Origin of the sequence: Arthrobacter sp. WCS2018Hpa-7 (assembly GCF_031843805.1) — a bacterium.
Taxonomy (GTDB): domain Bacteria; phylum Actinomycetota; class Actinomycetes; order Actinomycetales; family Micrococcaceae; genus Arthrobacter.
In genome coordinates this window covers 1-57671 of sequence record NZ_JAVTJB010000006.1, presented here as the reverse complement: position 1 = coordinate 57671, position 57671 = coordinate 1, and the positions used below count along the sequence as shown (strand labels likewise).

Sequence of the window (57671 nt, the reverse complement as noted above, 5' to 3'; positions counted from 1 at the left end):
AGCTGCACTTGCCCGAACGCCATATAGTCCTTGTGGCCATCGACCAGGATGACTACTTGGATCTGCTGGCCTGAATTGATGAGCCCTGAGGACGAGGCTGCGGCGGTCGCCGTGTAGACGAGTTGCTGCACTGCCCGCTGCGCCATGCCGGCGTCCAGGTTCGAGTTGAAAGCATCGCGGGAAATATCGACTGTGATGACGTTTTTGCCCGAAATGGAGGTGGCCAGGCTGGCGGGTTCCTGCCAAGGTGTGAAGAAGTCATGATCCAACGGCTTTTCCGCCATCATGATCCTCAGCGCTGTGGTCACAGGATTTCCGTCGCCGGAGATATCCCTGAACTCGCGGTAGAGGTAGACCTCTTCCTTGCTCCGTCCAATCCAGTAGACCGGGATCTTGGTGGAGGCCTGGGTGGTTTCGAGCGGGGCGTTGCTGGCCGGGGCTTCCTGGACGGTCAGCGGCGGCGGAGTGGAGGTGGCCTGGGTGCCACCGCCGTTGGCGATGCAACCGGTCAGGAGGAGGACAGCGAGCATCGCAGGCACGGCAACAGCGGACTTGGTCCGCTTGTTCGCGCCATGAACGTTGCTGGCTGTTTTCTTGATGGTTTTCCTGTCCTGCCCTGCATGGTTTGGCAGCCATTTGTTGGCTGGCGTGCGGGGTTCAGTTTCCACCCGCTATGCCAGCTTGGCACATCGTCGACGGCGGTCGGCCGGGTTTCCGGGGGAGGCCGCCAACTGAAACATGATTGATACCGGCTTGATGCCGAGTTGAGACAAAATGTCCGTACCGGCCCCGGGTGCCCAACGAGGCTGCCGGGAGAGGTCCATCAAAGGCCGGGCTGGCGTAGGATTGAAGACATTCCGGCATGAACGCGGGCAGTCTAAGTCCGCAGCTAATGTCGAATCGATGGCGTTATTATCGACCAACCGGAGGAGAAAAGGCCTGAGGGCCAGCACTATGAGTGAATCTTTGAACGGGCGGCTCAGGACCGGAAACGGCAACCAGCCGCCCAACGAGTTCCCGCACACTTTACCGGGCACGCGCACGGAAGTCGTCACCTTCGACAACTCCGACCAGATGGTTCACTCGCTGGGCAGTCATGACGAGGCCTTGAGGTACATCGAGGAACAGTTCCAGGACGTCAACTTCCATGTCCGCGGCAACGAGCTCTCCATGACCGGGCCATCCACCGTCATCCCCCGCGTCATGCGCCTCCTCGAGGAAGTCCGCGGGTTGGTGGCAAAGGGGACTGTGGTGACGCCGGACGTCCTCCAGCAGCTGGTCTCCCTGCTCAGGGCCCAGTCGGTGCAGAATCCTGCTGATGTGCTGACCCACAACATCCTGTCCAGCCGTGGCAAGACCATCCGTCCGAAGACACTTAACCAGAAGAACTACGTGGATGCCATCGACGCAAACACGGTGATTTTCGGTATCGGTCCAGCTGGCACGGGCAAGACCTACCTGGCCATGGCCAAGGCCGTGCAGGCACTGCAGATGAAGGAAGTCAGCAGGATTATCCTGACGCGGCCTGCTGTGGAGGCAGGGGAGCGGCTGGGGTTCCTGCCCGGTACATTGAGCGACAAGATCGATCCGTACCTTCGACCGCTCTATGACGCCCTCCACGACATGATGGATCCGGAATCCATCCCACGGCTGATGGCTGCGGGCACCATTGAGGTGGCGCCTTTGGCATACATGCGCGGACGCACACTCAATGACGCCTTCATCATTCTTGATGAAGCGCAGAACACCACACCCGAACAGATGAAGATGTTCCTGACCCGCCTCGGCTTTGGTTCAAAAATGGTGGTCACCGGCGACGTCACCCAGATCGACCTTCCGCTGGGCGCGACGTCGGGCCTTCGGATTGTCCGGGAAATCCTGACCGGCATAGACGACGTCAATTTCTCCATTCTTGAGGCGGCCGACGTCGTTCGGCATCGCCTGGTGGCCGACATCGTATCCGCCTACAGCACCTGGGATGACGCGCATCGCAAAGACGCATCAGGCACACATTACAAACGTGGAGAACGTCAATGAGCATTGAAGTCAACAACGAGTCCGGTGTGGCGGTGGACGAAGCCCAGCTGGTGACGTTGTCCCGCTTCATCTTCGAACGGCTCTACATCCATCCGCAGGCGGAGCTTTCCATTCTCCTGGTCGATGAACCCGCCATGGAGAAGCTCCACATCGAACTGATGGATGAGCCCGGGGCCACTGACGTCCTGTCTGTTCCCATGGACGAGCTCACGCCAGGCACCCCGGACAAGCCAACCCCGCAGGGAATGCTGGGCGACATCGCCATCTGCCCCCAGGTAGCCGAAGTGCAGGCCCGCAACGCAGGTCACCCCACCCAGGATGAGATGCTGCTCCTGACAACCCATGGCATCCTCCACCTTCTGGGATTCGACCACGCCGAACCCGAGGAAAAAGAAGAGATGTTCGGTTTGCAGCGCGAACTGCTGTCTGAATTCCTGGGCAAGGATGCCCCCATGGAGACCATGCAGTGACCTGGATCATCCTGGTCGGCATGGCGCTGGTTTTCCTCAGCTTTGTCGCCTTGTTGACGGCTGCTGAGGCCGCGTTCAATTTCCTTCCCCGGCATGAGGCCGAACAATCCATTGTCCGCAGCAAGGGCAAAGCCCTGAGCGGGATCCTCAAAGCTCCCATTGCCCACATGCGCGCCCTGCGTTTCTGGCGTGTGTGGTTCGAGATGGCCGCTGCAGTAGCTGTGGCGGTGGTGCTGCACAGTGTGCTCGACAACGTCTGGCTCGCCGGGCTTGCTGCTACAGGCATCATGGCCGTCATCGGATTCGTCCTGGTGGGGGTGTCGCCGCGGCAGCTGGGGAGGGCGCATTCCGGCCCCGTTGTTCGCTTCACGGCTCCGCTGATCCGCTTCCTCTGCTGGGTTCTCGGCCCCATCCCCGGGTGGCTCGTGGCCCTTGGCCAGGCAGTGGCTCCTGGCGCCCCCAGCGGTGATGACGCATTCGTCAGCGAGGAAGAGTTCCGGGAATTCGTGGACCGCGCCGCCGAGTCGGACATGATCGAGGACAATGAGGCTGAACTCATCCATTCGGTCTTCGACTTCGGCGACACGTTGGTTCGTTCCGTGATGGTTCCCCGCACAGACATTGTCAGCATCGGTACCGGCTCGGACCTCGAGACGGCCATGGGCCTCTTCTTGCGGTCGGGCTATTCCAGGATTCCGGTCATCGGGGAGAACACGGACCAGATCCGTGGAATCCTTTATTTGAAGGATGTCGCCGCCGCCATGCATCGAGGGGAACCCGGACTGCAGGCACACGACGTCGACTCCCTCGCCCGGGACGTCCGGTACGTCCCTGAATCCAAGCTCGTAAGTGACCTTCTCAGGGAACTGCAGCAGGAATCCACCCACGTGGCGATCGTGATCGATGAGTACGGTGGTACTGCCGGACTGGTGACCCTTGAGGACCTGATCGAGGAGATCGTGGGCGAGATCGTGGATGAATACGATGCCGCCGCAGAAGAAGCAGTGGACCTTGGCGACGGCACTTTCCGGGTCAGCGCCCGTATGAGCATCGACGACCTCGGTGAATTGTTCGACATTGACCTCGACGACGACGAGGTGGACACCGTGGGCGGCCTCCTCGCGAAGGCCCTGGGACAGGTCCCGATTGTCGGCAGCTCAGTTGACGTGGATGGAATATCACTCAGGGCGGATAGGCTTGAGGGTCGCCGAAACAGGGTCAGCCACATCATTGCGGCAGCCATGCCAAAGGAAGACACTGACTTTGAAGACCTACTCGATGACGCCGACTCAACGCAACAGGGAGTTCCACGTGAGCAAGCAAAATAAGAAATTCGATGCCGATAATGACTTCGGTGGCTTCCACGCAGGCTTCTCTGTGCTGGTGGGTCGGCCCAATGCGGGCAAGTCGACACTGACCAATGCCTTGGTTGGCCAGAAGGTGGCCATCACCTCGGCCAAGCCGCAGACCACGCGGCACACGATCCGTGGCATCGTCCACCGCGAGGATGCGCAACTGATCCTCGTGGACACTCCTGGTTTGCACAGGCCGCGTACGTTGCTGGGTAAGCGGCTCAATGATCTCGTAGCCGATACCTTGTCCGAAGTGGACGCCATTGGATTCTGCTTGCCGGCGAACGAGAAGATCGGCCCCGGCGACAAATACATCGCAGCTCAACTGGCGGCCGTGGGTAGAAAGCCGATCATTGCCCTCGTGACCAAAACCGACCTTGTTGACCGCCAGGCCCTGACCGAGCAATTGCTCGCTGTCGCTGCCTTGGGACGCGATGTCCTGGGCGAGCAGGGCTGGGCCGACATCGTCCCCGTTTCAGCGGCCGACGGCTTCCAGGTCTCCACTGTCGCGGACGTATTGATAAGCCACATGCCGTCCTCGCCCCCGCTGTACCCGGACGGTGAACTGACGGACGAGCCCGAGGCCGTCATGATTGCGGAACTTATCCGGGAGGCTGCCCTGGAAGGTGTCCGCGACGAACTTCCCCACTCGCTGGCCGTGGTGGTCGAAGAAATCGTTCCCCGTGAAGGTCGAACCGAGGACAACCCTCTCCTGGACGTTCGGGTCAACCTTTATGTCGAGCGACCCTCACAGAAGGCCATCATCATCGGCAAGGGTGGAAGCCGGCTGCGTGAAGTCGGTACCAACGCACGGAAGGGCATCGAGACCCTCCTGGGCACTCGAATCTACCTGGATCTGCACGTCAAGGTGGCCAAGGACTGGCAGCGGGATCCCAAACAATTGGTCAAACTCGGGTTCTAACGGGCAAGACACGTCCCGGCATCGTAGAGGTGCGATAAGGAACTTCCCAGATTCGGCAACTATGATGGCGGGAATCCACGTGTTTGAGGAAAGGTAAACCGAATAGTGCGACGTCGTGACGCCCGCCCGCAGGGCACCGGCACCGCTGGCCCCGTTGCGGGTCGCCATGGAGAGGATGCCGACGGCACTCCCCGCCACATGAAGGCACGCAAGGGACTCCCGCTGTGGCTGAAGATTGTTACCGGCGTTGTCTCCGTTGCCCTGGTTGCAGGCGTTGCCTTTGCCGCCTTTTGGTTCATCCGGCTGCAAAACAACATCACCAAGGCTCCGTTGAGTGCAGGGGAGAACCGTGACAGCGGTGAAGCCCTGGCCAATGACAAGTCCGACCGCCTGCAAATCCTCATCCTTGGTTCTGACACCCGTGACGGAAAAAACTCGGACTACGGCAGCACGGAAGACTCCACTGGCTACGGTCATTCGGACGTCATGATGCTGCTGGATATTTCCGCAGACAACAAGCGTGTGAGTGTCATGAGCTTCCCGCGTGACCTGCTGGTGGACGTGCCGCAATGCACCGACCGGACCAACAACCAGACGTTCCCCGCCCGCAGCGGTGTCATGATCAACGAGGCCATGGCTGAGGCGGGTATTGGCTGCGCTGTCGACACTGTCAACAAATTGACCGGCCTGGAAATCGACCACTTCATGATGGCGGACTTCAACGCCGTCAAGGAGTTGTCACACGCTGTTGGCGGCGTAAACGTGTGTGTCAGTGATCCCGTCTTTGACCCGGACTCCCGTCTTCGCCTGCCCAAGGGTGATTCCCTGGTTGAAGGCGAACAAGCCTTGGCCTTCCTGCGGACGCGCCATGCATTCGGTGATGGCGGCGATCTCGGCCGCATCAAGGGACAACAGGCTTTCCTCTCGTCCCTGACCAGGAAGCTCAAAGACGAAGGAACGTTGGGCAACCCACAGAGGCTCCTGCAGATCGCCGACGTCGTCACCCAGAACCTCACCGTTGATGAGGGCCTGGCATCCGTTCCATCGCTGTTGACCATCGGCGGGCGATTGAAGGACATTGACGTTTCCAAGGTGGCGTTCGTGGCCGTTCCTACCCAGGCAGCAGCAGTGGATCCGAACAGGCTGGAGCTTGTGGAACCCCAGTCCTCACAGCTTTTTGCAGCTTTGCGGGCAGACCTTGACCTGACCACACCTGGGGCGACGTCGTCGCCTGGTGCCACTGAAAGTCCCGCACCCCAGCCCACAGCATCGACTCCTGCGGTCCCCGCCTACGACAAAGCGATCCAGCCGGTGGCAGTCGCGAATGGGAGCGGAGTAGCAGCGCGGGCCCAAGAGATCATGACGGTTCTGACAGGCGGTGGCTTCACCCAGGCGGTTTCGTATTTGGCGAACCCTGTTGACCAGACAGTGATCTACTACGGGGCCGGCTTCGCCGACGTCGCTGCGGACGTCGCTGCGCTCTACGGTATTCCGGCGGCCCAGGTGCAGCAGGCTCCCGGCGTGGCGGGTGTTCAGCTGTATGTTGGTACTGATTTTGGCACCGGCACTTCCTACGGAGCCACCTCTGTGCCCTCGGACGTCGTCAACCAGACCGCCAAAGACGCCGTCTGCCAACAAGTGAATCCGTTGTACATCGACCAATAGTCGGTACCTAGACCAGCAGCGGGCTGCGAGGCAGCCATGCACGGAAGAGGCCGGGCCAGTTCTTCATGAACTGACCCGGCCTCATCTTTCCGGTACTACCAGATGCTGACGCGGTCTCCGGATTCCATCCACATTCCATCCGCTGCGCTGATAGCAAATGCTTCATGGAAAGCATCAAGGTTGCGGGCAATGGCGTTGGTGCGGAACTCGTTGGGGGAGTGCGGATCGGTGGCCAGCCGTCGGATCGCCTCTTCGCGGCGGATCACTTGGCGCCAGCCTGCTGCCCACGACATAAAGAAGCGTTGCTGGCCAGTGAATCCGTCGATCTTCTCAGGCTCAGCGCCATCCAGACTGAGAAGGTAGGCCTTGTAGGCGATGGTCAGGCCGCCGAGGTCGCCGATGTTCTCGCCGAGGGTGAGTTTGCCGTTCACCTTGTGGTCGGGCGCCGCGTAGGGGGAGAGGGCGTCGTATTGTGCCACCAACTTGGCCGTGAGGGTTTCGAACGCGGTCCGGTCCTCTTCAGTCCACCAGTTGCGCAATGCCCCGCTTCCGTCGAACTGCGATCCTTGGTCGTCGAAGCCGTGGCCGATCTCGTGGCCGATGACGGCACCGATTCCGCCATAATTCACAGCGTCATCAGCATCTGCAGTGAAGAAGGGTGGCTGGAGAATTGCGGCCGGAAAGACGATCTCATTCAGCATGGGGTGATAGTAGGCATTGACCGTCTGGGGTGTCATGAGCCATTTGTTGAGGTCAACCGGTTTGCCGATCTCGTCCAGGTGACGATCGACATCAGCGTCATGCGCGCGCTCCACGTTGCCCAACAGATCTGATGGATCGATGTCCACGGCGGAGTAGTCGATCCATTTTCCCGGGAAGCCAATCTTGGGGCGGAAGGCCTCCAGCTTCTTGAGCGCTTCCTTCTTGGTTTCCTCACCCATCCACTCCAGGGAGGAGATGCTGTCACGGTATGCCTCGATCAGATTGGCGACGAGCGTCTCCATCCTTTCTTTGTGGCCCGCGGGGAAGTGTCGCTCCACGTAGATTTGTCCGACGGCTTCGCCAAGTGCCGCTTCGACAACGGCAACTCCACGCTTCCAGCGCTCCTTGTTCTGTGGCGTGCCGCTGAGTGTAGTGCCGTAGAAATCGAAGTTGGTGGTCACGAAATCAGACGAGAGGTACGGGGCAGCAGAGCTCAGGACCCTGAGTGTCAACCATTCCTTCCACGTTCCCAACGGCTCGGACTCCAGCAGGCCTGCAGCGCCGGCGAAGAAGTCCGGGGTGCTGACCACGATCTCGTTTCGCTTTGCAGGGTCCACGCGGGCGGCCTGGAACCAGGTGTCCAGCAGGGGGAACAGCTCCGATGCTTCCTCTGCCGACTTGAGGTTGTAGGTCTTCTGGGGATTCCGCAGCGTGACGTTGTCCCAGTGGTGCGCAGCCAAAGCAGTTTCGAGAGCGACGATGCGCGTTGAAGCTGCTTCGGCGTCCTGGATGCCGGCGAGGGCGAGCAGCTTGGCAATGTACTGGCTGTAGGCCGTCACGGTGCCGGCAAACTTTTCTTCCCTGTAGTAGGACTCGTCCGGTAGTCCAAGTCCGCCCTGCCCGATGTACAGGAGGATGCGCTCGGGGTTACCGGCATCAGGGGCCGGATAGATGGAGAAGAGCCCGGACACATCGGAGCGGAACAGGCGGCCGATCAGGGCGGCCAGTTCCTGGGTTGATCCCACCGCGTGGACTTCCTCGAGCCGGCCTCGTATGGGGTCGGCTCCTTTGGCCTCTGCTGCGGCCTCATCCATGAAGCTCGCGTAGAGTCCACCTACCTGCTGCTCGACGCCGGTTGCCGACTCTCCTTTGCCTGCAGCTTCTTCGATAATCGCTTTGACGGCCAACTCCGCTCCGTCCCGCAAAGCGGTGAACGTGCCTTCCAGCGGCCTGTCGTCAGGAATGGTTGTGCTGTTGAGCCACGCGCCGTTGACGTGTTGGTAGAGGTCGTCCTGGGGCCGGACGCTGTGATCGATGTTCGAAAGAGTGATCCCCGACTGTGGCACTGTGGCTCCTTGTGTGGACGCAGCAGCCGGCGTTGCCACCGTCGCTGCGTCTGCATAGTGGACGTTGCATGAGGTGTTGCACTGTCATCATACGCATCGTGTTACTGTGATTTTGTGCGTACGGCGATGCTTCTTCTTAGCTGCCGCGGCGGGGCCTGAAAGCTATCTGAAGCTGGGCCATCCTCGCCGCGGAGTTCCGTTGTGTCCGGCTAAGCTTTCATTTAGTTCTTAGAGAAAAGGCCACACGTCATGCGTAATGCACAAAAGCCCTCCGGTATGCCGATTCACCGCTACCTGCCGTTCCAGGACCAGATCACCGTAGAAGTTCCTGACCGCACGTGGCCGGACAAGGTCATCACCAAGGCCCCGCGTTGGTGCGCGGTTGACCTGCGCGATGGAAACCAGGCCCTGATCGACCCCATGAGCCCGGCACGTAAGCTGAAGATGTTCCAGTTGCTCGTGAAAATGGGGTACAAGGAAATTGAAGTCGGATTCCCTTCGGCATCCCAGACCGACTTCGACTTCGTCCGCCAGCTCATTGAGGGCGGCCACATCCCTGACGACGTCAGCATCCAGGTCCTGACCCAGGCACGTGAGCACCTGATCGAGCGAACGTACGAGTCCCTGGTGGGTGCCAAGCAGGCGATCGTCCACCTGTACAACTCCACCTCTGTGTTGCAAAGGCGTGTGGTCTTCAACCAGGACGAAGACGGAATCCTGGATATCGCGTTGCAGGGTGCCCGCCTGTGCAAGAAGTACGAAGAGACACTCGAAGATACCCACATCACCTATGAATACTCGCCGGAGTCCTTCACGGGAACCGAGCTCGAGTACGCGGCCCGCGTCTGCAACGCCATTGCCGATGTCTTTGAGGCATCTGCCGACAACCAGGTCATCATCAACCTGCCGGCCACTGTGGAGATGGCAACCCCGAACGTCTACGCCGACTCCATCGAGTGGATGCACCGTAACCTGCACCCCCGCGAGGGCATCATCATTTCCCTGCACCCACACAACGACCGCGGCACGGGCGTGGCTGCTGCCGAACTCGGTTACCTGGCCGGTGCTGACCGGATTGAAGGTTGCTTGTTCGGCAACGGAGAGCGCACCGGCAATGTGGACCTCGTAACGCTGGGGTTGAACATGTTCGTGCAGGGCGTGGACCCCATGATCGACTTCTCCGATATCGATGAAGTCCGCCGCACGGTGGAGTACTGCAACCAGTTGCCGGTTCCGGAGCGTTCGCCGTACGGTGGCGACCTCGTTTTCACGGCGTTTTCCGGTTCGCACCAGGACGCCATCAAGAAGGGTTTCGAAGCCCTGGAAAAGGACGCTGCTGCGGCCGGCACCTCGGTGGACGACTTCACCTGGCAGGTTCCTTACCTGCCCGTCGATCCAAAGGACCTCGGCCGCAGCTATGAAGCCGTGATCCGGGTCAACTCGCAATCAGGCAAGGGCGGGGTTGCCTACCTGCTGAAGAACGAGCACAATTTGGACCTGCCCCGCCGGGCACAGATTGAGTTTTCCGGAGTCATCCAGCGTCGCACCGACGCTGTGGGCGGCGAGGTCAGCGGTGCCCAGCTGTGGCAGGTCTTCCAGGATGAGTACCTGCCGTCCGACGAAGAGCAGGCACAGTGGGGTCGCTACGCGCTGGGCAGTGTAAGCACTGAGACTGACGAGTCCGGCGCCATGACCATGAATGCCAACCTGCGGATCGACGGCGTGGAGGTTCGGCGGACCGGGCACGGCAACGGTCCCATCGCTGCACTGTTGGACATCCTGCACCACGACGGCGTTGACGTCCGTGTGCTTGATTACAGCGAGCATGCCCTGTCCGAGGGCGGCAGTGCCAGCGCTGCAGCCTACGTTGAATGTGCCGTCGGCGAGCGGGTCCTGTGGGGCGTGGGGATTGACCCCAGCACCACCACATCATCCCTCAAGGCCCTGATTTCGGCCGTGAACCGTGCCGTGCGGGACGCCCGGGCCTAAGGTATCTGCCGTGTGGTGACGGGAAATACCGTCACCACACGGTCCGGCGGTCACCGCGCGGTCCAGTCATAGTGCGAAGATTAGTTGTGGCCAATCCGTCGTTTGCAGCACGGTCCTACAGGGACGATGCCGTGGTGCTCCGTACCCACAAGCTGGGCGAAGCGGATCGCATCATCACTCTCTTGACCAAGCACCACGGTCAAGTTCGGGCCGTCGCCAAGGGCGTGCGCAGGACCAGCAGCCGTTTCGGCGCTCGTCTGGAGCCGTTCATGGTGGCGGATTTGCAGCTTGTATCCGGGCGGACGCTGGACATCGTGACACAGGCTGTGGCCAAGGGCGCCTATGGAAGCAGTATTGCCGCAGACTATGGCAGGTTCACCGTGGCCGCTGCCATGACGGAGACCGCCGAAAAACTGACGGACGCCGATACCGAGTCCGGGACCGCCCAATACAACCTGCTGGTGGGCGCCTTGGCCGCATTGAGCCGTTCAGACCATCCACCGGAACTTATCCTGGACTCCTATTTGCTGCGGGCTTTGGCCACCGGAGGTTGGGCCCCGAGTTTCACCGATTGCGCCCGGTGTGGCCGTCCGGGGCCCCACACGGCCTTTGCCGCTCCTGTTGGCGGCATGGTGTGCAGCGACTGCCGTCCTCCGGGTTCACCGGCGCCGGCCGCGGAGACAGTGGTGCTTCTCAGTGCATTACTGACAGGCAATTGGGGCGTGGCGGATGCATCGGATGCCCGGCATCGGCGTGAAGCCGCAGGACTGGTTGCCACCTACCTGCAATGGCATTTGGAACGGGCGCTGAAATCACTCAAACACGTGGAGCGAAGCTGACAGTGGCACTTGGTAAGAAGAGCAAGACAACACCGGCCAGGACGGCGCCGGTCATAGCGCCCTACGGGCACCCCTCCGGTGCAGTGCCGCCTGGTATTCCCAGTAAACTTATTCCGCAGCACGTGGCAATCGTCATGGACGGGAACGGGCGATGGGCAAACCAGCGGGGACTTCCCCGCATCGAGGGGCATAAGGCCGGCGAGCCTGCCTTGCTTGATGTGATGGCGGGGGCGATTGAACTGGGAATCAAGTACGTCAGCGTCTATGCCTTTTCAACGGAGAACTGGCGCCGATCGCCCGAAGAGATCCGCTTTCTCATGGGATTTAACAAGGATGTACTACGACGCCAGCGGAACCAATTGGATGAGTGGGGCGTGCGCATCCGCTGGGCAGGAAGGCGCCCGCGGCTTTGGGGTTCTGTCATCAAGGAACTTGAAGAAGCCGAGGAATACACGAAAGCCAACGACACGTGCACGTTGACCATGTGTGTTAACTACGGCGGCCGAGCCGAGATCGCCGACGCAGTCTCTGCCATTGCCCACGATGTCGCCGAAGGGCGTTTGAAACCCGGATCGGTATCCGAGAAAACCATCCAGAGGTACCTGGATGAGCCAGACCTCCCGGATGTAGACCTTTTTCTTCGCAGTTCGGGTGAGCAGCGGCTCTCCAATTTCCTGCTGTGGCAGTCCGCGTATGCGGAGTTCGTCTTCATGGACACGCTGTGGCCGGATGTCGACAGGCGGACGCTGTGGGACGCCGTCGAGATCTATGCCAAGCGCGACAGGCGCTACGGAGGGGCCGTGGACGCGGCTGCCACCGGCAAATAGCACGCCCCGGCTACATCAGTAAGGGTAGCCAGCGAGCCATACCGCTACATCGCGATACGCCTGTTGACGGACGGTGCGCCGTGAGAGAAAGACATCATGAAGCGCACCTGGATACCGGAAGACGGCGGTGCGGCGGGCTAATCCAAGGGCCCTCCGCGAGGTTTCCTCAACGTCGATGACCGCGTCGGCCCGCATCAGGTCAGCGGTCCACTCCGCCTGGATCCGTGTCCTCCCGGACAACAGCACAAGGACGGGCGCATCGATGGTGAGCTTGCGTTCCACCGCAGCGTGCCCGGCCAGGACGGCTTTGGTCCACCCTGCGCGGATGGGGAATGAAGCCCGCGGACGCCATAGGGGATCCAGCATCCACTCGCCATGTGCCGCATTGCTGACGCTCTCCCAGTAGGCCGGCATCTCAGGAAAGCGGAAGGGGCGCTTGGGGTCCGTACGTGCAAAGGGTTCCACCAGGTGCATGGCGATGCTGCGGACGAGGCTGCTGCCCTGAAGCTCCAGCCATGGGGAATTCAGGACCAACGTGCCCAACCGGCCCGGGTTGCGATCGGCCCAGAGCGCCGCGATCAAACCTCCCAGGGAATGGGCCAACATGTGGATGGTTGGCGCAGTGGTGTTGCCGGTCCGTGCAGCCACGTCCCGTTCAATCTCCACCAGCGAAGCTGCCAGGTCTTCGTCGTAGGCGTTGAGGTCCGTAATGTAGCCGGGTGTCTGTCCAGGCAGCAGGCTGCGGCCGAATTTCCGGAGGTCCACTGCGTAGAAGTGAAAACCCGACGCCGTGAGGTACTCAGCCAATTCGGTCTGCAGGAAGTAGTCGGCCCAACCATGCAGGTAGAGGACAACCCTGGGCGCCCCACCTGGATCGGCCGGGACCGCACGGCGTCTTCTCTTGGTGAAGGACGACAGGAAGTCAAGAATGCCATTCTGGGTGGCTTGCGGCGCAGGTGGAGCGTACCGGATGAGTGTGGCGTGGACAGGACCTTCTTCGTCAGGCTTGAGCGGCAGGTCCATGCATTCGTAGCCATGACCCAGGACGTCGCGTCGCCACTCGGTTCCAAGCCCCTCCGTGGTGTTCATATGTCCCCCTCCTGCCGCTCTGCCGGCACATCGTTGTGCATGAACCCCTTGATCCACCGCGCAAGCCGCGCATAGGCGTCTTTGCGCACTGCCGGTGCGGAGAGGAAGACGTCGTGGAGGCCGCCGTCGATGCGTTCCAGAGTGACGCTCCGGCCCAGCGCCATGGCTCGGAGGGCGATAACTCCAACATCCAGCACGGCATCCGAACGGCGCATGGACTCCTGCCACACCATGCCATTGGCGCTGGCCGAAGACATCAGGACGAGGACAGGCACATCGAGGTTCAGCCCGCGGGCAACCTGGGAATGCCCGGCAAATACGGCACTGAGCCACCCGGCCCGGACCGGGAAAGCCAGCGGTGGACGATAATTTTCGTCCAACGCCCATTCACCCTCCGCAGTACTGCTGATGCTGCGGAAGTAGAAACCCCGCTCCGGCAGTTTCAGGACGGTTTCCGGCCTGAACTTTGCGATGGGAGCCACCATGGCCTGCGCAGCCCGCCGCACCAATGAACTGCCGTGCATTTCCAACCACGGGCTGTCGAGAATGAGGAATTGGATGGATTCGGGGTGGCGGCTCGCCCATAGTGCGGCCACCAGCCCACCGGTGGAGTGGCCCATCAGGGTCACGCTGCCTTCCGGCGACGGCGCTGTGTGGTTCCGGATGATGCCCAGCGCCTGGTTGATCTCGGCGTCATAATCCGTCAGGTTTGCCACGTAGCCGCCGGGCATGTCCGTCTTCAGGCTTCGGCCGTGGTTGTGCATATCCAGGGCGTAAAAATCGTAGCCCTGCCCTGCCCAGAACCTGGCAAGTTCGGTGTTGAAGAAGTAGTCGCTCCACCCGTGCAGAAACAGGACCGCGCCGTAGCGCCTGGGAGCACCCCGGGAATCGTTTTGCTCTGCCCGATGGCGGATCAGGGTGGCGTGGCGGGTCACGCCGTCGGGTCCTGTGGCATCAACGCCGCAGGATTGGAAGTCAGTACCCAGGATGTCAGCCGTCCACTCCATGGCCCTAGCTTAGACACTGGCGGCGGCGTCCCGCCCGGCGGCCCTCCCGGTGAAAAGGCAGCCCCCAAGGAACGTCCCCTCCAAGGCCCTGTAACCGTGGATGCCACCACCGCCGAATCCGGCGGCCTCGCCAGCGGCAAAAAGGCCGGGGATGGGCTGACCATCGGTGTCCAGGACCCGTGACCGCAGATCAGTTGCGAGCCCACCCAGGCTTTTCCGGGTCAGCACTGAAAGCCGAATGGCTATCAAAGGGCCGTGGGCTGGGTCTGTGAGGCGATGCGGCGGGGCCACACGCATCAGCTTGTCGGTGGCGAACCGACGGGCAGCCCTGATGGCGGCAAGCTGGGGGTCCTTCCCAAGGCCGCTTTCCACCTGCCGGTCGCGGGCCTGGATCAGTGATTCAAGTGCTCCGGCCTCGATCAAAGAGGTGCCAACCAAATGGTTCATCCGGGCAGCGAGCTCACCAGGCGAGGATGCCTGGAGGAAGTCCACGCCCTGATCCAGGAAGCGTTGGACGGGCGTGTCGCCTGTGGGACGCAGGCGCGAAGCGAGCAGCCGGACATCCTTTCCCGTGAGATCCGGGTTCTGCTCGGAGCCGGAGAGGGCGAGTTCCTTCAGCGCGATGGTTCGATTCAAGACAAACCACGAGTAGCCATGTCCCGTCCCCACGATGTGGCGCAGTGCGCCCAACGAATCAAAGCCGGGGAAGAGCGGCGCCGGCAGCTGGCGGCCTTGGGCATCGAGCCACAGGGACGAAGGCCCCGGGAGGATGCGGATTCCATGGGCGGGCCAGACGGGATCGTAGTTGTGGATTCCTTCGGGGTAATGCCACATGCGGTCACCGTTGACCACTGCAGCTCCCACGGCCTCCACCGCCGGAAGGAACTCGCCGTCAACGGATGCAGGCACCCCGCTGAGCATACGGGCAGGTGCCGTGCCGCCAGGCCATTGGCGACGCACCGTTGCGTGATTGCCGCCTATGCCACCCGTGGTCACCACCACAGCACCGGCGTTGGCCGTGAAAGTACCAGCCGGCCGCCGTGCGGAGGGCTGGCCCCGCACCGCCGTCGACTCTTCAAGAATCTCGCCCGTGACGCCCGTGACGTGCCCCGCCGTCATGTCCAGGGACAGGGCCTTGTGCCTGAAGTGCAGGCTGACGCGGCCGGCGCGGACGCCTTCCATGACCTTGGCGAGGAACGGTTCCACCAATGCCGGCCCCGTTCCCCAGGCGACATGGAAGCGGGGGACGGTGTTGCCATGTCCCTGGGCTCCGTAACCGCCGCGTTCTGCCCACTGAACCAAGGGAAAGATCCCCACGCCAAGGCTCTTCAGCCAAGCCCGCTTCTCTCCCGACGCGAAATGGACATAGGCCTCGGCCCACTCACGGGCGTTGCTGTCATGGGATCTATCAAACGCAGCCGAGGCGAGCCAATCGGACAAGGCAAGGTCAGCACTGTCCCTGACCCCAAGCCGCCGTTGCTCAGGAGTGTCCACCATGAAAAGGCCGCCGAAGGACCAATGCGCCTGGCCGCCCACTGAGGCTTCGGGCTCCTGGTCCAGCACGGCCACCGACTTACCTGCGGCATATGCCGTAGCTGCGGCCACCAGGCCTGCTAGACCCGCGCCCACCACCACGACGTCGGCGGTGACGTCGTTATGGACCCGGCCCCCATGATCTGCATCACTATTTGTCCGCGGCATGCGTACATGCTAGCGGCATGACTGGTCACGGGTTTGGCGAGTCGTCCCTCAACCGCAAAACTAGGACTATGCGTGTTTACCCCACATTCTTCAAGCTGGCCTTCTCCTGGATGGATGCCGAAAAGGCACACAAGATCGGCTTCCAGGGGATCCGGGCGGCCCATCGCTCGGGTGCTGGCCGGGTCCTGGCCCGCCTGACGGCCCCTGACACTTCGCTTCGGACTGAGGCGTTGGGCCTGACCTTCCCGTCGCCGTTCGGCCTGGCAGCAGGCTTCGATAAGGAAGGCCACGGCATCGAGGCCCTGGCCGAACTCGGCTTTGGCCACGTAGAGGTTGGTACCATCACCGGCCAGGCGCAGCCAGGCAACGAGAAGCCCCGGTTGTTCCGCCTGATTGAGGACCGTGCGGTGGTTAACCGTATGGGATTCAACAACGACGGCGCAGCAGCCGTTGCACCCCGGCTCAAGTCAGCGCGGGCTGCTCTGCAGAGGAAGCACCCGGACGTCCGACCCGTCATCGGCGTCAACATCGGCAAGACCAAAGTGGTTGAGCTCGACGACGCCACTGAGGATTACCTCGTGAGTGCACGAAGCCTGGCCCCCGCGGCAGACTACCTTGTGGTCAACGTCAGCTCTCCCAACACACCCGGTCTTCGCTTGCTGCAGAACGTGGAAACCCTGCGGCCGCTGTTGCGGGCAGTGGGTGACGCCGCGGATGAAGCCGCCGGACGGCATATTCCGCTGCTGGTCAAGATTGCGCCGGACCTGTCCAACGACGACATCGACGACGTCGCCCGGCTGGCGCTGGACCTGAAGCTTGACGGGATCATCGCCACCAACACCACCATTTCCCGGGAGGGACTCGTTTCGGACGCCACCAAGGTGGCCTCGTTGGGTGCCGGTGGATTGTCAGGAGCACCCCTCAAGCAGCGGTCGCTGGAAGTCTTGCGCAGGCTCAAGGACGCCGTGGGTGACCAGTTGGTGCTTATCGCGGTAGGAGGAGTGGAGACTGCCTCGGATGTCCACGAGCGCCTGGAAGCGGGCGCAACACTGGTTCAGGGCTACACAGCTTTCCTGTACGAGGGCCCCTTCTGGGCTTCCAATATCAACAAGGGCCTCGCGAAGATCCGTAAGAAGGCGCGCTAAGCCCAGCCGCCCTGAAGATCAGGCATCCACAAAGAAGACCCCGGACCAATGGTCCGGGGTCTTCCCGTCGATGAAGGGGTGGGAGCGCTTAGGACGGGTACTGTCCGCGCTTCACCTGCGGCTTGGGCAGGCGGAGCTTCCGGAACTGAAGGGCGCGCATGCAGCCGTACCAAATGGAGCCGCGTTCTACCTCGCCGAATTTCTCGGTGAGGCGTTTCCTGAGCTTGCGGGAAAGGATGAAGACGTCAACGAAGACAGCCAGGAACATGATCCAGAATCCAATGAGGACGTAGCTGATGCCGGCGCTTGTGGGCGGAATGATCAGGGAAATCACCACGAACAGCAAGGCGCCGAACATGAGGTATTCACCCAAGCTGAACCGTGCGTCCACGTAATCACGGGTGTAGCGCTTCTGGGGGCCCTTGTCACGGAGGGGCAGGAATTTTTCGTCACCCGTATCCAGCGCCTGCCGCATTTTCTGCCGCTGGTCCTGGATGGCTACCCGCTCCGCAGCCTTGGAGGCTTTGCGGTCATTGGGAACCAGCGGGCGCTTGCGGGCTGCTTCCTGGTCTTTCCGCTTGGGAGTGGGGGTGCCCTTTCCGGCACCGGGCTCCGTGGCGGTGGCGTAGGCCTGGTCTACTACTGATTGAGCGCTGGGCTCTTCCTTTTTGCGTCCGAACACCCCTACAGAATACCCCTCGCTGAGGTGGCGTACGTTACGTGGACCGCTGGCGGGGACCGACGACGGGTGGCCGTGCCTGCCGAGGACGCCCAAACCCCGGCGGTAAAGTGTGGCCATGACTTCAGCACATGCGGAGATCCCGCAGAACAAGCAAGGGCACGCCGGCATTACTCCCGTGGAGGCACTTTCCGGAGCAGTCAACGATTCCTTCGACACCACCTTGGAATCCCTTAAGAACCTCGTCGGCATTCCGGGCATAGCGTGGGCAAGTTTCGACCCCAACGAACTGGACCGCAGCGCCGAAGCGGTCGCTGCACTGGTCAAGGCCACAGGTATGGAAGACGTCCGGATATTGCGGTGCGACAAAGCCGACGGTACTCCCGGTGGTCCTGCCGTCGTCGCGCGCCGTCCTGCCGAGGACGGCAAGCCGACCATTTTGCTGTACGCCCACCACGATGTTCAGCCGCCGGGGGACAGGGGCCTCTGGAACTCCGAGCCTTTCGTGGCTGAGGAACGCGACGGCCGACTGTACGGCCGCGGCGCGGCCGACGACAAGGCAGGAATCATGGCGCACCTGGCCGCCTACAGCGCCGTGACGAAAGTTCTGGGTGACGGGTTCGGGCTCGGCGTCACCTTCTTCTTCGAAGGTGAGGAAGAAGCAGGCTCGCCCACATTCCGGACCTTCCTGGAGGAACATCAGGAGCTCTTGCGGGCGGACGTCATTGTGGTTGCCGACTCCAGCAACTGGAAAGTCGGCGTTCCGGCCCTGACCACCAGCCTTCGGGGACTCGTTGACGGGACCTTCGAGGTGCGTGTCCTGGACCATGCGGTCCATTCCGGCATGTTTGGTGGACCTGTGCTGGATGCTCCCACCCTCCTGTCACGGCTTATCGCGACGCTGCATGACGACGACGGCAACGTCGCGGTTGCGGGCCTGGTGGCCCGCGACGACGTGGCCGTGGACCTGGCCGAAGAGGACTACCGCGCAGACGCTTCAGTACTGGACGGCGTGAAGCTCGCCGGCAGCGGGACCATCGCCTCCCGACTCTGGACCAAGCCTGCACTGTCCATCATCGGCATGGATGTCCCGTCCGTCGATGTTGCATCCAACACGCTGATTCCGGCCGCCAGGGCCAAGTTCAGCATGCGGTTGGCCCCTGGTCAGGACCCCGGGGCCGCAATGGATGCCCTCAAGGCACACGTCGAATCACATGCACCGTTTGGCGCCCGAGTGACGTTTACGCCGGGGGAGCGCGGCAACGCTTTTTCCACCGATACGTCCTCGGCAGCTGCAAAGGTAGCTCTTTGGGCGCTTGGTGAATCATGGGGCGTACAACCCGTGGAAATGGGAATCGGCGGTTCGATTCCGTTCATCGCGGACCTCATGGAGGTGTATCCGGACGTTCACATCCTGGTGACCGGAGTGGAAGACCCTGATTCCCGCGCCCACAGTGCCAACGAATCACTGCACATCGGAGACTTCCGGCATGCGGTGCTTGCCGAAGCGCTGATGCTGGCCCGGCTCAATGGTGAAGGACTCAACGGCTAGCAGCAGTTTGTTCCTTGGGGGCGCGCCTCGTTCCTTGGGGCGCGCCGGGAACAACCAAATGCTGTCCGTGGTTACGTAGGGAGTTATAGCTAAGCGTCTGCGCGACGTAGCATTAGGTATAACCCGTATGTAATTGGGTAAGGGCAGGCAGCGTTCCGGCGCCGCCGCCAGGAGCTTCATAAGAAGGTAGGCCAATGAGCACTGCAACCAACGAAAACAGCACCGGAGAACAGCTCGTCGCCAACGACGAACTGGCCACGCACGAGGTCAATCTGACCGACGTCGCCGCAGGCAAGGTCCGCAGCCTCCTGGAACAGGAAGGGCGCACCGACCTTCGGCTGCGCGTTGCAGTCCAGCCTGGAGGTTGCTCCGGACTGATCTACCAGCTCTACTTCGACGAGCGACTGCTTGATGGGGATGCTGTACGCGACTATGACGGCGTTGAAGTCGTCGTCGACAAGATGAGCGTTCCCTACCTCAGCGGTGCCAGCATCGACTTCGAGGACACCATTTCGAAGCAGGGCTTCACCATCGACAACCCGAATGCCGGCGGGTCTTGCGCCTGCGGCGATTCGTTCCACTGATGTGAGCCATCGCCGCATGTCGGCGCCACTTCGGGTGGGTTTAAAACCATTCGGAGCCACGGCGCTGACATGTGCGCGAAAACCGCTTGATAGCGGTAAGCTCTACATCGGGTAGTAAAACTTTTAGTGTGCCCGGTGAGCCTTCGGCCTGCCGGGAGACAGCAACAAGAGGAAGGGCCGTCTGTGAGTTCGCAGAACCGAACCGGCAGCCGACGCATAAAGATCACATCGATCACTGGCTTGGCACTAGCCGGCGCGTTGGTTTTGACCGGATGTTCACCAGAGGTAGAGAAGGGTTGGCTGCCAACAGAGCGCGGCACGACCAACCACACTGACCGGATCATGGACCTCTGGGTCAACTCATGGATCGCCGCCTTGGCAGTCGGTATCATCACGTGGGGCCTTCTGGTCTGGTGCATCATCGCTTACCGTCGCCGCAAGGGCACCACGGGATTCCCCAAGCAGCTCAGCTACAACCTGCCGCTTGAGGTCTTCTACTTGACCATTCCGCTGTTCATGGTGCTGGTGTTCTTCTACTTCACCGACCAGGACCAGCGTGCGATCGATGACCGCTCGCAGCCGGCCGACGTCGTTGTTGACGTCCGCGGCAAGCAGTGGGCCTGGGACTTCAACTACAAAAAGGGCGAGGTCATCAATGAAGACCTCCACGAGGCCGGCGTTCAGGCCCACCTGACTGGCAATGAAGTCAACAAGGAACTGCTTCCCACCCTGTACTTGCCGGTTGGCAAGTCCGTGGACCTGGAGCTGAACTCCCGCGACGTCATCCACTCATTCTGGGTTCCCGCCTTCCTCCAGAAGCGCGACATGATCCCCGGCAAGACGAACTACATCAGGTTCACCCCCACGAAGGAGGGCACCTTCGATGGCAAGTGTGCCGAACTCTGCGGTGAATACCACTCCGAAATGCTTTTCCGCGTCAAGGTTGTCTCCGAGTCTGAATTCCAGGCCCACATGGACAAGCTTCGCCAGGAAGGCAACACGGGCCTCCTCGGTGCGGAATACGACCGCAACCCGAACCTGAACGAAACCAAGTAAGGGGAGCGACGTGGCTACGTACACTCAATCCGCACCGGGGGTCCTAGAAGCTCCCGTAGTTCCTAAATCCAAGGGGCGCATCGTCGTCAACTGGATTACCTCCACCGACCACAAGACCATCGGGTACATGTACCTGATCGCGTCCTTCGTGTTCTTCTGCCTCGGTGGCGTCATGGCGCTGCTCATCCGCGCTGAATTGTTCGAACCCGGTATGCAGATTCTGCAGACCAAAGAGCAGTACAACCAGATGTTCACGATGCACGGCACCGTGATGCTCCTGATGTTCGCTACTCCGCTGTTTGCCGGCTTCGCGAACGTCATCATGCCGTTGCAGATCGGCGCCCCCGATGTCGCGTTCCCGCGTCTGAACGCCTTGGCTTTCTGGTTCTTCCTCTTCGGTTCAACCATTGCCGTCTCGGGCTTCATCACCCCGCAGGGTGCTGCTTCCTTCGGCTGGTTCGCCTACGCGCCGTTGTCGAACACGACATTCAGTCCTGGTGTCGGTGGTGACCTATGGGTCTTCGGCCTTGCCCTCTCCGGGTTCGGAACCATCCTTGGCGCCGTCAACTTCATCACCACCATCATCTGCATGCGTGCACCGGGCATGACCATGTGGCGTATGCCGATCTTCACCTGGAACACGCTGGTCACGGCAATCCTTGTCCTGATGGCCTTCCCGCCGCTGGCAGCTGCCCTGTTCGCCCTTGGTGCCGACCGACGCTTTGGTGCCCACATCTTCGACCCCGAGAACGGCGGTGCAGTCCTGTGGCAGCACCTGTTCTGGTTCTTCGGACACCCCGAGGTGTACATCATTGCGCTGCCGTTCTTCGGCATTGTCTCGGAGATCTTCCCGGTCTTCAGCCGCAAGCCGATCTTCGGTTACAAGGGTCTGGTCTACGCAACCATCGCCATCGCTGCGTTGTCCGTCACCGTGTGGGCGCACCACATGTACGTGACTGGTTCGGTGCTGCTGCCGTTCTTCGCCTTCATGACCATGTTGATCGCAGTGCCCACCGGTGTGAAGTTCTTCAACTGGATCGGCACCCTGTGGCAGGGGTCCATTACGTTCGAAACGCCCATGCTGTGGAGCATCGGCTTCCTGGTGACGTTCCTCTTCGGTGGTCTTACTGGCATCATCCTGGCCTCACCGCCGCTTGACTTCCACGTTTCCGACTCCTACTTCGTGGTGGCACACTTCCACTACGTGGTGTTCGGTACCGTCGTGTTCGCTATGTTCGCGGGATTCTACTTCTGGTGGCCCAAGTGGACAGGAAAGATGCTCAACGAGCGTCTTGGCAAGATTCACTTCTGGCTCCTGTTCCTCGGCTTCCACGGCACCTTCCTGATCCAGCACTGGTTGGGTGTCGAGGGTATGCCGCGCCGTTACGCCGACTACATGCCGCAGGATAACTTCACGTGGATGAACCAGTTCTCCACTATCTCTTCCTTCGTCCTGGGTGCTTCACTGCTGCCGTTCTTCTGGAACGTCTACATCACGTGGCGCAGCAACAAGAAGGTAGAAGTAGATGACCCGTGGGGCTTCGGCGCTTCGCTGGAATGGGCAACATCCTGCCCGCCGCCACGTCACAACTTCACTTCCTTGCCGCGTATCCGTTCGGAGCGCCCGGCGCTGGACCTGCACCACCCTGAGTTGGCCCAGGTCCACACTGCCGAGGCCCCGTCGCCTGCAGCAGCTGTTTTGGGTAACGCCGACCAGAAGGACGTCAGCAAGTGAAAATTGAATCGTGGCTCTTTGGAGCCGGAGTCTTCTTCTTCGTCCCCGTGGCCATTGCCTACGGATTCCTGACTGAATGGTCGGAGTGGGTTGGTGTCCTGGGCATCCTCCTGGTCGGTGGCTTGGCCGGCATGATCGGCGCATACCTGGGGTTCACTGGCAAACGGATCGGTCTTCGTCCCGAGGACCGTCCGGATGCCGAGGTCCACGAGGGCGCCGGCGAGCAGGGGCACTTCAGCCCTTGGAGCTGGTGGCCGCTGGTTCTCGGGCTGGCCTGTGCCGGTGGATTCCTTGGTCTCGCCATTGGCTTCTGGGTGACCTACGTCGCCGGCGGCCTCGCCCTCGTGGCGTTGGTTGGCTGGGTCTTTGAGTACAGCCGTGGCGACCACGCGCACTAGCAACTAGCACCTAACATACGAAATGGGCCCCACCTTCTGGTGGGGCCCATTTCTTTTGCCTGATAACAGACTCAGCGGGCTTCTGTGGCCCCCAGGAGGGCCGAAAGAGCGGCCAAGGCAGTCTCGGCTCCGGAAGCGGTTTGTCCGCCGAGCAGCGCGTCAGGAGCCACTTCCAGGAACACTTCGCAGCCGTGTCCGAAATCCTCGGTCATTACTTCCAGCAGGGAACGCGCATCTACAGGTTGTCCGTCCTGCTTGCGGATGGTGACCGGCAGACCGGTGTCTGTGACGGCTCGGACGAACACTGCTGCCGCCCGTGCGTGCAACCCGATTTCCGCGGCAACGACGGCTCTCTGCTCCGGCAACCCAGCTCCCTTGGTAGTCGACGGATCAACCGTCGGAAAATAGTCCATACAAGCGTAGCTTCCATGGCCTTACTGCTCCACATGAACCCCTAGTGGTCTAGACCTGAAGGGCCTCTGAATTATCCTTGAAGCATGAATCAATTGCTGGAACGCCGCAGTGCCTGAGGCGGCAAGCATTGCCGGCGAGATCGACCGCGCCAGTGGCACGCCGATTTACGTCCAACTCCGGGAGATCCTAAGGGCCTTCATTGCCCAATCCTGCCCGCCAGGTTCGGCGCTCCCCTCGGAGCGGGATTTGTCGGACCGCTTCGGTCTGGCCCGGATGACAGTGCGCCAGGCCATAGACGCCTTGGTTGGCGAGGAGGTCATTGAGCGTGTTGTAGGGCTGGGGACTTTTGTGAGGAAGCCCAAGTTGGATCTTCAAGTGAAACTCACGTCCTACAGCGAAGAGATGCAGCGCCGAGGCATGGTCCCGGCCGCAAAGGTCCTCAGCTTCGAACAGATTGCGGCGAGTGCATTCCTGGCCAGGGAGCTCCAGCTGGAGGAAGGCACGCCCTTGGTCCGGTTCAGGCGGCTGTTGCTGGCCGACAATGAGCCCATGAGCGTTGATGAGAACTTCATCCCGGCCCACCGCGTCCCCGGCCTGTTGGATGAAGCGCCGCCCACATCCCTCTACAACGTCCTTAGCGAACGCTTCGGCTTGGTGATGGAGTGGGGCGAGGACATGATTGAGGCCACCGCAGCGTCTCCCTCCACAGCCCGGCTGCTCAACGTCGACGTCGGTGCCCCATTGCTTAAGATCCAACGCCACGCCTTCGTGGCACGTGCCATGGTGGACTACTCCGTTTCCTACTATCGAGCTGACCGCTACAAGCTTTGGGTGCCTCTGCAACGTCCAGGAGTAAGGCCCACCCGCAACTACTCTTCGGGGTACCGCACTCAGCCGTAGCACCCGCTGACGGGCACCCCGGTACCCCGGTACGTCGAGTGCGTCAGTGCAGTGGAATGCTCAGGTGGTAATGGTTCTGGCACCTGAAGGGCGCTGGAACATAAAGCAGGGGCCCGGTCCAATGGACCGGGCCCCTACTTTATGAGAGTTCTAAGCGCTAGTGGCTCAGGCTCTTCTGGTCTTCGCCTGCTTCAATGGCTTCATGGTGGCCATGTGCGTGGGCGGCTTCGAGTTCGGCAGGTGATGCCGGAGCAACACGGTCCTCGAAGAACCACCTGGAAAGTGCCGCGCGGCGCTTTTCCTTGCCGGTGACAACACCGTGTTCGTTCGGCTCGGCCGGCAGGGGAGCCGGTGATTCGAAGCCAACGAGCTTGTAGCGCTTGTACTCATCCAGCGGAGCGTGGACCTCGATGAACTCACCGTGGGGGAGACGGACAATACGTCCCGTTTCCCGGCCGTGCAGGGCAATCTCGCGGTCCTTGCGCTGGAGGGCGAGTGCTATGCGCTTGGTCACGATGAATGCGATGACCGGGCCGATGAAGAACAGCGTGCGCAGCCAGTAGGTCACATCGTTGAGTGAGACGTGGAAGTGGGTGGCGATGAGGTCGGAGCCGGCGGCTGCCCACATCACGCAGTACCAAGTAAATCCTGCTACACCGATTGCTGTGCGGGTTGGCACGTTGCGGGGACGGTCGAGAACGTGGTGTTCGCGGCTGTCCTTGGTGATCCAGCGTTCGATCCACGGGTACATGAACAGGACTGTGAAGATGATGCCTGCGGGTACCAGGGCCGGCAGCAGGACATTCAGCGTCAGCACACGGCCGAAGATGACCCATTCAAAGTGGAAGTCATTGATGACACCCGGCATGAGACGCAGTGCGCCATCCACGAAGCCGATGTACCAGTCAGGCTGGGTACCAGCGGACACCGGCGAGGGATCGTAGGGGCCGTAGTTCCAGATCGGGTTGATCGTGAACGCAGCCGCCATGAGAGCCAGGACGCCGAAGACGATGAAGAAGAATCCGCCGGCTTTGGCAGCATAAACCGGGCCGAGCGGGTAGCCGACAACGTTTCCGTCGTTACGTCCCGGGCCGGGGTACTGGGTGTGCTTGTGCACGACCACCATGAACAGGTGGATCACGATCATCAGAAGAATGAGCGCGGGGACCAGCAGGATGTGCAGCACATACAGGCGGCCGATGATGGCTGTACCCGGGAATTCTCCTCCGAAGAGGAAGAACGAGATGTAGGTTCCGATCACCGGGATGGACTTGATAACGCCGTCGATGATGCGCAGGCCGTTGCCGGAGAGCAGGTCATCGGGGAGTGAGTATCCAGTGAAGCCGGCCGCCATCGCCAGGATGAGCAGCACGCCGCCCACTACCCAGTTCATTTCGCGCGGCTTGCGGAAAGCACCCGTGAAGAAGACACGCAGCATGTGGACGCCCAAGGAGGCCACGAAGAGCAGGGCTGCCCAGTGGTGAACCTGGCGCATGAACAGACCGCCACGAACATCAAAGGAGATGTTCAGCGACGAGCTGTAGGCAACGGACATTTCGACGTTGTACAGCGGTGTGTACGAACCCTGGTAGTGGGTTTCCGCCATCGACGGATCGAAGAAGAAGGTCAGGAAGGTGCCTGACATCAGCAAGATGACGAAGGAGTAAAGCGCCACCTCACCGAACATGAACGACCAGTGGTCGGGGAAGACCTTCCGGCCGAACTCACGCAGGATGCCGGAGCCACCCACGCGCTCGTCCACGAAGTTGGTGAAACTACCAACCTTTGTCTTCGGAACGAAGGGGGCTTCAGCTGTTGATGAGGCGCTCATGCTCGTCACGCTCCCAGTAACTCGGTCCTACAGGTTCTCTGAAGTCGCTGGTCGCGACGAGGTAGCCCTCTGCATCAACTGCAATCGGCAGCTGGGGGAGCGGACGGCTGGCCGGTCCAAAGATGACCTTGCACTCCTGCGTAAGGTCAAACGTGGACTGGTGGCACGGGCACAGAAGGTGGTGCGTCTGCTGCTCGTAAAGAGCAACGGGGCAGCCAACGTGCGTGCAGATCTTGGAGTAAGCAACGATTCCGTTGTAGCTCCAGTTTTCACGGCCCTCTGAGGGGTGCAGCGAGTTTGGATCCAGGCGCATGAGCAGGACGACGGCTTTGGCCTTTTCGTTCAGCTTGCCTTCGTGGAGCTCGTTGAGACCTTCGGGAATGACGTGGAAGGCGGAACCGATGGTGACATCGGAGGCCTTGATGGGAGTGCCATCGGGGTCGCGGGTCAAGCGCTTGAGCTTGCCGCCCTCAGGAGCCCACATGGTGTGTGCCAGAGCATCGTCAGGACGCGGGCCCAAATCGCCGAAGATGGCGAGAGCGGGGAGCGGGGCAAGCGCAACGGCACCAAGAAGGGTGTTGCGGATCAACGGGCGGCGCTTGATGCCGGTTTCTTCGACGATGTCGTCGACGATCCGGACAGCAGCCTGGCGATCCTCTTCGGTACGGATGGCGTGGCGCTCTTCAGACACTTCGTGATCGGGCATCAGGGCCTTGGCCCAGTGCACGATGCCGGTGCCGATGCCAAGCATTGCGAAAGCCGTGCCGAGCCCCAGAAGGAGGTTCTGCGTGCGGATGGTCGCAATGGTGGTGTCGTCGCCCAGGTCGATGGCGAAGTACGCCACCAGGAAGACCAGCGTGCCAATGACGGAGGTGCCAAACAGAATGGCTACCTGACGCTCGGCTCGCTTTGCGGCTACCGGGTCCGTGTCAGCCAGGCGCAAACGATGCGGAGGGAGTCCAGGATCCTGGAACTTCTCCACCTCATTCTGACCAGCCGTAGCTACGGTGCCCGAGTGGTTCGGACTGCCGTCACTATGGTTGCCCATAATTCGCCTCATCCTTCTCTCGTTGTCTCGGCCGGGGCCGAGTTATTTGCAGTTTCAAACTGCTGACTGTGCAGCAGAAGTTTTGTTGTGTCCGGATCAGGACGTGCGGGACGTCAACCAGATGGTGAATGCGATGATGACACCCAAGCCGGCTACCCAGACAAAGAGGCCTTCAGACACCGGGCCGAGTGCTCCCAAGTCCGCGCCACCGGGTGAACCGTTGGCTTCGATGGTCTTCAGGAAGGTGATGATGTCGCGCTTGTCTTCAGGAGTGACGTTGGAATCACTGAAGACAGGCATGTTCTGCGGTCCAGTCACCATGGCCTCGTAGATGTGCTCGGCGCTGACACCGGCCAGTGCGGGAGCAAACTTGCCGCGGGTCAGTGCGCCGCCGGCAGCGGCTGCGTTGTGGCACATGGCGCAGTTGACTCGGAAGAGTTCGCCACCGTTGGCGGCATCTCCCTTGCCGTCGAGGAGGTGTTCCTCGGGGATGGCCGGGCCTGCTCCGAGGGAAGCAACGTAAGCGGACAGTTGCTTGGTCTGCTCTGCGTTGAACTGGGCGGGCTTCTGCTGGGCCTGCGGTCCGCTCATCTGCATGGGCATACGACCGGTACCAACCTGGAAGTCAACAGCTGCAGCGCCCACGCCGACCAGCGAGGGGCCGTCCTGGGTTCCGGACGCACCCATGCCGTGGCAGGTGGCGCAGTTGGCGGCAAAGAGCTTGCCGCCTTCTTCTACGTCACTGGCGCTGAAGCTGGTGGTGTCGGCCTTGGCCTGGTTGACAGTTGTGGCAACGGCGTAGAGCCCACCAGTGAGGAGGAGGCCCATCAACAGCAGCGCAATGGCTGCCAGTGGGTGACGTCGCTTCTGCGATAGTGCCTTCACGTGGTGGTTCCTTTATTCGATCCTGCGTCGGCTCCGCGAGCCGCTTCTTGAAATTCTGCCTCTTGTAGAAAAAGAGTCAAAGCCGGGCTTACTTGAGGACGTAGATGACCAGGAAGAGGCCGATCCAGACAACGTCGACAAAGTGCCAGTAGTACGAGGTGACGATCGCCGACGTCGCTTCAAAGTGCCCGAACTTCTTGGCAGCGAAAGCGCGGCCGATGATGAACAGGAAGGCGATCAGACCGCCAATGACGTGCAGGCCGTGGAAGCCGGTGGTCATGTAGAAGGCGGAGCCGTAGGCGTTGGAGGACAGGGACACGTGCTCGGAGACGAGCATGGCGTATTCCGTGGTCTGTCCGGCTACGAAGAAGGCACCCATGATGAAGGTGAGGACAAACCATTCGGACATGCCCCAGCGGGTGAATTGGAGCGGGCGGCCGGTACGGCGCGGTTCGAGCCGTTCGGCGGCAAAAACGCCCATCTGGCAAGTAAACGAACTTGCCACAAGGACGATCGTGTTGACGAGCGCAAACGGGAAGTTGAGCTTGGCCGTCTCCTCGGCCCACATCAGTCCGGATGTGGAGCGCAGGGTGAAGTACATGGCAAAGAGGCCGGCGAAGAACATCAACTCACTGGACAGCCAAACAACGGTTCCAACAGAAACCAGGTTGGGGCGGTTCAGCGTCGGGTGCGCCGGGGTACTGGGGGCATGGGTCGCAGATGTCACAAGGACATTATGTCTGTAAAAGTCCAGAGTTCCCAATGCAAACCACCGATTCGGGAGACTTTTTCTACAAAGACGCGAAATCGCGCGGAAAAGTTCCCGGCTCCGTTCACATTGGTCATCGGCGTGGCAGGGTCGATAGCATCAGTGGGTGACTTCTCCGGCATCGGCACCTGCAGCCAGCAATACCTGGCCAGGGCTCATCTCAGCACTGATCAATGGCGACGACCTTGCGGTGGGCAATACAGAGTGGGCCATGAACACCATCATGTCCGGCGAAGCCACTCCTGCGCAGATTGCCGGGTTCCTGGTTGCCCTCCGGGCCAAGGGCGAAACGGTGGAAGAGTTGGCCGGCTTGGTTCAAGCCATGGTCCAGCACGCCAATCCGATCGGCATCTCCGGGGAGAAGCTCGACATCGTAGGGACAGGTGGGGACCGGCTCAACACCGTGAATATCTCCACCATGGCGGCGCTTGTTGCGGCCGGCGCCGGCGCCAAAGTTGTCAAGCACGGCAACAGGGCCGCTTCATCGACCTCCGGTTCGGCGGACGTTTTGGAGGCCTTGGGCGTGCGCCTGGACCTCTCGATCGAGCAAGTTGCCCGGAACGCTGAAGAGGCAGGTATCACCTTCTGCTTCGCGCAGGTTTTCCACCCATCGTTCCGGCATACGGCCGTACCCCGCCGGGAATTGGCCGTTCCCACGGCCTTCAACTTCCTGGGCCCCCTGACCAATCCGGCTCACGTACAGTCCTCGGCTGTGGGCGTCGCCAATGTCCGGATGGCGCCCTTGGTGGCCGGCGTGCTGGCCCATCGTGGCAGCCGTGGCCTGGTGTTCCGTGGAGACGACGGACTCGATGAGCTCACGCCCACGGGACCGTCCACAGTCTGGGAAATCAGGAACGGCGCAGTCTCCGAGCAGGTGTTTTCTCCGGCCGAGCTTGGTATCGGGCCCTCTACGGTGGCGGATCTCCGCGGAGGTGACGCTGCGGCCAACGCACGGGTTGTCCGCGAGATTCTCGAGGGAAAGACCGGCCCGGTGCGGGACGCCGTCCTCCTCAATGCCGCTGCAGGTCTGGTGTCCTTTGACCTGGCCGCCGAGGGAAGCCTGACCGAGCGCATGCGCGCAGCGTTCGCCCGGGCGGCCGAGTCGGTTGACTCGGGGAAAGCCGCCGAAGTCCTTGCTAAATGGACGGATCTCAGCCGGAGCGAAGCGTAGGAAAGGTGCTCGTTTACTCGAAGCCGAGCGCGAACGCCGCATCAAGGTCGTGCTGCGAATAGGCCCGGAAGGCAATGTGGGTGGTGGTATGGACCACTGAACCCACCTTCGACAACTTGTCGGCGATGACGTCGGCCAATTCTTCGTGCTTGGTCACCCTGGCTACCGCTATGAGGTCCCATTCACCGGTGACCGAATAGACCTCACTGATGCCTTGAATAGCAGAGATCTGCTCTGCGGTCTCCGGGATGCGTGACGCATCTGTCTTGATCAGGACGAAAGCGGTGATCACGTGGGGCCTTTCCGAAAAAAGCATCATTGCGGACTGTCTCAGCCTAGTGCATCGGCAGGGGACAGACCCTGTTCAAACGCGGCGTTGACGCCTCCGGGACGCGTGTAACCAGAGCGTGGCTACGGCCCGGTAGCCGAGCAGGAAAATTCCGAGGGTGATCAACGCGACCACCACGAAAGGCAGGACCACCGTTTGGCCTGTGACACCGCGGAGCAGCATTCCCACCAGCACTGCGCCGATCCAGACGAGGACCCCCGTTGGCCATACAGCAAAGGGTGCGCGCCAGGCGCGCGTTGCCAGCCAGGCAAGGGCTGCTCCGGTCAGGAAGGGCCACGCCGTGATGAAGGCGCCGGAGACTATGTCTCCGCGGGCGTGCGCGTCCCTGCCAATGGCAGCGAACACAAGAATCAACAGAACGTCCGCGATGGCTATGGGTATCCACAGTCGTGATGGTGAAGGCATGCATCTGACACTATCGGGGGTGTCACCCCGACGCGAAGTCGCTTTCGCATGAGTGGAGCGTTGTGTGTGGCGGCTCACAGTACTAGCGTCTGTCTGGGGAGCAGGGCTTCCCCCGATCGCTGAGGAGTGCTTCATGCAGAGGATTTCCACCTGTTTATGGTTCGACGGCCAGGCGGCCGAGGCAGCAGAGTTCTACACATCGATTTTTGATAAATCCTCCATAGGACAAATTATGCCCGGGCCTGATGGCCAAGCACTGACCGTTGAATTCGAGATCGATGGCCGGCCGTTCATGGGCCTCAATGGTGGACCGGCCCACAAGTTCAATGAGGCCGTCTCCCTGATGGTGAACTGCGGTTCCCAGGATGAGGTGGACCGTTACTGGGAGGCTCTCCTCGCCGGGGGTGAGGAGAGCATGTGCGGGTGGCTGAGGGACAAGTTTGGGTTGTCGTGGCAGATTGTCCCCACAGCCATGTCTGCCCTTTTGGGTGGCCCGGATCCCGACGGGTCACGGCGAGCCATGGAGGCCATGATGCAGATGCGGAAACTGGACATCAACGTTCTTCAAAGGGCGTACGACGGCGGCTGATGACTTCAGGAGCAGGCGCCAACTGCCGCTGTTGGCCCGGCCCCTCAGTGACGAACGCAACACAGCGACGAACCAAACACCATCCAGAAGGAGACCGACCAATGACCACCCGCCTCAATCCGTACATCTCATTTCGGGACAATGCCCGCGATGCCATGACCTTTTATGAATCTGTTTTTGGCGGTGACCTGAACATCAGCACTTTCGGCGACTACCAGGCGGGCGAGGATCAGGCGGAGGCCGGGAAGGTCATGCATGCCATGCTGGAAACGCCGGGTGGATTGACGCTCATGGCTGCTGACACCCCCAACGGCATGCCGTACAACCCCGGCGATAACGTTTCTGTCTCTCTCAGCGGCGAAGCCGCGGACGAGAGTGAACTCCGTGGCTACTGGGACAAGCTGGTGGACGGCGGTACCGTTACCGTACCGCTTGAAACGGCACCTTGGGGCGATACCTTCGGAATGTGCGTTGACAGGTTCGGCATTGCGTGGCTCGTGAACATCGCCGGCGCGCAACAAGGGGAGCAGCCCTCGGAATAGCGCCACAAGATGTTGATGAATGCCCCGCTCCTTCAGCGGGGGTGGGGCATTCGCTGGTTAAGTCAGCTCGTCCGCTTGCCGCTGGGATCAAGCCGATGACCCATGTGTTTCGGGGTGCGCAGGACTATGGATCGATCCATGATCTCGGCAAAAGGCAGTCTCTCGCCCAGTTGCCGCTCCAGCACCGTCATGTCCTCGACCCGGCGCAGCCATACGGACATGATGATGGAGTACATGCCTCCAGTGGTCGTGACCAGGCGGACCTCCTCCAGGCCCGACAATCTCCGCGCCACCACTTCCACCTTGGTGGCCGGTACCCGCATGAAGTACCAGACGCACACCGGCCACGGCGTGTAGGACCGGGCAACCTCCAGCCGCAAAACCAGGCGCTCCTCGGCGATCACCGTGGACACGGCGTTCCTTGCTTTCGCCGGACTGATGTCCAGCACCCCGGAAATCTTCGCTATCGAGGCCCGGCCATCCGCCCTGAGCAGAGAGGCAAGGTGTTTCTCGTGCTCGGCGGTTATACCGCGGCCCGTCGACGCGGGCTGCGGCAGGTTGCGCTCCAGCAGCCGTGCTTCGTCACCTTGAAGTGACCGCAGCCGCCACTGTTTTGCGTCGGTCAACAGTTTGATGGACCGGTGCGTGCGCGTGCTCCGAATTCCTTCCACGGTGCAAAGCCGCTCAAGAAGGAAGTGGCCCAAGTCAGCCTCTGTGCGGCACAAGACGGTGACCACCAGATCCCTGCCACCTGCCGTCTGGTCGATGGACAAGACTTCCTGGTCACCAGCAAGTTCTTCAGTCGCTCTAAGGATGCTTGCCGGTGCGCAGTCGATTTCCACGATGGCTCCGGAATATCTGGTCCCCGTGCCCTGATAGGACGTGACCCACGCCAAGCCGGCCTCTCTCAGAACTTTCCATCGCCGGGCAAGAGTCACGGCGTCGGCGCCGACAATAGGCGCCAGCGCAGCCCATGGTGCCCGGGGGCGTATCTGGAGGGCATGGAGCAGGCGAAGGTCCCGCTCGTCAAGGTCGTAATCCTGCATGGATCCCTTACTTCTATTCACAAACCTGCATTGTGAGCGTATTCAATCATTGACTGCCTAGTTTTTGGGGCGCCCCACACCCAATTTCGAAAGGCAGAAATGTCGCATCAATCCACAACACCGGCAGTCCAACCCCCCACATCGGGTGTTGGGACCCCCGCCGGGCGGAGTGGGCGGTTAAAGGCGACAGCAGCGAAGCCACACCGCGGTGATCCGAATGATGTCCTGTTGGTTGACCTGGTTCGCCAGGGGGACCTGGCGGCCTTCAGTGAGCTGTACCGAAGCCATTTAACGGTGGCGGGCTACGTAGCGCGTGCTGAAATGGACAACTCCAGCGACGCGGAAGATGTGGTCGCGGAGGCTTTCGCCTCGGTGTTGGAGGCCTTACTGGCAGGCAAGGGGCCCCGGGAGTCCTTTCAGGCGTATCTGACCACCACCGTCCGGCGGATGGCGCATCGCAGGAACATCCGAAGCCGACGGACTGCCACCTTGGGCTATGGCAGCGTTATGGATGCTCTGGTCCTCGATGAAAACTCAACGATCAAGGCCTTTGAGGCAACGATATTGATGCGTGCCTTCCGTTCGTTGCCGGTGCGGTGGCAGGCCGTGCTGTGGTGTGTCGAAGTTGAGGGTCTGAAGCCGGCGGCCACAGGGCGTGTCATGGAACTGAGCCCTAACGGGGTTTCCTCATTGCTTATCAGGGCGAGGGAGGGCCTGCGTCAGGCATACCTCCAGGAACATGTGGGCCGGACGCCCGACAGTCCGTGCACTGACTTCTCCCGGCATTTCGGCAAGTTCGTTCGAGACGCAGTGCGGAAGGCTGCGCGGCAACGCATTGCCCACCATCTGGCCGGCTGCCCCCGTTGTGCCGACGTGGTTGCTTACCTCAAAGAGATCGATGAAGCCATGACTGAGCGGCCCAGAAGCGATGCTGCGTCGGTGACCTGAGGCAGGGGACTGACCGGTACCTTGCACGCATTCAACCCAGTTTGTTAGTATGTCAGGACAAACTATTGAAGGGTTCGATATGCCACTGGTTCGAATTGATGTTATCGCTGGCAGGAGCCCGGAAGTTCTGGGCGGTATCAGCCGAAGCATCCATGATGCGATTCTTGCTGAGTACGGTATCCCTGAGCGCGACTACTTCCATATCGTTACGGAGCATGCCGCGGGCCAGATTTTCGCCCAGGACGCCGGGCTGGGTTTTGAGCGGACGTCGAACGTCGTCATGATTCAGATCTTCACCCAGGGAGGGCGGAGCCAGGAGGCGAAGCAGTCCCTTTATGCCGCGATTGCCGCCCGGCTGGGTGAGGTCGGGATCGCTGGCGAGGATGTGTTCCTTGGGTATGTGGAGAACACTGCAAGCGACTGGTCTTTTGGCTTTGGCCGCGCCCAGTATGTGACGGGCGAATTGTCGGTTCCCCGAAAGTAGCCCCTGCCGCCACTCTCAGCGGCGTCGCGCCCAAACCCCGCGGCGCGCGTCTTCCCGAAAGCCTTTCATGGCGACTAGGTTTCGTTGTAAATATGTCAGTACAAACCTTTGACAGGACATTGATTCTGGTGCAGAGTAGTCATGTGGCCCCGCTCACTGAGGGGTGGCAAGGCATTGGGGCCCAGCGCTCAAAGGTTCAGAGTTCACAAGAGAAAGGTCAACGATCATCGTGACCCACGAACTGCTTACGATCGGGCGCATCAGCGTTGATATCTACCCGAACGACATTGGGGTGGACCTGGAGGACGTGACGTCGTTCGGCAAATACCTTGGAGGTTCGCCCTCCAACGTGGCCGTTTCTGCCGCTCGTCATGGTCGCCGCACGGGAATCATTACCCGCACCGGGGACGACGCGTTCGGCAACTACCTCCACCGGGAACTGCGCAAGTTCAACGTGGACGATTCTTTTGTCTCCCCGGTCAAGGAGTACCCCACGGCCGTGACTTTCTGCGCGATCAAGCCGCCGGAAGACTTCCCCCTGTACTTTTATGGTCGTTTTCCCACCGCCCCGGATCTGCAGATCAGGGCTGAAGACCTCGATCTTGTGGCCATCCGTGACGCAGGGATCTTCTGGTCCACGGTCACCGGCCTTTGCCAGGAACCGAGCCGCAGCGCCCACATCAAAGCGCACGAAGCCCGTCCCCGTATCGAACTCAAGGATGGCCAATTCACCATCCTGGATCTGGACTACCGTCCTATGTTTTGGGCTTCCGAAGAGGAGGCGCGTGGGGAGATTGCGAAAGTTCTCCCGCACGTGACTGTGGCGATCGGCAACGACAAGGAATGCGCTGTCGCTGTGGGGGAGGGAACTCCTGATGAGCAGGCGGACCGCCTGCTGGCTGCCGGCGTCGAAATTGCTGTCGTGAAGCTCGGGCCCGAAGGTGTCATGGCCAAGACCCGTACCGAACGCGTGGTTTCCGCCCCGGTCCCCGTGGAAACCGTCAATGGCCTGGGTGCCGGCGATTCCTTCGGCGGCGCTTTCTGTCACGGTTTGTTGTCGGGGTGGCCGCTTTCCGAGGTGCTGGACTACGCCAACGCCTCCGGTGCGATCGTCGCTTCCCGCCTATCCTGCGCCGATGCAATGCCGACGCCGGATGAGGTCACCTCGCTGCTGGCAGAGCGTGGCAGGCCTGTGCCCGGTGCTGCACTTACGGCGTCCACCCTTGCTGAAGGAGCAGTGCGATGAGCCTGAATGATGACCCCCGCCGGTATGAGCACTTGAGCCGGGTCCGGTTGGAAGATCCGGAGGCGGTAGCACGGGCAGCCGCCACCCGGCGCAGGCATCCAGGACTGAAGCACGGTACGCAGAACTTTATCGTTGCAGCGGACCACCCGGCCCGCGGCGCACTGTCCGTTGGTTCGCAGCCGATGGCCATGGCTGATCGCAGAGACCTTCTGGATCGTTTGCAGATTGCTTTGTCGAATCCGGCCGTTGACGGCATTCTGGCCTCGCCGGACATCATGGATGACCTCCTGCTCCTGGGTGCCCTCGAAGGCAAGCTCGTCTTCGGTTCCATGAACCGCGGCGGCCTGGCCGGACTGGTCAATGAATTCGACGACCGCTTCACCGGACACACCGCGGCCGCCTTGGATGCGCTCGGTGCGGACGGCGGAAAAATGCTGACGCGCATCTGCTTGGGCGATCCGGACACCGTGGCCACCCTGGAGTCAACGGCCAAGGCCATCGACTCCTTGGCTGAACGCAAACTCATTGCCATGGTGGAGCCCTTCCTCTCGGTGCGTGACTCGCATGGCAAAGTGCGCAACGACCTCCGCGCGGACGCGGTTATCAAATCGGTTGGCATCGCCGAAGGCTTGGGTTCGACCAGCGCTTATACCTGGATGAAACTGCCTGTGGTGGAAGAGATGGAACGTGTCATGGCCTCCACCACGCTTCCCACCGTATTGCTGGGCGGAGACCCTGCCGGGACGCAGGACGAGATCTTCGCCAGCTGGCAGGCAGCCCTGGCACTGCCCGGCGTTCAGGGACTCACCGTTGGGCGGACACTTCTTTACCCGGCCGACGGCGACGTGGCCGGTGCCGTGGCGACGGCCGCCTCGCTGCTGAACCATACGGCGCCTACGGCGACCGTTTCAGGAGATCGAGGCTTGTCAGAACGTATTCCAGTGAAAGTATCGGAGTAGCTAGCAATGGGTACAGCAACCCGTCGGATGACCGTGGCGCAGGCCGTGGTCGAGTTCCTTTCCAAGCAGTACACCGTGGACTCCATCAATGGGGTGGAGTACCGTGAGCGGTTGATTCCGGGTACCTTCGGCATTTTCGGTCACGGCAATGTGGCCGGCGTCGGCCAGGCGCTCAAGCAATACCAGGCCGTGGACCCTACGATCATGCCGTACTACCAGGGCCGCAATGAGCAAGCCCAGGTACATCAGGCCGTTGGGTACGCCCGGCACACACGCCGTCGCCAGACGTTCGCCATCAGCACCTCCATCGGTCCGGGCTCCTCGAACCTGCTCACCGGTGCGGCCCTGGCCACCACCAACCGCTTGCCCGTGTTGCTGTTGCCAAGCGACACGTTCGCCACCCGCGCCGCTGACCCCGTGCTCCAGCAGCTGGAACTCCCGTACGCGTATGACATCACCGTCAACGATGCGTTCCGCCCGTTGTCCAGGTTCTTCGACCGGGTGTCCCGTCCGGAGCAGCTGTTCTCCGCGTTCCACCACGGACTGCGGGTCCTGACGGACCCGGCCGAGACCGGCGCTGTGACCATTTCGCTGCCGCAGGATGTCCAGGCCGAGGCCCTCGACGTTCCCGAAGAGTTCCTGGCCGAGCGGGAGTGGCGGATCCGCCGACCCGAGGCCGAGGACGACGACATTCGCCGCGCCGTGGAGGCCATCCGCGCCGCCAAGCGCCCGCTGATCATCGCGGGCGGTGGCGTCCTCTACGCCTACGCCAACGACGAGCTCGCCAGGTTCGCTGAGCTGACAGGCATCCCGGTAGGCAACACGCAGGCAGGCGTCGGCGTCCTGCCGTGGGACCACAAGTTCTCCCTCGGTGCCGTCGGTTCAACCGGTACGACGGCGGCCAACGCCATCGCTGCGGAAGCGGACCTCATCATCGGGATCGGCACGCGGTACGAGGACTTCACCACCGCGTCCCGCACGGCGTTCCAGAACCCCGACGTGCGCTTCGTGAACATCAACGTCGCCCCTATCGATGCTTACAAGCACGGCACCACACTGCCGATCGTCGCCGACGCCCGCAAGGCACTGGTGAAGCTCAACCAGGCGCTGGGCGATTACCGCGTCGGCGCTGACCTCGAACAGAAGGTCGAAGCCGAGAAGAAGCGCTGGAACGCGATCGTAAACGAGGCTTTCGAGACCCGCTACACTCCGCTGCCGGCCCAGAACGAGATCATCGGCGCGACCAACAAGGCCATGGATGACCAGGATGTGGTGATCTGCGCCGCGGGATCGCTCCCCGGTGACCTGCACAAGATGTGGCGCGTCCGCGACCCCTTCGGATACCACGTGGAATACGCCTACTCCTGCATGGGCTACGAAATCCCCGGCGGCCTGGGCGTCAAGCGCGCAGCCCTGGCCGAAGCCGCCGGTGGCGGCGTCGACAGGGATGTCGTTGTCATGGTGGGGGACGGCTCCTACCTGATGATGCACACCGAACTGGTCACCGCCGTCGCCGAACGCATCAAGCTGATTGTGGTCCTCATCCAGAATCACGGCTACGCCTCCATCGGTTCGCTCTCCGAATCCCTCGGTTCGCAGCGCTTCGGCACGCAGTACCGTGTGCTGGACAAGGAGCAGCACAGCTTCGACGCCGGCGAGAACCTTCCCATCGACCTCGCCACCAACGCCGAATCCCTCGGTGCGAGAGTCATCCGGATCGAACCGGGGGAGCACGTCATCGAAGCCCTCGGCGCTGCCATCAAGGAAGCCAAAGCCGCTCCGGAAACCGGGCCGATCGTCATCCACGTCGAGTCCGATCCTCTGCTGGACGCACCGAGCTCCGAGGCCTGGTGGGACGTTCCCGTCTCGCAGGTCTCCGACCTCGAATCCACCCAGCAGGCATACAAGACGTATACCGACCATAAGAACCGCCAGCGCAAACTGCTCGGCTAGAAACCCAAAGACCAAAAAGGAAGTCCGCACATGTCGACGACGACCACACTGACCACCATTCACCACTTCATCAACGGTGCTGAAACCACCGGCGAGGGCCACCGCACCCAGCCCGTGTACAACCCCGCCACCGGCCAGGTTTCGGCTGAACTTCGCCTGGCCAATGAGGCTGACCTGAACACCACCGTCGCTGCCGCGAAGGAGGCGGCCGTGTCCTGGGGTGATTTTTCCCTGGCCAAGCGCACTGCGGTGTTGTTCAAGTTCCGTGAGCTCGTCGCAGCTCACGTGGATGACCTCGCCGAGCTGATCACCGCCGAGCACGGCAAGGTCCTCTCCGACGCCAAGGGCGAGATCGGCCGCGGCCTGGAAGTCATCGAGTTCGCCTGCGGAATCCCGCAGCTGCTCAAGGGCGACTACTCCGACCAGGTGTCCACCGGCATCGATGTCTTCTCGTTCCGCGAACCCCTGGGCGTCGTGGCAGGTATCACCCCGTTCAACTTCCCGGTCATGGTGCCCCTGTGGATGGCGCCAATGGCCATCGCCACGGGCAACGCCTTCATCCTTAAGCCCTCCGAGCGTGACCCGTCCGCGCCGATGCTCCTGGCCAAGCTCTGGAAGCAGGCCGGCCTGCCCGACGGCGTGTTCCAAGTCCTGCACGGCGGCAAGGAAACCGTCGACGGGCTCCTGACCCACCCCGACGTGGACGGCATCTCCTTCGTCGGGTCCACCCCGATCGCCCAGTACGTCCACGAGACCGCCACCAAGCACGGCAAACGCGTCCAAGCCCTGGGCGGGGCAAAGAACCACGCCATCGTGATGCCCGACGCCGACCTGGACAACGCAGCAGACCACCTCGCTGCTGCCGCTTTCGGCTCTGCGGGAGAGCGCTGCATGGCCATCTCCGTCGCCGTTGCCGTGGGGGACGCTGCGGACCTGATCGTGAAGAAGGTTCAAGAACGCGCCTTGGCTGTGACGGTCAAGAACGGCACCGAACCCGACGCCGAAATGGGTCCGGTCATCACCCCGGCCTCCAAGGAACGGATCGTCAAGATCGTCACGGAAGCTGAAACCGCCGGCGCGGCCATGGTGGTTGACGGCCGCGACCTCGTGGTCCCCGGCCACGAGGACGGCTTCTGGGTAGGCCCCACGGTGATCGACCACGTCAAGACCGAAATGACCGCCTACACCGAAGAAATCTTCGGCCCCGTCCTGGTCGTCGTCCGCGTCGCCGACCTCGAAGAAGGCATCGCGTTGATCAACTCCAACCCCTACGGCAACGGCACCGCGATCTTCACCTCCTCAGGTGCCGCGGCACGGAAGTTCCAGCGCTCGGTCACTGTGGGCATGGTCGGCATCAATGTGCCCCTGCCCGTCCCGGTGGCGTACCACTCCTTCGGCGGCTGGAAGAACTCCCTCTTCGGCGACAAGCACATCTATGGCCCCGAGGGCGTCTCCTTCTACACCCGCGGCAAAGTCATCACCTCACGCTGGCCCGAACCCACCCACGCCTCCGGCGCCTCCTACAACTTCCCCTCCAACTAAATCCGTCCCCACCGCCGCAAAGGAAGACAACGCCGTCATGACTGATGTCGAGAACAAGCTGATCATCGGCACCGCCCCCGATTCCTGGGGCGTCTGGTTCGCAGATGACCCCCAGCAGACCCCATGGGAGCGATTCCTGGATGAAGTAGCGGAGTCCGGCTACAAGTGGATTGAACTGGGGCCGTATGGCTACTTGCCCAATGACCCCACCCGGCTGGCTGAGGAACTGAAGCAGCGCGACCTCAAAGTCACGGCGGGTACGGTATTCACGGCGTTCCACCGCGGTGCGAGGCAGTACGACGAAGCGTGGGAGCCGGCCCGCAAGGTGGCCGAACTCACTGCTGCCATGGGCGGTGAACACATCGTGGTCATCCCCGCGATGTGGCGCGACGATGTTACTGGCGAAGCTGTGGAGAACGGCGAACTCACGGACGAGCAATGGGCTGACCTGTTCGCAGGCCACAACCGCATGGGCAAGGTCCTCTTGGAGGACTTCGGGCTGCACCAACAGTTCCACTCGCACGCGGACTCCCACGTTGGTGCCCAGCAGGACATCGAGACCCTTCTTGCTGCCACGGATCCGCGGTACCTGAACCTCTGCCTGGACACTGGGCACGCGGAGTACTGCGGCGCGTCCAGCCTGGAACTCATCAAGAACCACCCGGACCGCATCGGATACCTGCATTTGAAACAGATCAATCCTGAGGTCCTGGCCGAGGTCAACGAAAAGAACATGACCTGGGCAGCCGCCAACCTGGCCGGTGTCATGACAGAGCCGCCGAACGGCCTCCCTGATTTGCGCGCCGTCATCGAAGCCGTCGAAGCCCTCGACCGGCCGGTCTTCGGCATCGTGGAACAAGACATGTACCCGGTAGCCTTCGACGTACCCATGCCGATCGCCAAGCGAACCCGCAATTATTTGCTGTCCTGCGGATCCCGTACCAGGGTCCAGTAACACTGCCAGCAACAGCCATCCAGAAGAACTTCACGAAGGACAAAAACAGTGACCAAGATTCTCCGCGTTGCCGTCGTCGGTGCGGGCCGCATGGGTGCGGACCACATCAAGCGCCTCAGCACCCGCATCCACGGGGCTGAAGTTGCCGCCGTCGTCGATGTTGACCTTGCCCGGGCGCAAGCCGCCATCGAGGGCATCGATGGCGCCGTCGCGTCGTCCAGTGCCGACGAGGCGCTGAACAACGGCGACGTGAACGCCGTCCTGATCGCGACCCCCGGCTTCCTCCACGAGGAAATCCTGTACAAGGCCCTGGAGAAAGACTTCCCGATTCTCTGCGAGAAGCCCCTGACACCGGACGCCGAAAGTGCGTGGAAGGTTGTCCAGGCTGAGCAGGCCTTGGGCCACAAACGCATCCAGGTGGGTTTCATGCGCCGCTTCGATGCCGAGTACTCGGCACTGGGTGCCATCATCCGCAACAGCGAATTGGGGGAGTTGTTGATGCTGCACCACCAGCACCGCAACCCGAGCACACCTGCGGGCTTCACCAACGAGATGCTGATCAACGACTCCGTAGTCCACGAGTTCGACGCGATCCGTTACTTCACTGGTGAGGAAATCACCTCCGTGCAGGTCCGTCTGGGTAAGCCCACCCGCAATGCACCGAACGGCCAGCACGACCCCCAGCATGTGCTGCTTGAAACCGAGACCGGGGTGTTGGCCGACGTCGAAATCTATGTCAACGCAAAGTTCGGCTACCAGGTGGCCACCCAGGCGTCCTTCGAAGACGGGATCGTCAGCATCGGTGGCGACAACGGCCCCTACGTTCAAAGCGCGGGCAAGTGGGGCGGCAACGTCACGCCCGGCTTTGAGGACCGGTTTGGAGCAGCGTACGACGTCGAGGTGCAGGCTTGGGTGGACGCCGCCCTTCGCGGCGACATCGGCGGTCCGACCGCCTGGGACGGTTATGCCACCGCTGCCTGCTGTGAGGCAGGCGTCGAAGCCCAGAAGTCCGGCGAAAAGGTCAAAGTCCAGCTGAACACCAAACCGGATCTTTACAAGTAGGGGATGAGCCATGAAGATCGCACTTGATCCCACGCCGTTCCACCATAGCCATAGCTTGTTGGAGTTCCCCCGGGTAGCTGCAGACCTTGGCTACAAGTACCTGCAGATGACACCGCACGCGGACCTCATCCCGTTCTTCAACCACCCCAAGGCGGATGACGAACTGGTGGCCAAGCTGAAAGCAGCGTGTAAGGACGCCGGCGTCGAAATCGCCTCTGTCCTGCCCGTTTTTCGCTGGTCGGGGCCGGACGAGGATGCCCGGGAGGCAGCCGTTCGCTATTGGAAGCGTGCCATCCAGATCGCGGTTGACTTGGGCGTCCAGACCATGAATACCGAGTTCAGCGGCCGTCCGGAGAAGGCCGAGGAATCAGAGCGCGCGTTCTACCGCTCCATGGAAGAGTTGTTGCCGATCATTGAACGCGAAGACATGGACGTGCTCATAGATCCGCACCCTGATGACTTCGTGGAAGACGGGCTGGCGGCCCTGCGCGTCATCCGGGGCGTCAACTCGCCGAACATCGGGATGGTTTACGTTGCTTCGCACAGTTTCCACATGGGAAACAAGCCGTTGGAGATCATGCGGGCGGCAGGGGACAAGCTTCGCCTGGTGCACGTCTCCGACACCATGAACCACCACGCCTCCCACGGCCTCCGCTACATCACCAACCCGCCCGGCAATGCCGTCCGTGTCCACCAGCACCTCAAGATCGGCGATGGTGACGTGAACTGGGAGGAGTTCTTTGGTGGTCTGAAGGAGATCGGATTCCTGGACAAGGAGAACACCGTGATGGTCTCGTCAGTCTTCGCCGAGGATGAGAACGCGGAAGATGTTTCCCGCTACCAGCTCAAGACAATGGTGGACTATGTTGCCCGGACAAACTAAGGGGCGGTAGCGAGAAAAGGAAACCATGACCAAGTCTTCTTCCATCGAGACCGAAACTGGTCGGCCAGCTGTCCCTCCCACCTTTCCCGGGAAGACCAGCAAGCCGTCTGATCCAAAGAAATTCCTCCGCAAGGTAGCGCTGTTCTCCACGTTCGGCGGACTGCTGTTCGGCTATGACACCGGCGTGATCAATGGTGCCTTACCGTTCATGCAGAAGGACCTCGGCCTGACTCCGCTGACCGAGGGTCTTGTCACCTCAACGCTGCTGTTCGGCGCAGCATTCGGGGCGATCAGCGCCGGACGGCTGTCTGACCGGTTTGGACGGCGCAAGACGATCATGGGCCTGGCCCTGATCTTCGCCTTTGCCACCGTGGGTTGCTCCCTGGCGCCAAGCACGGAGCTCCTGGTCCTTGCCCGTACAGTCCTGGGTCTCGCCGTCGGCGGTGCCTCGGTCATCGTTCCCGTATATCTGGCCGAGATGTCGCCGGCTGCCCAGCGCGGCAGGATCGTCACGCAGAACGAACTCATGATCGTCACCGGCCAGTTCCTGGCCTTTACCTCCAATGCGGTGCTGGGAAACCTGTTCCCTGAAGAGATGCACGTGTGGCGCTGGATGCTGGTGATTGCCACGCTTCCCGCCGTGATTCTGTGGTTCGGCATGCTCGTCCTGCCGGAGAGCCCACGCTGGCTGGCGTCAGCCGGTCGATTCGGCGAAGTCCTGGAAGTGCTGCGCTCCACACGGAGTGCAGGGGATGTCGGGGCTGAGTTTGACGAAGTACGCCAAGCGGCCAGGGAGGACTATCAGTCCAAGCTCGGCACGTTCAAGGATCTCGCCGTGCCTTGGATACGCAGGATCTTCGTGGTCGGCCTTGGCATGGCCATCATCAACCAGATCAGCGGCGTCAATGCCATCATGTATTACGGGACCACCATTTTGTCCTCCTCAGGTTTCGGGGACCAAAGGGCCCTGATTGCCAACGTCCTCAACGGCATGACGTCCGTGGCAGCCGTCATCGTAGGCATGTACTTGATGACGCGGGTGCGCCGGAAACCCATGCTCATTGTGGGGTTGATTGGGACCGCGTCATCACTGACGGCCATTGCGCTCATTTCCCTTGCCTTGCCGGAGAGTACATTGCGTGGCTACCTGGTGTTGCTGTTCATGGTGACGTTCCTTGCTTCCATGCAGGGATGTATTGGAACCGTGACATGGCTGACCATGTCCGAGATCTTCCCCATGCACGTCCGTGGCATCGGCATGGGTATCTGCGTCTTTGTGTTGTGGATGATCAACTTCCTGATCGGATTCTTCTTCCCGCAGTTGGTCTCGCTGATGGGAGTCTCCGCGACATTCTTCATCTTTGTGGCGCTGCAGCTGTGTGCCATTGTGTGGGTCAAGCGCACTGTTCCGGAGACCAAAGGCAAGTCTCTTGAGGAACTGGAGCACCTTTTCAAAGAGAAGGCCGGAGCCACCGGCTGACTGGCAGAATCACTTCCCTCCGAGGCTGTGCTTGTTGATAACCATGCAGAAAACGCCCGACGCCGGCAGGCATCGGGCGTTTTCTGCGCCTGGAGCAGGGCCCCTTCAGAGTGCAATGACAACATTCTCCAGCGCGCTGCGGCGGGCCGCGTCCAGGACTTCGAGGGTATGGATCCCTTCAGACGCCGGAACGGGTTGGGGGCCTTCGCCCCGGATTGCCCTCGCGAACTCTGTGTAGAAGCCGGCGTAGTTTCCCTGCGCGGACGGGACAAGCCCACGCCGGCCCCTGCGGGACAGTGTTCCCCAATTCTCCTGTGCGTCGATGCCCCACGATCCGGGATCCGTTGCCGGCCTGAGTCCCTGCATCAAGGCATCGGCTTGAACATCGGATCCCGAGGCGATGTAGCTGCCCTCGCTGCCGTAGGCGCGTAGTTCCCGAGTGGTGGAGTGGTTCAGCTTACTGGCGGACACGGTGGAGACTGCTCCCGAGGCATGGGTCATGGTGACAAAGAAGCCGCAGTCCGTTCGCTCCCCGAACCGGTCAGTCCAGTCGAGGGTCGCGTGCACGTGGCCCACCGGCCCCAGCAGCCACAGCATCTGGTCCACCAAATGGCTGCCCAGGTCCCTGAGAAGTCCGCCGCTGGTACCAACTTCCAAGCTGTCTGCGTTGTCCTGGTCCATGATGGAATGCACGCGCCATAGCTCTCCCAGCTCGCCTGATGCCAACACCTTGGCGAGCGTCAGGATGTCCGAATCCCGGCGGCGGTTATGGAAAACGTTCAAGACGACGTCTGCTTGCGTTGCCGCTTCTGCCAGTTCGCGCGCGGCGTCGGCGGTAGGGGCGAATGGCTTGTCAGCCACAACATGGACGCCCGAACGAATGGCCTCCATCACCAGGTCATAGCGGGTGTGCGGTGGGGTGGTGATGGTGACGGCATCCACGCCGGCGGCGAAGAGCCCGCTAAGGCTCGCGTAGGTGGGCAGCCCCGGAAAGTCCGACTCGACAGATGCCTTGGTTGCCTCCGAACGGGCTACAACCCCCACCAGCTCGATGCCTTCGGCTGCTTCAATGAACGGAGCGTGGAAGTACTTGCCCCCTGCTCCGTATCCGACGATGCCAATGCGCATATCTTTCCTCCTGATGATGTAGTGGGTAAAAGAGAGGGGGGCGGCGCGTTGGCGCCGTCCCCTCAGAGTCGGGATGTCATACCCGACGATTCATTGTTGTTTAGGCTTGGGCAGGCTTCAAAGATGCTGAAAGAGCCGAATCTGCGTCCAGCAGGACCTGGGCTGCCACCTGCAATCCTTCGATCCGGCCGAGGGAGACGTCTTCATGCTCGATGTTGACCAGCATCTCCGGGTCCACCTCATGCAGTGCGCGGAGGAACTCTGTCCAGAACCCAGTGTCGTGTCCCCGGCCCAGGGCCACGAAGTCCCAGGCGGAGTTCTTCGGCCATTCGTTGGCCCACTCGTCCCCGCCGAGGTTGGTGCGGGTTTCGTCTGCGGAAAGCCGGCGGAAGCTGTTGTCCAATACGCCATAGAGTGCAGCATTCTCCGTGTTGACCCGGACATCCTTGGCGGCTGCCTGGAACACCAGCGGGCCGAGTTCGCGGACTACAGCGACCGGGTCCATCTGCTGCCAGAACAGGTGGGAAGCGTCCAGCTCAACCCCGACGTGCGTGGCGCCCGTGAGCTCGATCAGTTTGTAGACGTCCGCGGTGTTGAAGACGATGTTCTGCGGGTGAAGCTCCAATGCCACCTTCACCCCATGGTCCGCAGCAAGGCGGTCGGTTTCCTTCCAGAATTCCGCGGCTACCCCCCACTGATAGTCCAGCACGTCCAGTGCTGCGGAATTCCAAGCATTGACCACCCAGTTGACCGTGGTGGCTCCGGGCTCGCCACCGGGCAGACCGGACATGGTCACCACACGGTTCTGTCCCAGGCGTTGGGCCAAGCGGATGGAGCGGCGGATGTCTTCGGCATGCTTCTCACCGATTTCGCGCTTGGGGTGCAGCGGGTTGCCGTTGCAATTCAAGCCTGCAATGGAAACGCCGGTACCCTCGAAAATTCCGAGGTAATCGTCGCGGGCGGCATCGCTCTGGAGGATCTCGTCAAAAGTTGGGACGTGCACGGCCGGCAGGAAGCCGCCGGTGTTGATCTCAATTCCCGTGAGACCCAGATCGGCAATGACCTTCAAAGCCTCCGGCAGCGGACGGTCGTGGAGAATCGCGTTGTAGACGCCGAGCTTCATAGCTGGATCTTCTTTCCGTTGTTCAGGGCCGATTCGGTGACGGCGCCGAGGAGTTCCATGTTGCGTACGCCGTCGTCGAACGTGGCGCAGCGGGGCAGTGATTCTTCATTGCTCAGACCTGCCACTTCTTCGAGGAACGCGCGGGCCTGGTAACCGAACGCGTCGTTCTGGCCGAAGCCGACCTCCGGAGCGTCCATGGCCAGTCCGCCAGTGATGTAGGGGTGGCCAGGGCCGAGGATGACCTGGCGATAGCCATTCTCGCTGCCGGACCCGTCGTTGAGGAACAGTTGGATTTCGCTGGGGCGGCGCTGGTCGAACTTTGCTGCGCCGTTTTCGCAGAAGACCTCAAACTGGAGGCTGTTGGCGTGGCCTGCGGCGACGCGAGAGACTTCGAAGCTGCCGGCGCCGTTGGCGAACTCTGCGTTGAAGGCTGCGTAGTCGTCGTTCTCGACAGCCTCGAAGGTGTCGCTGACGGCTACGTGGTCATGACCCATGACGGCGCTCAGCGGTAGGGGCCGCTTGTCGATCGCGGTGGTCAGGCGGCCGCCGCTGATGGATTTGATGTCGCCGCACAAGAATTCGGAGACATAGGTCAGGTGGCTTCCGACGTCGGCCAGCGCGCCGGAACCGGGGCCGCCCTTATAGCGCCAGCTCATGGGGGCGGACGGGCTGAAGCCGTAGTCGGTCCAGTACCGGCCGCTGAAGTGCAGGACGTTGCCAAGAACGCCGTTCTGAATGAGGTCCCGGATGTAGGCAATGCCCGGGGTGCGGCGGAAGGTGAAGCCGATTCGGGCCAGGTTTCCGCGGCCTTCGGCAGCCTGCGCAGCTTCGGCCATGGCGCGTGCGTCCTCCAACGAATCGCTGAGGGGCTTCTCGCACAACACATGCTTGCCAGCGGCCAGGAGGCCTTCAACTACCTCGCGGTGGAGTGAGTTGGCAATGACCACGCTGACTACGTCGATATCGTCGGCTTCGGCGATAGCCTGCCACGAGTAGTCATGCCGCTCGTAGCCAAAGCGGCGCGCAGCGAGCGAGCCGAATTCGGCGTTGACGTCACCAATGGAAACCAATCGGATCTGCGGCAGCACCGGGCTGTAGAGGGTAGACGCTGTCCGGTAGGCCGCCGCGTGGGCCTTACCGGCCATACCTGCGCCGATAACCGCGACACCAAGGCTGTCAGCCATGATTTCTCCTTTGAAATTCAGCCGCGGCGGGGAGGCTCAACGGCATTTTGTAGCGCTACAATTTTGTATGCTGACTTTGAGCGTAGCTATGTCTATATGTCCTGTCAATCATCGTCTGATCGACGACCACGCCCGTGGGGGGTATGCCTCATGAATCCACGCATTCCCCAGGCGCGACGACCAACTATTTACGATGTCGCAAAATCGGCCGGCGTCTCGCCGTCGCTGGTTTCGCTGGTCCTGCAGAATCCTGACCGGGTCAGTGACAAGCGCCGTGAGGCGGTCCGGAATGCGATTGCGGAGTTGGGATACCGCCCCAGTCGGGCGGCGACCACGCTGGCGAGCAACCGGACCAAAAGTATCGGGCTCGTCATCGATGACTATCGCAACCTCTGGTTCGTTGACCTGCTGCGCGGTATGGAATCCGTCCTGACGGAGCCGGGCTTCCAAGTCATGCTCGCTGACTCGCGTCCGGGTGAAAACCGCATCAAGGACGCTGCCGATGGCTTGCTTGCGATGCACGTTGATGGGTTGGTCATCGCGGCGGAACCTGGGGCAGGCGTGCTGGGCGGCGCGGTGGTTCCCACGGTCGTGGCCGGGTGGCGTCATGGCGTGCCGGCGGAGGTAAGCCTGATAACCAACGACGACGACGGTGGCGGCGCCATGGCCGCGGACCACCTTCTGCGCCTCGGGCACCGCAGCCTCGGACACCTTTCGGGATCGGGTGGTGCCGCTGCCCACAGAAGGGCAGGTTTTCAGGGGCGCGCCCGGCAGGCCGGTATGGATCTGGTGGTTGCGGGGGAGGGGGGAGGTACTTCGGAAGAGGACGGCTACGCTTCCGCGTGCTGGCTTTTGGACCATCATCCTGGCATTACGGCGATTTTCGCTGCCAACGACACTATGGCGCTGGGCGCCCTCGGCGCCATAAAGTCCCGCGGCCTGGCGGTGCCGGAGGATATTTCGTTGGTCGGTTACGACAATTCATCCTTGGCAAAGTCGCGCTTTTTGGAGCTGACGTCCGTGGATAACCGCAGCGACCTGGTGGGCATGGAGGTGGCGCGGGTTCTGCTGGATCGAATCCAGGGCCACGCCCCGGGCCCCCACAGAAAATTGATCGATCCTGCCTTGGTTGTCAGGGGAACAACGGCTGTACCGGCAGTCAGGCATTGAGGTTTGGGGCCGCCACGTCCAAACATACTAATGTCAGGACAAACTATTGACATTCGTGAGCCAAGTCACCATGATCAAACGTAGACGGTGCTCCGGAGGCTGCAAGGTGGCGGCCCGGGCCTGGGAATCAAAGGAGATTATGGTGACTGGTTTTTCGTGGCGCAAAGCAGCACTGGTAGCGGCAGTTGTGCCGATGGTGGCTTTGAGTGCTTGTTCGAGTAGCGGCGGGAGGGCTCCCGAGGCTGGCTCCGCCGGTGGGGGAGGCCAGGTGGCCACCACGGAGCGGATGAAGATTGCGTTGATCGCCCACGCACCGGCGGGTGACACTTTCTGGGACACCGTACGAAAGGGTGCTGAGGAAGCCGCGGCTAAGGACAATGTGGAGCTCCTGTACACCTCCGATCCGGAGGCCGGCCGGCAGGCGCAGCTCATTGAGCAGGCCGTGGATCAAAAGGTGGACGGCATCGCCGTAACGCTCGCCACCCCGGATGCACTGAAAGATGCCTTGAAAAAGGCAGCGGACGCCGGCATTCCGATCGTCAGCTTCAATGCCGGCGAGGCGGCCTCCGCCCAGCTTGGAGCGTTTACGCACTTCGGTTCAAATGAAAAGCTCGCCGGCGAGGCAGTGGGTACGCGCCTGGCAGAGGGAGGCTACAAGCACCCGGTATGCGTGATCCAGGCGCAAGGGCACGTAGGACTGGAAGCCCGGTGCGCAGGTGTTAAGGCGAAAGTCCCTGGGACGGAGATCCTCTACGTCAATGGAGCTGACATGACATCGGTGGAGTCTACGGCCACTGCAAAACTGCAGGCCTCCAAGGATGCCGACGTCATCATCGGTCTCGGTGCTCCCATCACCCTGACGCTGTTGAAATCAGTCAGCACGGCCGGGAGTTCGGCAAAGGTGGCGAGCTTCGATCTCAATAAGGAACTCGCCCAAAAGGTTGCCGATGGCAGCGTCCTGTTCACTGTGGACCAGCAGCCGTGGCTCCAGGGCTACGGGGCCGTGGATGCTTTGTGGCAGAACAAGCGCGGCGGCTTCAAAGTCGGTGGCGGGCAGTCAGTGCTCACCGGACCGGCCATCGTTGATCAGTCCAACGCTGCCGACGTCTTGAAGTTCGCTGAACAGGGTATCCGCTAACAGCCAGTTGGCCGGGCTGGCCCCGCGGCCGGCCCGGCAACAAGGAGAATTATTATGACCATCACTCAAAAGCTCACTCCTCCCGCCCTTGATGAGCGGGTCGCACGCCGCAGCCCATTGCAAAAGATGCTCGGGCGGCCCGAGGTTGGTGCCCTCGTCGGCGCCATCGTACTTTTTATCTTCTTTGCTTTGGTCTCCCCGACGTTCACCCAACCCAACGCCCTCGCAACCGTGCTGTATGGAAGCTCAACCATCGGAATCATGGCGGTTGGAGTCTCACTTCTGATGATCGGTGGAGAGTTCGACCTCTCCACAGGTGTCGCTGTGATCTCTTCGGCCCTGACTGCCTCGATGTTCAGCTGGTACTTCAGCACAAACGTCTGGGTCGGTGTGATCCTGGCCTTGCTGGTGTCACTGGCCATCGGTTTCATCAACGGGTGGATCCTCATGAAGACCAAACTCCCCAGCTTCATCGTCACCCTCGCAACGTTCCTGATGCTGACCGGCCTGAACCTGGGTTTGACCCGGTTGATCGGTGGCTCCGTCTCCTCACCATCCATCTCGAACATGGACGGCTTCGACACCGCACGTGGGGTCTTCGCCTCGTCGGTGAACATCGCGGGCATCGACGTCAAGATCACAGTGTTCATCTGGATCGCCCTCGTAGCGGTCGCAACCTGGGTTCTCATGCGGACCCGGGTAGGGAACTGGATCTTCGCAGTTGGAGGTGACGCGAATGCCGCCCGGGCGGTTGGTGTCCCGGTCAAGGCCACAAAGATTGGTCTGTTCATGGGCGTTGGTTTCTGCGGTTGGATCCTGGGCATGCACAACCTCTTCGCCTTCGACACGGTGCAGTCCGGCGAAGGCGTGGGCAATGAGTTTCTCTACATCATCGCCGCAGTCATCGGAGGGTGCCTTCTCACAGGTGGCTACGGTTCAGCGGTGGGTGGCGCCATCGGTGCGTTTATCTTCGGCATGGCCAACAAGGGGATTGTGTACGCACAGTGGAACCCGGACTGGTTCAAGTTCTTCCTGGGCCTGATGCTGTTGCTCGCCACCATCGTCAACCTCATCGTCAAGCGCCGCGCGGAACTCAAGTAAGGGGCAAGGAAATGAATGCCAAAGCAATCGACCAGGAGACGCTGCTTAAGAACGAGAGCGACCCCCTGACCCACACACCCGTGCACCTTCTCTCCCTGGAAGGAGTGGGCAAACATTACGGCAACATCATCGCGCTGAGCGACGTCACCATGGCCGTGGACAACGGCCGTGTGACCTGCGTACTGGGCGATAACGGCGCGGGCAAGTCAACGCTGATCAAGATCATCGCCGGCCTCCACCAGCATGACGAAGGCCTGCTCAACATCATGGGGGAGGAACGAAAGTTTGGTTCCCCCCGTGATGCCTTGGATGCCGGCATCGCAACGGTGTACCAAGACCTTGCAGTGGTTCCGTTGATGCCGATCTGGCGGAACTTCTTCCTCGGCTCGGAGATTACCAAGGGCTTCGGACCGTTCAAGAGCATGGATGTTGAACAGATGAAGGCCATCACGCTCAAGGAACTGGCCGAGATGGGCATTGACCTGCGCGATGTGGAGCAGCCCATTGGACAGCTTTCCGGCGGTGAACGCCAGTGTGTCGCGATTGCCCGTGCCGTGTACTTTGGCGCGAAAGTCCTCATTCTGGACGAACCCACGGCGGCGTTGGGCGTCAAACAGTCAGGTGTGGTGCTGCGCTACATCCTCCAGGCCCGCGACCGCGGCCTCGGCGTCATCTTCATCACCCACAACCCGCACCACGCCTTCCCCGTGGGTGATCGGTTCCTGCTGCTCAAGCGCGGCAAATCGATTGGCTACTACGACAAGAAGGACATCACCCTGGACGAGTTGACTGCTCAGATGGCCGGCGGTGCAGAGCTTGCCGAACTCGCCCACGAGCTGGAGCAGTTGGGGGGCCATGGCGACGTCGTCGAAGCGGTCAAGGCCGAGGTAGCCGACGTCGACGAAACTGTGAACGCCGGCAGCCCGAAACACGCCTGACGCGCGCAGGAGGCGGGGTGTTCCGGTGCTTGTTCCGGAGCACCCCGCGTCGCTGTGCACGCCATCCAGACGGATCTCACGTCATAAATCAGAAGGGAACACTATGCCGATCCGGGTAGGCGTCATCGGCGCCGGAATCATGGGCGCGGACCATATCAGGAACCTCTCCACCACCATCGGCGGAGCCGAAGTCACTTTTGTGGCAGATCTCGACGCCGAACGCGCCGCCGCGGCGGCGCCGGCTTCCGCACGCGTCACTACGGACCCGTCAGAACTGATCAACTCCAGTGTGGTGGACGCCGTGGTGGTTGCCTCGCACGATTCCACGCACGCCGGTTTGGTTTTGGAGTGCTTCGAGGCGATGACCCCGGTGCTGTGCGAGAAGCCGCTGGCACCGACGTTGTTGGAAAGTCTGGAAGTGGTGGCTGCCGACGCCGACATGGTTGCCGCAACGGGAAGCTCGCTTCTGTCCCTTGGTTTCATGAGGCGCTTTGACCCGGGCTACGTGGCACTCCGGAATACCGTGCAGGAGAGGTTGCAGGGGGAGCCCTTGGTGGTTCATTGCACAAGCCGCAATGCTTCCGCAGCGCCCGGAACCACCTCGGAATCCGCCATTACCAATTCGGCCATTCACGAGCTGGATATCATTCCCTGGCTCTTGGACTCGCCCATTGCGGAAGTGTCGTGGCAGGCAGGAAAAAGCACCCGAAACGCAGGAGACGGGCTGCAGGATCCATCCTTCATGACACTTCGTACCGCAGATGGAACACTCACCACGCTGGAGCTCTTCCTCAATGCCCGGTATGGCTACACCACCCGCTGCGAGGTGGTCTCCGAGCTGGGAACCACGGCGTTGCAGGATGCTTCCCTTCTCGGCATGGAACAGGACGGAACAAGACAGCGGGTCATCCCGCCTGACTGGCGCCCCCGTTTCGCCGACGCGTACCGGATCCAGTTGCAGGCCTGGATCTCCGCACTTGCCAACGGAGAGAAGCCGCCATTGGCGGGCGCGCAGGAAGGACTCAACGCTGCCCTCGTTGCGCAGGCAATGATCCAATCACTGCACAGCAACGGCGCCTCGACGAAAGTCAGCTACTCATGACGCTTGCTTTGCTTCCACAGTCCCGCGTTCCGGAATCCCGGGATGCTCCGGCCCTTCGCTGGGGCATCATGGGGCCGGGGTGGATCGCCGAACGGTTCGCAGAATCTGTCCAGGCGCATACCGGGCAGGTGATAACCGCCGTCGGATCCCGTTCGCTGAGCCGGTCGAAAGCCTTTGCGGAATTATTCAACGTACCTGCCGCCTATGGCAGTTATGAGGAACTCTCCGCCGCTCCGGACGTGGACATTGTCTACGTGTGCACGCCCCACACTGCGCATTACGCATCAGCGGTGTTGGCGATCGACGCCGGAAAGCACGTACTGATCGAAAAGCCCCTTGGGCTCAATGCCCACCAGGCGAGGGACATTGCTTCGCGGGCAGGAGCCGCGGGAGTGTTTGCCGCCGAAGCCATGTGGACCTTCTTCCTGCCGAAATTCGATGTGATCAGGCAACTCCTGGAGGCAGGAACGCTCGGTACCATCACCACCGTTGTTGCCGAGTATGGTGAGCACTTCGATCCCTCCCACCGCATCTTCAATCCCGAACTGGCCGGAGGCCCGCTTCTTGACCTCGGCACGTACCCGCTGGCACTGGTCACGGAGGTGTTGGGCAGTCCGCTCCGGCTTCATGCACTGGGGCAACCCCACGAGACAGGGGTCAACGCACAATTTTCAGCCATCATGACCTTCGACGGCGGTGCGCAGGCAACCGTGAACACCCACCTGCACAATTTCACGCCCACCGCAGCAACGATTGTAGGTACGAAGGCCACTCTGGTGATTGAAGGCCCCTTCAACATGCCTGGCCCGTTCGAGGTCAGATTCCCTGAGGGCCGCCGGCTTCGCTACGACGAAGCAGCAGGCGGACATTCTGACGGCCTGCACTACGAGGCAGCAGCCGTGGCCCGCACCATTGCCGAAGGTGGCCTGCAGGCGAGCCAAAGAAGGCTCGCGGATTCCATTCGCACACTTGAAGTCGCTGACGAGATCCGCCGCCAGCTGGGAATCGTGTTCCCTGGCGAAGGCGACGTGCCGGCTCAGCCCACCCCGATCCTGTAGCAGTACTTTCCCGGAAGGAACATCATGAAAGACATCATTCTCGGCCTGGTCGGCGTGGGACGCATCGGCGTCATGCACGCGAACAACATCACTGCGTTGAACGCAGGCCTTGGCAACAAAGGTGTCACGGTGGGGCTTCGCCTCACTGACGTGGCCGCTGACCACGCGAGGGCGGTCGCGGCGGACCTCGGCGCTGAATTTGTGCCGACGGTCGCGGACCTTATCTCCTCCGGTGTGGACGGCTTGGTCATAGCAACAGGAACAGGGACACACCCCGAGCTTATTCGGGCCGGAGTGGACGCTGGCATTCCGGTCTTTTGCGAGAAGCCGGTGGCAATGAACGTGGCTGACGCGCTTCCGGTGCTGGACTACGTCAGGGACAACAACGGCGTGGTGCAGATCGGCCATCAACGCCGGTTCGACGCGGGCTACCTTGAAGCACAACGTGCCTACCAGGCCGGGGAATTGGGGTGGATCCATTCGTTGCGGGCCGTTACCTGCGATATGACGCCGCCGCCCGTGGAGTTCCTGGCGACATCCGGCGGTCTGTTCCGCGACTGCTCGGTGCACGATTTCGACATCCTCCGCTGGCTGACAGGCCGGGAAATTGTTGAGGTGTATGCGAAGGGATCAAACAACGGTGATCCGGCCATTGGCGATGTGGGCGACGTCGACACGGCACTGGCTGTTGTCACTTTCGACGACGGCACCATGGGAACGGTCTCGGCAAGCCGCTACAACGGGGCAGGCCACGACGTCCGCCTGGAGATCCAGGGTTCCAAGAATTCAGTCATGGTGGGCCTGGACCCGAAGACCGCCATGGTTTCGGCTGAACCGGGTGTCACCTTCCCGGCAGGGAATCCGCACCAGACCTTTGCCGAGCGCTTTGACCGGGCATACCGCTCCGAAATGGCGGCATTCGTTGAGTTGATTCTGGGCGAGCGGGAGAACCCGTGTAGGCCGGAAGATGCCGTGGCTGCATCCCGGGTGGCAGACGCGGCCCAGGAATCGCTGGTCACCGGAGCACCGGTCAAGGTGGCTTTGACAGTCACGTTCTGACGAACAAAAGAGCCTCCTCCAGGATCCAACGGATTCAGGAGGAGGCTTTCTTTTTGCAGCGAAAGGCCACGGGCCGGATTAAACCCCGAACGGAAGCCGCGGGTCGATGTCCTGGCCGTCCCAGCTCTGCCGAACCCAGCCGTGGTGGGGGTCGTCGCTGATGAGCCATTCGCGGACCGGTCCGGGACCAGCCATCACGTTGAGGTAGTACATGTCATAGCCCGGAGCAGCCATGGCGGGGCCATGCCAGCCGTAGGGGACCAGGACTACGTCACCTGTGCGGACTTCTGCCGAAACATCGATGGGGCGCTCATCAGAGGCATATACCCGCTGGTAGCCAATGGCATCCGCATTGGAGGGAGCACCGGAGCCGGCGGCAACCTGGGTCTCGAAATAGTAGATCTCCTCGAGATGCGTTTCTCCGTCCTTCTCCTCGTCATGCTTATGCGGGGGATAGGAGGACCAGTTGCCGGCGGGGGTGATGACCTCGCAGACAATAAAACGGTCTGCTTCCAGAGCTGCGGGCGTCCCGAAATTGTGGACTTGCCGTGAGCAATTGCCGGCCCCACGCAATTCAACCGGCGTCTCAGCAGCCATAACAAGCCGCGTTGGGTAGGAGGCTTGTGCCGGGGCGGTGGCGACGGCGACGCGGCCGCCGTCGGACGAACTGATGGTGACTGCTTTGCCTATGCCTGAATACAAGACGTCACTGGGCCCGTTGAATACGGATGGTCGTCCCGCAAGGGGGTGTTCGACGCCGTCCACCGTGACAGTGAACGATCCATTGAGGGGAACCACAATCCGTTCCTCACTGTCCGCCGGAAGTTCGACGGCGGTGCCCGCGGCGAGGGTGGCGACCTTCAGGCCCGTATGGGTCCAGCCGTCCACCACCGTTGCGGAGTCGGAGGTTCCGAGTGAAATATCCCAGTCGCCGTCGGCGGCAGTGCCCAGGGGGTAGACCCAATTGGTCATGGCAGGGGAGTCCTTTGCGTTTAGCGCTGTACGAGAGTCATTTCAAAGCTGTAGGAGTCGGCGCGGTAGACGTGATGGCCGGTTTCGACCCGTCGTCCGGTGTCGTCCACTGCGGTACGTTCCATGGTGACCAAAGCAGAGTTGACGTCGGTTTCCAGAAGGGGTGCCTGATAGTCATTGGCAATCATGGCGCCGATGCGCTGCGTGGCCAGGCGGAAGTTCACGCCACCTCTGCGCAAAATCGAGTAGAGGCCCTCTGCCGCAAGCATGGCTTCGTCCATGGTGGCGATGTCGTCGCGGACCCAGTTCTCCATCAGCGCCAATGGCTTTCCGCCCACTTTGCGCAGGCGGGTGAAGTGGTAGACCTTGGAACCGGCAGGGAGCTGCAGAGTTGCCAGAGTTGGCGCGTCAGCCTCCATATGGGAGAAGCTCAGTACTTCCGTAGTGGGTTTCTTGCCATTGTTCGTGAGGTCGTCAAACAGGCTTGAGAGCTCCAGCGGGCGGCGGACCTGGCTGGAGACCACCTGGGTTCCTACGCCCCGTTTGCGGACCAGAAGGCCGGAACGGACCAGTTCATCCATGGCTTTACGCATGGTGGGCCGGGACAAGTTGAGCTGCGCTGCGAGATCGATTTCGTTATCCAACCGGCTTCCGGGCTCCAGGAGCCCGCTGTGGATCGCGGCTTCGATGCCTTGGACAACCTGATGGTAAAGGGGTACGGGGGAGGATCGGTCGATGTTCAGACCAAGTTGATTCGCCACTGAATGTTCCCCGCGTTCCCGGCTCACCTCCGCTCCGCCACTACGTACGGCGAGCCGAGTATGTCACCCTTTGTTCTTTTGATAGGACATGCCTTCGTTTTTTCGATACTAGCAGGACTGCAGCAAGGGTCAAGTGCGGCGAAGACGGCCATTTCCTGCAGCAAGGGCAGGTGCGTCATGTCCTGACGTCAGCCCAACGCCGGATGCATGGACTCGGAGTTAGGTGCGAACTGAAGGGAATGTGGCAAGCCGCGATGCGGTTGGGTGCGGGCCCTCGGGGAGGGCCTCATTCTTTTTGCTTTACATAATGTAGATTATCGGCGTTAAAGTGGGACGAGTAGAAGTAGATGAGAGAACCCGTCCCATCCTGCTTTTAGTGTT

At 61.5% G+C, this 57671-nt stretch carries 54 protein-coding genes (1 of these 54 running past the window's edge); 35 read left to right on the top strand and 19 right to left on the bottom strand.

Annotated elements, in window-relative coordinates:
• Positions 1 to 530: the 5' portion of a GerMN domain-containing protein gene (locus RQH14_RS08860; protein ID WP_311213069.1), read on the bottom strand. 343 nt of this gene lie to the left of the window's left edge; 530 of the gene's 873 nt are visible here — the first part of the coding sequence; the start codon lies at positions 528 to 530; its stop codon lies beyond the left edge, outside the window.
• 424 nt (positions 531 to 954) lie between these two features.
• Here RQH14_RS08860 and RQH14_RS08855 point away from each other — a divergent pair, with 424 nt between their 5' ends.
• The 5 genes from RQH14_RS08855 (at position 955) to RQH14_RS08835 (ending at position 6446) form a co-directional block, all read left to right on the top strand.
• Positions 955 to 2037, top strand: coding sequence for a PhoH family protein (locus RQH14_RS08855; protein ID WP_311212917.1), 1083 nt, complete (start codon positions 955 to 957; stop codon positions 2035 to 2037).
• Positions 2034 to 2507, top strand: a complete 474-nt coding sequence (ybeY, locus tag RQH14_RS08850) for an rRNA maturation RNase YbeY (RefSeq protein ID WP_089595199.1) — start codon at positions 2034 to 2036, stop codon at positions 2505 to 2507. The genes RQH14_RS08855 and ybeY overlap by 4 nt, the downstream gene beginning before the upstream one ends.
• A complete protein-coding gene (locus RQH14_RS08845; RefSeq protein WP_311212916.1) occupies positions 2504 to 3835 on the top strand; it encodes a hemolysin family protein in 1332 nt (443 codons plus the stop codon). Before ybeY ends, RQH14_RS08845 begins: the two co-directional genes overlap by 4 nt.
• A complete protein-coding gene (era, locus tag RQH14_RS08840) occupies positions 3819 to 4781 on the top strand; it encodes a GTPase Era (protein ID WP_311212915.1) in 963 nt (320 codons plus the stop codon). The genes RQH14_RS08845 and era overlap by 17 nt, the downstream gene beginning before the upstream one ends.
• 105 nt (positions 4782 to 4886) lie before the next feature.
• Positions 4887 to 6446 (top strand): LCP family protein, encoded by a 1560-nt coding sequence (locus tag RQH14_RS08835; protein WP_311212914.1) that lies wholly within the window; start codon positions 4887 to 4889, stop codon positions 6444 to 6446.
• Positions 6447 to 6541: 95 nt separating this feature from the next.
• On the opposite strand, the gene RQH14_RS08830 is transcribed toward RQH14_RS08835, so the two are convergent.
• On the bottom strand, positions 6542 to 8494 hold the full coding sequence (locus tag RQH14_RS08830) for a M13-type metalloendopeptidase (protein ID WP_311212913.1): 1953 nt from the start codon (positions 8492 to 8494) through the stop codon (positions 6542 to 6544).
• A gap of 249 nt (positions 8495 to 8743) precedes the next feature.
• Here RQH14_RS08830 and leuA point away from each other — a divergent pair, with 249 nt between their 5' ends.
• The 3 genes from leuA (at position 8744) to RQH14_RS08815 (ending at position 12149) form a co-directional block, all read left to right on the top strand.
• Entirely contained in the window at positions 8744 to 10483 is a 1740-nt protein-coding gene (leuA, locus tag RQH14_RS08825; RefSeq protein WP_089595194.1) for a 2-isopropylmalate synthase, read from the top strand.
• Positions 10484 to 10569: 86 nt separating this feature from the next.
• Positions 10570 to 11322, top strand: coding sequence for a DNA repair protein RecO (recO, locus tag RQH14_RS08820; RefSeq protein WP_311212912.1), 753 nt, complete (start codon positions 10570 to 10572; stop codon positions 11320 to 11322).
• Between the two features lie 2 nt (positions 11323 to 11324).
• Positions 11325 to 12149, top strand: coding sequence for an isoprenyl transferase (locus RQH14_RS08815; RefSeq protein ID WP_311212911.1), 825 nt, complete (start codon positions 11325 to 11327; stop codon positions 12147 to 12149).
• 15 nt (positions 12150 to 12164) lie between these two features.
• Here the strand turns inward: RQH14_RS08815 and RQH14_RS08810 are convergent, their stop codons facing one another.
• Genes RQH14_RS08810 through RQH14_RS08800 form a run of 3 tightly spaced genes read right to left on the bottom strand, consistent with a single transcriptional unit; the run spans position 12165 to position 15946 of the window.
• Positions 12165 to 13238, bottom strand: a complete 1074-nt coding sequence (locus RQH14_RS08810) for an alpha/beta hydrolase (RefSeq protein ID WP_311212910.1) — start codon at positions 13236 to 13238, stop codon at positions 12165 to 12167.
• On the bottom strand, positions 13235 to 14245 hold the full coding sequence (locus RQH14_RS08805) for an alpha/beta hydrolase (protein ID WP_311212909.1): 1011 nt from the start codon (positions 14243 to 14245) through the stop codon (positions 13235 to 13237). Before RQH14_RS08805 ends, RQH14_RS08810 begins: the two co-directional genes overlap by 4 nt.
• 9 nt (positions 14246 to 14254) lie before the next feature.
• Positions 14255 to 15946 carry an FAD-binding dehydrogenase gene (locus tag RQH14_RS08800; RefSeq protein WP_311212908.1) on the bottom strand — a complete coding sequence of 564 codons (1692 nt, stop codon included), beginning with the start codon at positions 15944 to 15946 and terminating at the stop codon, positions 14255 to 14257.
• Positions 15947 to 16014: 68 nt separating this feature from the next.
• Here RQH14_RS08800 and RQH14_RS08795 point away from each other — a divergent pair, with 68 nt between their 5' ends.
• Entirely contained in the window at positions 16015 to 17091 is a 1077-nt protein-coding gene (locus tag RQH14_RS08795) for a quinone-dependent dihydroorotate dehydrogenase (RefSeq protein WP_311212907.1), read from the top strand.
• 88 nt (positions 17092 to 17179) lie between these two features.
• Here RQH14_RS08795 and RQH14_RS08790 read toward each other — a convergent pair whose 3' ends face one another.
• Positions 17180 to 17773 (bottom strand): DUF3043 domain-containing protein, encoded by a 594-nt coding sequence (locus RQH14_RS08790; RefSeq protein ID WP_311213068.1) that lies wholly within the window; start codon positions 17771 to 17773, stop codon positions 17180 to 17182.
• Between the two features lie 115 nt (positions 17774 to 17888).
• Between RQH14_RS08790 and RQH14_RS08785 the strand changes: the two genes are divergently transcribed.
• The 5 genes from RQH14_RS08785 to RQH14_RS08765 all read left to right on the top strand — a co-directional run bounded on the left by RQH14_RS08785 (position 17889) and on the right by RQH14_RS08765 (position 23095).
• Complete coding sequence (locus tag RQH14_RS08785) at positions 17889 to 19322, top strand: dipeptidase (RefSeq protein ID WP_311212906.1); 1434 nt, start codon at positions 17889 to 17891, stop codon at positions 19320 to 19322.
• A gap of 194 nt (positions 19323 to 19516) precedes the next feature.
• Positions 19517 to 19906, top strand: a complete 390-nt coding sequence (locus RQH14_RS08780; RefSeq protein WP_026540757.1) for an iron-sulfur cluster assembly accessory protein — start codon at positions 19517 to 19519, stop codon at positions 19904 to 19906.
• 183 nt (positions 19907 to 20089) lie between these two features.
• The gene (coxB, locus tag RQH14_RS08775) at positions 20090 to 20962 is read left to right on the top strand and encodes a cytochrome c oxidase subunit II (protein ID WP_089595186.1); all 873 of its coding nucleotides are present in this window, start codon (positions 20090 to 20092) and stop codon (positions 20960 to 20962) included.
• Positions 20963 to 20972: 10 nt separating this feature from the next.
• Entirely contained in the window at positions 20973 to 22697 is a 1725-nt protein-coding gene (gene ctaD / locus RQH14_RS08770) for a cytochrome c oxidase subunit I (protein WP_089595185.1), read from the top strand.
• Entirely contained in the window at positions 22694 to 23095 is a 402-nt protein-coding gene (locus RQH14_RS08765) for a cytochrome c oxidase subunit 4 (protein WP_231342844.1), read from the top strand. Before ctaD ends, RQH14_RS08765 begins: the two co-directional genes overlap by 4 nt.
• A 71-nt stretch (positions 23096 to 23166) precedes the next feature.
• Here RQH14_RS08765 and RQH14_RS08760 read toward each other — a convergent pair whose 3' ends face one another.
• A complete protein-coding gene (locus RQH14_RS08760; RefSeq protein ID WP_311213067.1) occupies positions 23167 to 23460 on the bottom strand; it encodes an HPr family phosphocarrier protein in 294 nt (97 codons plus the stop codon).
• A 157-nt stretch (positions 23461 to 23617) separates the two neighbouring features.
• Here RQH14_RS08760 and RQH14_RS08755 point away from each other — a divergent pair, with 157 nt between their 5' ends.
• Positions 23618 to 24409, top strand: a complete 792-nt coding sequence (locus RQH14_RS08755) for a GntR family transcriptional regulator (protein ID WP_311212905.1) — start codon at positions 23618 to 23620, stop codon at positions 24407 to 24409.
• 157 nt (positions 24410 to 24566) lie between these two features.
• Here the strand turns inward: RQH14_RS08755 and RQH14_RS08750 are convergent, their stop codons facing one another.
• The 4 genes from RQH14_RS08750 to RQH14_RS08735 all read right to left on the bottom strand — a co-directional run bounded on the left by RQH14_RS08750 (position 24567) and on the right by RQH14_RS08735 (position 28936).
• Positions 24567 to 26240, bottom strand: a complete 1674-nt coding sequence (locus RQH14_RS08750) for a cytochrome bc complex cytochrome b subunit (protein ID WP_311212904.1) — start codon at positions 26238 to 26240, stop codon at positions 24567 to 24569.
• Positions 26218 to 27288, bottom strand: a complete 1071-nt coding sequence (locus tag RQH14_RS08745; protein WP_310204608.1) for a Rieske 2Fe-2S domain-containing protein — start codon at positions 27286 to 27288, stop codon at positions 26218 to 26220. Before RQH14_RS08745 ends, RQH14_RS08750 begins: the two co-directional genes overlap by 23 nt.
• Positions 27289 to 27384: 96 nt before the next feature.
• Positions 27385 to 28173, bottom strand: coding sequence for a c-type cytochrome (locus RQH14_RS08740; protein WP_311212903.1), 789 nt, complete (start codon positions 28171 to 28173; stop codon positions 27385 to 27387).
• 88 nt (positions 28174 to 28261) lie between these two features.
• Complete coding sequence (locus tag RQH14_RS08735; protein ID WP_175493422.1) at positions 28262 to 28936, bottom strand: heme-copper oxidase subunit III; 675 nt, start codon at positions 28934 to 28936, stop codon at positions 28262 to 28264.
• A gap of 112 nt (positions 28937 to 29048) precedes the next feature.
• Between RQH14_RS08735 and trpD the strand changes: the two genes are divergently transcribed.
• The gene (gene trpD / locus RQH14_RS08730) at positions 29049 to 30113 is read left to right on the top strand and encodes an anthranilate phosphoribosyltransferase (RefSeq protein ID WP_311212902.1); all 1065 of its coding nucleotides are present in this window, start codon (positions 29049 to 29051) and stop codon (positions 30111 to 30113) included.
• A 13-nt stretch (positions 30114 to 30126) separates the two neighbouring features.
• Here trpD and RQH14_RS08725 read toward each other — a convergent pair whose 3' ends face one another.
• Together RQH14_RS08725 and RQH14_RS08720 are read right to left on the bottom strand one after the other, a co-directional pair.
• Positions 30127 to 30405, bottom strand: a complete 279-nt coding sequence (locus RQH14_RS08725; RefSeq protein WP_026540747.1) for an Lrp/AsnC family transcriptional regulator — start codon at positions 30403 to 30405, stop codon at positions 30127 to 30129.
• 72 nt (positions 30406 to 30477) lie between these two features.
• Positions 30478 to 30867 carry a DUF3054 domain-containing protein gene (locus RQH14_RS08720; protein ID WP_311212901.1) on the bottom strand — a complete coding sequence of 130 codons (390 nt, stop codon included), beginning with the start codon at positions 30865 to 30867 and terminating at the stop codon, positions 30478 to 30480.
• 133 nt (positions 30868 to 31000) lie between these two features.
• Here RQH14_RS08720 and RQH14_RS08715 point away from each other — a divergent pair, with 133 nt between their 5' ends.
• The gene (locus RQH14_RS08715) at positions 31001 to 31456 is read left to right on the top strand and encodes a VOC family protein (protein ID WP_311212900.1); all 456 of its coding nucleotides are present in this window, start codon (positions 31001 to 31003) and stop codon (positions 31454 to 31456) included.
• Between the two features lie 101 nt (positions 31457 to 31557).
• Complete coding sequence (locus RQH14_RS08710) at positions 31558 to 31998, top strand: VOC family protein (RefSeq protein ID WP_311212899.1); 441 nt, start codon at positions 31558 to 31560, stop codon at positions 31996 to 31998.
• 62 nt (positions 31999 to 32060) lie between these two features.
• On the opposite strand, the gene RQH14_RS08705 is transcribed toward RQH14_RS08710, so the two are convergent.
• Entirely contained in the window at positions 32061 to 33044 is a 984-nt protein-coding gene (locus RQH14_RS08705) for an Lrp/AsnC family transcriptional regulator (RefSeq protein ID WP_311212898.1), read from the bottom strand.
• 228 nt (positions 33045 to 33272) lie between these two features.
• Between RQH14_RS08705 and RQH14_RS08700 the strand changes: the two genes are divergently transcribed.
• The 10 genes from RQH14_RS08700 (at position 33273) to RQH14_RS08655 (ending at position 44556) form a co-directional block, all read left to right on the top strand.
• A complete protein-coding gene (locus tag RQH14_RS08700; protein WP_311212897.1) occupies positions 33273 to 33992 on the top strand; it encodes a sigma-70 family RNA polymerase sigma factor in 720 nt (239 codons plus the stop codon).
• Positions 33993 to 34071: 79 nt separating this feature from the next.
• Complete coding sequence (locus tag RQH14_RS08695) at positions 34072 to 34476, top strand: tautomerase family protein (protein ID WP_311212896.1); 405 nt, start codon at positions 34072 to 34074, stop codon at positions 34474 to 34476.
• Between the two features lie 229 nt (positions 34477 to 34705).
• Positions 34706 to 35722: a 5-dehydro-2-deoxygluconokinase gene (iolC, locus tag RQH14_RS08690; protein ID WP_311212895.1), complete on the top strand. Its 1017-nt coding sequence runs from the start codon at positions 34706 to 34708 to the stop codon at positions 35720 to 35722.
• Positions 35719 to 36681, top strand: coding sequence for a deoxyribose-phosphate aldolase (locus RQH14_RS08685; RefSeq protein WP_311212894.1), 963 nt, complete (start codon positions 35719 to 35721; stop codon positions 36679 to 36681). The genes iolC and RQH14_RS08685 overlap by 4 nt, the downstream gene beginning before the upstream one ends.
• 6 nt (positions 36682 to 36687) lie before the next feature.
• A complete protein-coding gene (gene iolD, locus RQH14_RS08680; RefSeq protein ID WP_311212893.1) occupies positions 36688 to 38634 on the top strand; it encodes a 3D-(3,5/4)-trihydroxycyclohexane-1,2-dione acylhydrolase (decyclizing) in 1947 nt (648 codons plus the stop codon).
• Between the two features lie 30 nt (positions 38635 to 38664).
• Positions 38665 to 40176: a CoA-acylating methylmalonate-semialdehyde dehydrogenase gene (locus RQH14_RS08675; RefSeq protein WP_311212892.1), complete on the top strand. Its 1512-nt coding sequence runs from the start codon at positions 38665 to 38667 to the stop codon at positions 40174 to 40176.
• A gap of 37 nt (positions 40177 to 40213) precedes the next feature.
• On the top strand, positions 40214 to 41131 hold the full coding sequence (locus RQH14_RS08670; protein WP_311212891.1) for a sugar phosphate isomerase/epimerase: 918 nt from the start codon (positions 40214 to 40216) through the stop codon (positions 41129 to 41131).
• A gap of 48 nt (positions 41132 to 41179) precedes the next feature.
• Positions 41180 to 42193 carry a Gfo/Idh/MocA family oxidoreductase gene (locus tag RQH14_RS08665; RefSeq protein WP_311212890.1) on the top strand — a complete coding sequence of 338 codons (1014 nt, stop codon included), beginning with the start codon at positions 41180 to 41182 and terminating at the stop codon, positions 42191 to 42193.
• A gap of 10 nt (positions 42194 to 42203) precedes the next feature.
• Entirely contained in the window at positions 42204 to 43076 is an 873-nt protein-coding gene (locus RQH14_RS08660) for a sugar phosphate isomerase/epimerase family protein (protein ID WP_311212889.1), read from the top strand.
• Between the two features lie 25 nt (positions 43077 to 43101).
• Positions 43102 to 44556 (top strand): sugar porter family MFS transporter, encoded by a 1455-nt coding sequence (locus RQH14_RS08655; protein ID WP_311212888.1) that lies wholly within the window; start codon positions 43102 to 43104, stop codon positions 44554 to 44556.
• A 105-nt stretch (positions 44557 to 44661) separates the two neighbouring features.
• On the opposite strand, the gene RQH14_RS08650 is transcribed toward RQH14_RS08655, so the two are convergent.
• From RQH14_RS08650 to RQH14_RS08640, 3 genes are all read right to left on the bottom strand, one after another.
• Positions 44662 to 45684, bottom strand: a complete 1023-nt coding sequence (locus tag RQH14_RS08650) for a Gfo/Idh/MocA family oxidoreductase (protein WP_311212887.1) — start codon at positions 45682 to 45684, stop codon at positions 44662 to 44664.
• A 100-nt stretch (positions 45685 to 45784) separates the two neighbouring features.
• Entirely contained in the window at positions 45785 to 46807 is a 1023-nt protein-coding gene (locus RQH14_RS08645; protein WP_311212886.1) for a sugar phosphate isomerase/epimerase, read from the bottom strand.
• Positions 46804 to 47991 (bottom strand): Gfo/Idh/MocA family oxidoreductase, encoded by a 1188-nt coding sequence (locus RQH14_RS08640; RefSeq protein WP_311212885.1) that lies wholly within the window; start codon positions 47989 to 47991, stop codon positions 46804 to 46806. The genes RQH14_RS08645 and RQH14_RS08640 overlap by 4 nt, the downstream gene beginning before the upstream one ends.
• Positions 47992 to 48141: 150 nt before the next feature.
• Between RQH14_RS08640 and RQH14_RS08635 the strand changes: the two genes are divergently transcribed.
• The 7 genes from RQH14_RS08635 to RQH14_RS08605 all read left to right on the top strand — a co-directional run bounded on the left by RQH14_RS08635 (position 48142) and on the right by RQH14_RS08605 (position 55557).
• Entirely contained in the window at positions 48142 to 49161 is a 1020-nt protein-coding gene (locus RQH14_RS08635) for a LacI family DNA-binding transcriptional regulator (protein WP_311212884.1), read from the top strand.
• Between the two features lie 142 nt (positions 49162 to 49303).
• Positions 49304 to 50299 (top strand): substrate-binding domain-containing protein, encoded by a 996-nt coding sequence (locus tag RQH14_RS08630; protein ID WP_311213066.1) that lies wholly within the window; start codon positions 49304 to 49306, stop codon positions 50297 to 50299.
• A gap of 54 nt (positions 50300 to 50353) precedes the next feature.
• Positions 50354 to 51400 (top strand): ABC transporter permease, encoded by a 1047-nt coding sequence (locus RQH14_RS08625; protein WP_311212883.1) that lies wholly within the window; start codon positions 50354 to 50356, stop codon positions 51398 to 51400.
• An 11-nt stretch (positions 51401 to 51411) separates the two neighbouring features.
• Positions 51412 to 52338 (top strand): ATP-binding cassette domain-containing protein, encoded by a 927-nt coding sequence (locus RQH14_RS08620; protein ID WP_311212882.1) that lies wholly within the window; start codon positions 51412 to 51414, stop codon positions 52336 to 52338.
• 103 nt (positions 52339 to 52441) lie between these two features.
• Positions 52442 to 53440 (top strand): Gfo/Idh/MocA family oxidoreductase, encoded by a 999-nt coding sequence (locus RQH14_RS08615; RefSeq protein WP_311212881.1) that lies wholly within the window; start codon positions 52442 to 52444, stop codon positions 53438 to 53440.
• Positions 53437 to 54498 (top strand): Gfo/Idh/MocA family oxidoreductase, encoded by a 1062-nt coding sequence (locus RQH14_RS08610; protein ID WP_311212880.1) that lies wholly within the window; start codon positions 53437 to 53439, stop codon positions 54496 to 54498. Before RQH14_RS08615 ends, RQH14_RS08610 begins: the two co-directional genes overlap by 4 nt.
• A gap of 24 nt (positions 54499 to 54522) precedes the next feature.
• Entirely contained in the window at positions 54523 to 55557 is a 1035-nt protein-coding gene (locus RQH14_RS08605) for a Gfo/Idh/MocA family oxidoreductase (protein ID WP_311212879.1), read from the top strand.
• Positions 55558 to 55635: 78 nt separating this feature from the next.
• Here the strand turns inward: RQH14_RS08605 and iolB are convergent, their stop codons facing one another.
• Positions 55636 to 56529 carry a 5-deoxy-glucuronate isomerase gene (gene iolB, locus RQH14_RS08600; RefSeq protein WP_311212878.1) on the bottom strand — a complete coding sequence of 298 codons (894 nt, stop codon included), beginning with the start codon at positions 56527 to 56529 and terminating at the stop codon, positions 55636 to 55638.
• A gap of 20 nt (positions 56530 to 56549) precedes the next feature.
• Positions 56550 to 57290, bottom strand: coding sequence for a GntR family transcriptional regulator (locus RQH14_RS08595; protein ID WP_311212877.1), 741 nt, complete (start codon positions 57288 to 57290; stop codon positions 56550 to 56552).
• Between the last annotated feature and the right edge of the window lie 381 nt (positions 57291 to 57671).

Excerpts from the sequence above, each read along its gene's own strand:
- RQH14_RS08855 (WP_311212917.1), top strand. The coding sequence starts at position 955 with ATGAGTGAATCTTTGAACGGGCGGCTCAGGACCGGAAACGGCAACCAG.
- ybeY (WP_089595199.1), top strand. The coding sequence starts at position 2,034 with ATGAGCATTGAAGTCAACAACGAGTCCGGTGTGGCGGTGGACGAAGCC.
- leuA (WP_089595194.1), top strand. The coding sequence starts at position 8,744 with ATGCGTAATGCACAAAAGCCCTCCGGTATGCCGATTCACCGCTACCTG.
- RQH14_RS08810 (WP_311212910.1), bottom strand. The coding sequence starts at position 13,238 with ATGAACACCACGGAGGGGCTTGGAACCGAGTGGCGACGCGACGTCCTG.
- RQH14_RS08805 (WP_311212909.1), bottom strand. The coding sequence starts at position 14,245 with ATGGAGTGGACGGCTGACATCCTGGGTACTGACTTCCAATCCTGCGGC.
- RQH14_RS08800 (WP_311212908.1), bottom strand. The coding sequence starts at position 15,946 with ATGCCGCGGACAAATAGTGATGCAGATCATGGGGGCCGGGTCCATAAC.
- RQH14_RS08795 (WP_311212907.1), top strand. The coding sequence starts at position 16,015 with ATGCGTGTTTACCCCACATTCTTCAAGCTGGCCTTCTCCTGGATGGAT.
- RQH14_RS08785 (WP_311212906.1), top strand. The coding sequence starts at position 17,889 with ATGACTTCAGCACATGCGGAGATCCCGCAGAACAAGCAAGGGCACGCC.
- RQH14_RS08780 (WP_026540757.1), top strand. The coding sequence starts at position 19,517 with ATGAGCACTGCAACCAACGAAAACAGCACCGGAGAACAGCTCGTCGCC.
- RQH14_RS08750 (WP_311212904.1), bottom strand. The coding sequence starts at position 26,240 with ATGAGCGCCTCATCAACAGCTGAAGCCCCCTTCGTTCCGAAGACAAAG.
- RQH14_RS08745 (WP_310204608.1), bottom strand. The coding sequence starts at position 27,288 with ATGGGCAACCATAGTGACGGCAGTCCGAACCACTCGGGCACCGTAGCT.
- RQH14_RS08720 (WP_311212901.1), bottom strand. The coding sequence starts at position 30,867 with ATGCCTTCACCATCACGACTGTGGATACCCATAGCCATCGCGGACGTT.
- RQH14_RS08715 (WP_311212900.1), top strand. The coding sequence starts at position 31,001 with ATGCAGAGGATTTCCACCTGTTTATGGTTCGACGGCCAGGCGGCCGAG.
- RQH14_RS08710 (WP_311212899.1), top strand. The coding sequence starts at position 31,558 with ATGACCACCCGCCTCAATCCGTACATCTCATTTCGGGACAATGCCCGC.
- RQH14_RS08705 (WP_311212898.1), bottom strand. The coding sequence starts at position 33,044 with ATGCAGGATTACGACCTTGACGAGCGGGACCTTCGCCTGCTCCATGCC.
- RQH14_RS08695 (WP_311212896.1), top strand. The coding sequence starts at position 34,072 with ATGCCACTGGTTCGAATTGATGTTATCGCTGGCAGGAGCCCGGAAGTT.
- RQH14_RS08685 (WP_311212894.1), top strand. The coding sequence starts at position 35,719 with ATGAGCCTGAATGATGACCCCCGCCGGTATGAGCACTTGAGCCGGGTC.
- iolD (WP_311212893.1), top strand. The coding sequence starts at position 36,688 with ATGGGTACAGCAACCCGTCGGATGACCGTGGCGCAGGCCGTGGTCGAG.
- RQH14_RS08675 (WP_311212892.1), top strand. The coding sequence starts at position 38,665 with ATGTCGACGACGACCACACTGACCACCATTCACCACTTCATCAACGGT.
- RQH14_RS08670 (WP_311212891.1), top strand. The coding sequence starts at position 40,214 with ATGACTGATGTCGAGAACAAGCTGATCATCGGCACCGCCCCCGATTCC.
- RQH14_RS08660 (WP_311212889.1), top strand. The coding sequence starts at position 42,204 with ATGAAGATCGCACTTGATCCCACGCCGTTCCACCATAGCCATAGCTTG.
- RQH14_RS08655 (WP_311212888.1), top strand. The coding sequence starts at position 43,102 with ATGACCAAGTCTTCTTCCATCGAGACCGAAACTGGTCGGCCAGCTGTC.
- RQH14_RS08650 (WP_311212887.1), bottom strand. The coding sequence starts at position 45,684 with ATGCGCATTGGCATCGTCGGATACGGAGCAGGGGGCAAGTACTTCCAC.
- RQH14_RS08645 (WP_311212886.1), bottom strand. The coding sequence starts at position 46,807 with ATGAAGCTCGGCGTCTACAACGCGATTCTCCACGACCGTCCGCTGCCG.
- RQH14_RS08640 (WP_311212885.1), bottom strand. The coding sequence starts at position 47,991 with ATGGCTGACAGCCTTGGTGTCGCGGTTATCGGCGCAGGTATGGCCGGT.
- RQH14_RS08635 (WP_311212884.1), top strand. The coding sequence starts at position 48,142 with ATGAATCCACGCATTCCCCAGGCGCGACGACCAACTATTTACGATGTC.
- RQH14_RS08625 (WP_311212883.1), top strand. The coding sequence starts at position 50,354 with ATGACCATCACTCAAAAGCTCACTCCTCCCGCCCTTGATGAGCGGGTC.
- RQH14_RS08620 (WP_311212882.1), top strand. The coding sequence starts at position 51,412 with ATGAATGCCAAAGCAATCGACCAGGAGACGCTGCTTAAGAACGAGAGC.
- RQH14_RS08615 (WP_311212881.1), top strand. The coding sequence starts at position 52,442 with ATGCCGATCCGGGTAGGCGTCATCGGCGCCGGAATCATGGGCGCGGAC.
- RQH14_RS08610 (WP_311212880.1), top strand. The coding sequence starts at position 53,437 with ATGACGCTTGCTTTGCTTCCACAGTCCCGCGTTCCGGAATCCCGGGAT.
- RQH14_RS08605 (WP_311212879.1), top strand. The coding sequence starts at position 54,523 with ATGAAAGACATCATTCTCGGCCTGGTCGGCGTGGGACGCATCGGCGTC.
- iolB (WP_311212878.1), bottom strand. The coding sequence starts at position 56,529 with ATGACCAATTGGGTCTACCCCCTGGGCACTGCCGCCGACGGCGACTGG.